Annotated in this window: 52 protein-coding genes (1 of these 52 only partly in view); 14 read left to right on the top strand and 38 right to left on the bottom strand. The window is 46.9% G+C overall.

Translation table 11 applies throughout. The features are described 5' to 3' along the window. Positions 1 to 303: hypothetical protein (locus ACTRXI_RS12515; RefSeq protein WP_474262999.1), on the top strand; the 303-nt coding region annotated here is incomplete at its 5' end. A 35-nt stretch (positions 304 to 338) separates the two neighbouring features. Here ACTRXI_RS12515 and ACTRXI_RS12510 read toward each other — a convergent pair. Beyond that, positions 339 to 497 (bottom strand): hypothetical protein, encoded by a 159-nt coding sequence (locus tag ACTRXI_RS12510; RefSeq protein WP_176967740.1) that lies wholly within the window; start codon positions 495 to 497, stop codon positions 339 to 341. 110 nt (positions 498 to 607) lie between these two features. Then, entirely contained in the window at positions 608 to 2,326 is a 1,719-nt protein-coding gene (gene acsA, locus ACTRXI_RS12505) for an acetate--CoA ligase (protein WP_319631057.1), read from the bottom strand. Between the two features lie 173 nt (positions 2,327 to 2,499). On the opposite strand from acsA, the gene ACTRXI_RS12500 reads away from it, so the two are divergent. Genes ACTRXI_RS12500 through ACTRXI_RS12490 form a run of 3 tightly spaced genes read left to right on the top strand, consistent with a single transcriptional unit; the run spans position 2,500 to position 4,970 of the window. After that, entirely contained in the window at positions 2,500 to 3,132 is a 633-nt protein-coding gene (locus ACTRXI_RS12500; RefSeq protein WP_322526385.1) for a GNAT family N-acetyltransferase, read from the top strand. Between the two features lie 33 nt (positions 3,133 to 3,165). Further along, the gene (locus ACTRXI_RS12495) at positions 3,166 to 3,807 is read left to right on the top strand and encodes an acetoin utilization AcuB family protein (RefSeq protein ID WP_474263003.1); all 642 of its coding nucleotides are present in this window, start codon (positions 3,166 to 3,168) and stop codon (positions 3,805 to 3,807) included. Beyond that, positions 3,804 to 4,970: an acetoin utilization protein AcuC gene (locus ACTRXI_RS12490; protein ID WP_474262997.1), complete on the top strand. Its 1,167-nt coding sequence runs from the start codon at positions 3,804 to 3,806 to the stop codon at positions 4,968 to 4,970. The genes ACTRXI_RS12495 and ACTRXI_RS12490 overlap by 4 nt, the downstream gene beginning before the upstream one ends. 38 nt (positions 4,971 to 5,008) lie before the next feature. Here the strand turns inward: ACTRXI_RS12490 and ccpA are convergent, their stop codons facing one another. The 14 genes from ccpA to ACTRXI_RS12420 all read right to left on the bottom strand — a co-directional run bounded on the left by ccpA (position 5,009) and on the right by ACTRXI_RS12420 (position 19,421). Further along, the gene (gene ccpA, locus ACTRXI_RS12485) at positions 5,009 to 6,019 is read right to left on the bottom strand and encodes a catabolite control protein A (RefSeq protein WP_474262995.1); all 1,011 of its coding nucleotides are present in this window, start codon (positions 6,017 to 6,019) and stop codon (positions 5,009 to 5,011) included. 338 nt (positions 6,020 to 6,357) lie between these two features. Then, positions 6,358 to 7,434 (bottom strand): bifunctional 3-deoxy-7-phosphoheptulonate synthase/chorismate mutase, encoded by a 1,077-nt coding sequence (locus tag ACTRXI_RS12480; RefSeq protein WP_022795222.1) that lies wholly within the window; start codon positions 7,432 to 7,434, stop codon positions 6,358 to 6,360. 205 nt (positions 7,435 to 7,639) lie between these two features. Next, complete coding sequence (locus ACTRXI_RS12475) at positions 7,640 to 8,071, bottom strand: YtxH domain-containing protein (RefSeq protein ID WP_474262993.1); 432 nt, start codon at positions 8,069 to 8,071, stop codon at positions 7,640 to 7,642. A gap of 16 nt (positions 8,072 to 8,087) precedes the next feature. Beyond that, positions 8,088 to 8,501, bottom strand: a complete 414-nt coding sequence (locus ACTRXI_RS12470) for a DUF948 domain-containing protein (RefSeq protein WP_022795220.1) — start codon at positions 8,499 to 8,501, stop codon at positions 8,088 to 8,090. A 210-nt stretch (positions 8,502 to 8,711) separates the two neighbouring features. Further along, positions 8,712 to 10,022, bottom strand: coding sequence for a UDP-N-acetylmuramate--L-alanine ligase (gene murC, locus ACTRXI_RS12465; RefSeq protein WP_474262991.1), 1,311 nt, complete (start codon positions 10,020 to 10,022; stop codon positions 8,712 to 8,714). Positions 10,023 to 10,202: 180 nt separating this feature from the next. Further along, entirely contained in the window at positions 10,203 to 10,844 is a 642-nt protein-coding gene (locus ACTRXI_RS12460) for a hypothetical protein (RefSeq protein ID WP_474262989.1), read from the bottom strand. A 25-nt stretch (positions 10,845 to 10,869) separates the two neighbouring features. Further along, a complete protein-coding gene (locus ACTRXI_RS12455; RefSeq protein ID WP_474262987.1) occupies positions 10,870 to 11,970 on the bottom strand; it encodes a nicotinate phosphoribosyltransferase in 1,101 nt (366 codons plus the stop codon). 106 nt (positions 11,971 to 12,076) lie between these two features. Further along, the gene (locus ACTRXI_RS12450) at positions 12,077 to 14,665 is read right to left on the bottom strand and encodes a DNA translocase FtsK (protein ID WP_474262985.1); all 2,589 of its coding nucleotides are present in this window, start codon (positions 14,663 to 14,665) and stop codon (positions 12,077 to 12,079) included. A gap of 99 nt (positions 14,666 to 14,764) precedes the next feature. Further along, positions 14,765 to 15,403 carry a YtpR family tRNA-binding protein gene (gene ytpR, locus ACTRXI_RS12445; RefSeq protein ID WP_474262982.1) on the bottom strand — a complete coding sequence of 213 codons (639 nt, stop codon included), beginning with the start codon at positions 15,401 to 15,403 and terminating at the stop codon, positions 14,765 to 14,767. Positions 15,404 to 15,466: 63 nt separating this feature from the next. Beyond that, a complete protein-coding gene (locus tag ACTRXI_RS12440; protein WP_474262980.1) occupies positions 15,467 to 16,267 on the bottom strand; it encodes a DUF1444 family protein in 801 nt (266 codons plus the stop codon). Between the two features lie 122 nt (positions 16,268 to 16,389). Beyond that, positions 16,390 to 16,725 (bottom strand): thioredoxin family protein, encoded by a 336-nt coding sequence (locus tag ACTRXI_RS12435; protein ID WP_091616835.1) that lies wholly within the window; start codon positions 16,723 to 16,725, stop codon positions 16,390 to 16,392. A gap of 37 nt (positions 16,726 to 16,762) precedes the next feature. Continuing rightward, a complete protein-coding gene (locus ACTRXI_RS12430) occupies positions 16,763 to 17,773 on the bottom strand; it encodes a PTS sugar transporter subunit IIC (RefSeq protein WP_474262978.1) in 1,011 nt (336 codons plus the stop codon). Between the two features lie 62 nt (positions 17,774 to 17,835). Continuing rightward, on the bottom strand, positions 17,836 to 18,345 hold the full coding sequence (locus ACTRXI_RS12425) for a DUF84 family protein (protein WP_474262976.1): 510 nt from the start codon (positions 18,343 to 18,345) through the stop codon (positions 17,836 to 17,838). A 2-nt stretch (positions 18,346 to 18,347) separates the two neighbouring features. Beyond that, a complete protein-coding gene (locus ACTRXI_RS12420; protein WP_474262974.1) occupies positions 18,348 to 19,421 on the bottom strand; it encodes a M42 family metallopeptidase in 1,074 nt (357 codons plus the stop codon). Between the two features lie 153 nt (positions 19,422 to 19,574). Here ACTRXI_RS12420 and ACTRXI_RS12415 point away from each other — a divergent pair, with 153 nt between their 5' ends. Next, entirely contained in the window at positions 19,575 to 19,880 is a 306-nt protein-coding gene (locus ACTRXI_RS12415) for a PepSY domain-containing protein (protein ID WP_298785361.1), read from the top strand. A 101-nt stretch (positions 19,881 to 19,981) separates the two neighbouring features. On the opposite strand, the gene ACTRXI_RS12410 is transcribed toward ACTRXI_RS12415, so the two are convergent. From ACTRXI_RS12410 to ACTRXI_RS12385, 6 genes are all read right to left on the bottom strand, one after another. Continuing rightward, a complete protein-coding gene (locus ACTRXI_RS12410) occupies positions 19,982 to 21,994 on the bottom strand; it encodes a PTS fructose transporter subunit IIABC (RefSeq protein WP_474262972.1) in 2,013 nt (670 codons plus the stop codon). Positions 21,995 to 22,007: 13 nt separating this feature from the next. Beyond that, entirely contained in the window at positions 22,008 to 22,946 is a 939-nt protein-coding gene (gene pfkB / locus ACTRXI_RS12405) for a 1-phosphofructokinase (protein WP_474262970.1), read from the bottom strand. After that, positions 22,943 to 23,698, bottom strand: coding sequence for a DeoR/GlpR family DNA-binding transcription regulator (locus ACTRXI_RS12400; RefSeq protein ID WP_474262968.1), 756 nt, complete (start codon positions 23,696 to 23,698; stop codon positions 22,943 to 22,945). Before ACTRXI_RS12400 ends, pfkB begins: the two co-directional genes overlap by 4 nt. Before the next feature lie 260 nt (positions 23,699 to 23,958). Next, a complete protein-coding gene (locus ACTRXI_RS12395) occupies positions 23,959 to 24,816 on the bottom strand; it encodes a YtnP family quorum-quenching lactonase (RefSeq protein WP_474262966.1) in 858 nt (285 codons plus the stop codon). 46 nt (positions 24,817 to 24,862) lie between these two features. Next, a complete protein-coding gene (gene trmB, locus ACTRXI_RS12390) occupies positions 24,863 to 25,504 on the bottom strand; it encodes a tRNA (guanosine(46)-N7)-methyltransferase TrmB (protein WP_474262964.1) in 642 nt (213 codons plus the stop codon). Positions 25,505 to 25,589: 85 nt separating this feature from the next. Further along, positions 25,590 to 26,426 carry a phosphotransferase gene (locus ACTRXI_RS12385; RefSeq protein WP_474262962.1) on the bottom strand — a complete coding sequence of 279 codons (837 nt, stop codon included), beginning with the start codon at positions 26,424 to 26,426 and terminating at the stop codon, positions 25,590 to 25,592. Positions 26,427 to 26,771: 345 nt separating this feature from the next. On the opposite strand from ACTRXI_RS12385, the gene purU reads away from it, so the two are divergent. Then, on the top strand, positions 26,772 to 27,641 hold the full coding sequence (gene purU / locus ACTRXI_RS12380; protein ID WP_322526208.1) for a formyltetrahydrofolate deformylase: 870 nt from the start codon (positions 26,772 to 26,774) through the stop codon (positions 27,639 to 27,641). A 7-nt stretch (positions 27,642 to 27,648) separates the two neighbouring features. On the opposite strand, the gene ACTRXI_RS12375 is transcribed toward purU, so the two are convergent. The 4 genes from ACTRXI_RS12375 to thpR form a co-directional block, all read right to left on the bottom strand. After that, positions 27,649 to 28,572, bottom strand: coding sequence for a hypothetical protein (locus ACTRXI_RS12375; protein ID WP_474262960.1), 924 nt, complete (start codon positions 28,570 to 28,572; stop codon positions 27,649 to 27,651). A 105-nt stretch (positions 28,573 to 28,677) separates the two neighbouring features. Then, the gene (locus ACTRXI_RS12370) at positions 28,678 to 29,367 is read right to left on the bottom strand and encodes an LrgB family protein (protein ID WP_474262958.1); all 690 of its coding nucleotides are present in this window, start codon (positions 29,365 to 29,367) and stop codon (positions 28,678 to 28,680) included. After that, positions 29,360 to 29,728 (bottom strand): CidA/LrgA family protein, encoded by a 369-nt coding sequence (locus ACTRXI_RS12365; protein WP_474262956.1) that lies wholly within the window; start codon positions 29,726 to 29,728, stop codon positions 29,360 to 29,362. The genes ACTRXI_RS12370 and ACTRXI_RS12365 overlap by 8 nt, the downstream gene beginning before the upstream one ends. A 16-nt stretch (positions 29,729 to 29,744) precedes the next feature. After that, positions 29,745 to 30,287 (bottom strand): RNA 2',3'-cyclic phosphodiesterase, encoded by a 543-nt coding sequence (gene thpR, locus ACTRXI_RS12360; protein ID WP_474262954.1) that lies wholly within the window; start codon positions 30,285 to 30,287, stop codon positions 29,745 to 29,747. Between the two features lie 103 nt (positions 30,288 to 30,390). Here thpR and cysK point away from each other — a divergent pair, with 103 nt between their 5' ends. Further along, positions 30,391 to 31,326 carry a cysteine synthase A gene (gene cysK, locus ACTRXI_RS12355; RefSeq protein WP_474262952.1) on the top strand — a complete coding sequence of 312 codons (936 nt, stop codon included), beginning with the start codon at positions 30,391 to 30,393 and terminating at the stop codon, positions 31,324 to 31,326. A gap of 428 nt (positions 31,327 to 31,754) precedes the next feature. Continuing rightward, on the top strand, positions 31,755 to 31,973 hold the full coding sequence (locus ACTRXI_RS12350) for a DeoR family transcriptional regulator (protein WP_091616630.1): 219 nt from the start codon (positions 31,755 to 31,757) through the stop codon (positions 31,971 to 31,973). A 48-nt stretch (positions 31,974 to 32,021) separates the two neighbouring features. On the opposite strand, the gene ACTRXI_RS12345 is transcribed toward ACTRXI_RS12350, so the two are convergent. The 6 genes from ACTRXI_RS12345 to ACTRXI_RS12320 form a co-directional block, all read right to left on the bottom strand. Then, positions 32,022 to 33,473 carry a xylulokinase gene (locus ACTRXI_RS12345; protein ID WP_474262950.1) on the bottom strand — a complete coding sequence of 484 codons (1,452 nt, stop codon included), beginning with the start codon at positions 33,471 to 33,473 and terminating at the stop codon, positions 32,022 to 32,024. After that, a complete protein-coding gene (locus tag ACTRXI_RS12340) occupies positions 33,463 to 34,209 on the bottom strand; it encodes a pseudouridine synthase (RefSeq protein ID WP_474262948.1) in 747 nt (248 codons plus the stop codon). Before ACTRXI_RS12340 ends, ACTRXI_RS12345 begins: the two co-directional genes overlap by 11 nt. Then, entirely contained in the window at positions 34,196 to 34,873 is a 678-nt protein-coding gene (locus ACTRXI_RS12335; protein ID WP_474262946.1) for a hypothetical protein, read from the bottom strand. The genes ACTRXI_RS12340 and ACTRXI_RS12335 overlap by 14 nt, the downstream gene beginning before the upstream one ends. Before the next feature lie 106 nt (positions 34,874 to 34,979). Beyond that, complete coding sequence (gene ftsW, locus ACTRXI_RS12330; protein WP_474262944.1) at positions 34,980 to 36,131, bottom strand: putative lipid II flippase FtsW; 1,152 nt, start codon at positions 36,129 to 36,131, stop codon at positions 34,980 to 34,982. A gap of 121 nt (positions 36,132 to 36,252) precedes the next feature. Then, positions 36,253 to 37,857 carry a putative polysaccharide biosynthesis protein gene (locus ACTRXI_RS12325; protein WP_474262942.1) on the bottom strand — a complete coding sequence of 535 codons (1,605 nt, stop codon included), beginning with the start codon at positions 37,855 to 37,857 and terminating at the stop codon, positions 36,253 to 36,255. A gap of 147 nt (positions 37,858 to 38,004) precedes the next feature. Beyond that, the gene (locus ACTRXI_RS12320; protein ID WP_474262940.1) at positions 38,005 to 38,409 is read right to left on the bottom strand and encodes a secondary thiamine-phosphate synthase enzyme YjbQ; all 405 of its coding nucleotides are present in this window, start codon (positions 38,407 to 38,409) and stop codon (positions 38,005 to 38,007) included. Between the two features lie 131 nt (positions 38,410 to 38,540). Between ACTRXI_RS12320 and ACTRXI_RS12315 the strand changes: the two genes are divergently transcribed. After that, the gene (locus tag ACTRXI_RS12315; protein WP_474262938.1) at positions 38,541 to 39,836 is read left to right on the top strand and encodes a BaiN/RdsA family NAD(P)/FAD-dependent oxidoreductase; all 1,296 of its coding nucleotides are present in this window, start codon (positions 38,541 to 38,543) and stop codon (positions 39,834 to 39,836) included. A 22-nt stretch (positions 39,837 to 39,858) separates the two neighbouring features. On the opposite strand, the gene leuS is transcribed toward ACTRXI_RS12315, so the two are convergent. Continuing rightward, the gene (gene leuS, locus ACTRXI_RS12310; RefSeq protein WP_474262936.1) at positions 39,859 to 42,279 is read right to left on the bottom strand and encodes a leucine--tRNA ligase; all 2,421 of its coding nucleotides are present in this window, start codon (positions 42,277 to 42,279) and stop codon (positions 39,859 to 39,861) included. A 366-nt stretch (positions 42,280 to 42,645) separates the two neighbouring features. Between leuS and mnmL the strand changes: the two genes are divergently transcribed. The 3 genes from mnmL to ACTRXI_RS12295 are packed head-to-tail and all read left to right on the top strand — an operon-like array spanning position 42,646 to position 44,816. Next, positions 42,646 to 43,614 carry a tRNA modification radical SAM protein MnmL/YtqA gene (gene mnmL / locus ACTRXI_RS12305; RefSeq protein ID WP_022795021.1) on the top strand — a complete coding sequence of 323 codons (969 nt, stop codon included), beginning with the start codon at positions 42,646 to 42,648 and terminating at the stop codon, positions 43,612 to 43,614. Continuing rightward, on the top strand, positions 43,611 to 44,246 hold the full coding sequence (mnmM, locus tag ACTRXI_RS12300) for a tRNA 5-(aminomethyl)-2-thiouridylate-methyltransferase MnmM (RefSeq protein ID WP_474262934.1): 636 nt from the start codon (positions 43,611 to 43,613) through the stop codon (positions 44,244 to 44,246). Before mnmL ends, mnmM begins: the two co-directional genes overlap by 4 nt. Positions 44,247 to 44,252: 6 nt before the next feature. Beyond that, positions 44,253 to 44,816: a beta-class carbonic anhydrase gene (locus ACTRXI_RS12295; RefSeq protein ID WP_091616611.1), complete on the top strand. Its 564-nt coding sequence runs from the start codon at positions 44,253 to 44,255 to the stop codon at positions 44,814 to 44,816. Between the two features lie 42 nt (positions 44,817 to 44,858). On the opposite strand, the gene ACTRXI_RS12290 is transcribed toward ACTRXI_RS12295, so the two are convergent. Next, entirely contained in the window at positions 44,859 to 45,917 is a 1,059-nt protein-coding gene (locus tag ACTRXI_RS12290) for a tetraprenyl-beta-curcumene synthase family protein (protein WP_474262931.1), read from the bottom strand. Between the two features lie 32 nt (positions 45,918 to 45,949). Then, a complete protein-coding gene (locus ACTRXI_RS12285; protein ID WP_474262929.1) occupies positions 45,950 to 46,726 on the bottom strand; it encodes a lysophospholipase in 777 nt (258 codons plus the stop codon). 123 nt (positions 46,727 to 46,849) lie between these two features. Here ACTRXI_RS12285 and ACTRXI_RS12280 point away from each other — a divergent pair, with 123 nt between their 5' ends. Further along, a complete protein-coding gene (locus tag ACTRXI_RS12280) occupies positions 46,850 to 47,371 on the top strand; it encodes a gamma carbonic anhydrase (protein ID WP_322526227.1) in 522 nt (173 codons plus the stop codon). Between the two features lie 16 nt (positions 47,372 to 47,387). Here ACTRXI_RS12280 and ACTRXI_RS12275 read toward each other — a convergent pair whose 3' ends face one another. Continuing rightward, the gene (locus tag ACTRXI_RS12275) at positions 47,388 to 47,513 is read right to left on the bottom strand and encodes a hypothetical protein (protein ID WP_474262927.1); all 126 of its coding nucleotides are present in this window, start codon (positions 47,511 to 47,513) and stop codon (positions 47,388 to 47,390) included. Between the two features lie 174 nt (positions 47,514 to 47,687). Between ACTRXI_RS12275 and ACTRXI_RS12270 the strand changes: the two genes are divergently transcribed. Further along, on the top strand, positions 47,688 to 48,587 hold the full coding sequence (locus tag ACTRXI_RS12270) for a helix-turn-helix domain-containing protein (RefSeq protein ID WP_474263001.1): 900 nt from the start codon (positions 47,688 to 47,690) through the stop codon (positions 48,585 to 48,587). Positions 48,588 to 48,634: 47 nt separating this feature from the next. Here the strand turns inward: ACTRXI_RS12270 and ACTRXI_RS12265 are convergent, their stop codons facing one another. Then, positions 48,635 to 49,279, bottom strand: coding sequence for a FusB/FusC family EF-G-binding protein (locus ACTRXI_RS12265; protein ID WP_474262924.1), 645 nt, complete (start codon positions 49,277 to 49,279; stop codon positions 48,635 to 48,637). Between the two features lie 167 nt (positions 49,280 to 49,446). Then, positions 49,447 to 49,978, bottom strand: the 3' portion of a protein-coding gene (locus ACTRXI_RS12260; protein WP_474262922.1) for a LysR substrate-binding domain-containing protein. The gene runs 341 nt beyond the window's last position; only the last 532 of its 873 coding nucleotides appear in the window; its start codon lies beyond the right edge, outside the window — the gene reads right to left on this strand; its stop codon occupies positions 49,447 to 49,449.

The raw sequence follows: 49,978 nt of genomic DNA, 5'->3' as shown, positions 1-49,978 counted from the left end.
GACGAAACCGAGGATTCCGGCGCCTCCACTGACGAAGAGGATTCCGCTGAGGACTCCTCTTCTGCTCCTTCCGGGGATGGTGGCTCTGACGAGACTGAAGACTCCGGCGCTTCCACTGACGAAGAGGATTCCGCTGAGGACTCCTCTTCTGCTCCTTCCGGGGACGGGGGTGCTGAGGATACCGGAGAGTCTGAGGCCTCGTCTACAAATGAAGAAGCCCCTGGCGAAAATTCTTCGCCAGAGACTTCAAGTGATACTGAAAATGAAACAGATGAAAGCAGTTCTTCCGAACAAGAAGAGTAGGGAAGTAAAAAGCCATTATGTATTGAAATTAAGAATTAAGCCATCTGGGCCAGTCCAATCCACACCAGTAATATTGCAATAGGCACTGAAACCATTCCTGCTGTCCGCAGAAAACGTCGATTTTCTTTACTTCCTTTAAATATTAAATAGAAACTTTCCAGTAAAATAATAATACCGATAATTAAAGCAACCAAGACCGCCTCGCCCCCTTTCTATTCTTTCTGTATATCATACCTGAAGGGTCATTAGAAATAAAGAAGCCTCCGTACATGATAAGTACGGAGGCTTCTTACATTTTCACACTCTAGTCTTCCATAGTAGAAAGATCACCAGTAGGTAGATCAAGCTCCCATGCTTTCAAGACACGGCGCATAATCTTACCACTTCTTGTTTTCGGAAGTGATTTACGGAATTCAATTTCTTTCGGCGCAACGTGACCAGCAAGTTCTTTTTTCACGAAGTTTTGAATTTCTTCCTTCAACTCGTCTGAAGCTTCATATCCTTCCCGCAGGGCTACAAATGCTTTAATGATTTCCCCGCGTACCGGGTCCGGCTTACCAATAACCCCTGCTTCACCTACAGCCGGGTGTTCAACCAGTTTGCTTTCTACTTCAAATGGTCCGACTCTTTCACCAGCAGTCATGATGACATCATCTACACGACCCTGGAACCAGAAGTAGCCATCTTCGTCCATATAAGCAGAGTCACCGGATACGTACCAGCCGTTCAATTCAAAATAGCTGTCAAATTTTTCTTTTCTATTCCAAATAGCTCTCATCATTGCCGGCCAGGTTGGCTTGATAGCCAGATTACCCATTCGGTTCGGCGGAAGCTCATTTCCCTGATCATCGACAATTGCACCGTAGACTCCTGGGATTGGTTTCCCCATGGACCCGGCTTTAATTGTCATTGCCGGGTAGTTACATATCATCATTGCACCTGTCTCTGTCATCCACCATGTGTCATGAATGCGGAGATTAAATGCTTTTTCACCCCAGCGTACCACTTCTGGATTTAACGGCTCCCCGACACTCAAAATGTGTCGCAGCGAAGAAAGATCATATTCTTTCACAAGCTCGTCCCCGGCGCTCATGAGCATCCGGAAAGCAGTTGGTGCACTATACCATACGGATACATTGTATCTATCCAGAGTATCATACCAGTCCTGTGCGCTGAAGCGGCCACCTCGCACCACGTTTGTTACGCCGGCAAGCCATGGACCGAATATACCGTAGGATGTGCCAGTTACCCAGCCAGGATCGGCTGTACACCAGTATACATCCCCGTCTTTCAAATCCAACACCCATTTCGCTGTCTGATAGTGCTGTATCATGGCATTGTGTACGTGATAAACGCCCTTAGGCTTTCCAGTAGACCCTGAAGTATAATGCAGGATCAGTCCGTCTTCACGGTCTACCCATTCCGGTTCAAAATCGCTGCCCGCCTGCTGAAGTCTTGCATCAAAATCCAAAAATCCGCCTTTTTCATCATCTACGCCTCCATGGATGAACACCGTTTCCAGATTTGGAAGATCATCAAACGGTACCCGTTCTACTAACTGAGGCGTTGTAACGAGTGCTTTTGCTTCGCTGTCTTCAAGACGGTCCCGGACAGCTCCTTCCATGAAGGCTTCAAACAATGGGCCAACGATAGCGCCCACTTTAATTGCACCTAGAAGAGCAAAGTAAAGTTCGGGAGAACGGGACATGAAAATGAAGACGCGGTCTCCTTTCTCAATACCTGCTTCTTTCATTACATTTGCTGCTTTGTTTGTGTATTTTTTCATATCCGCAAATGTATACTCCTCTTTGCGGCTTCCATCTAAATAATGAAGTGCTACCTGGTTTTGCTTATCAGGATTCTCAGCATGGCGATCAATTGCTTCGTATGCCATGTTTACCTTTCCTGTTTCGTGCCAAGAGAATTGTTTTTCGATTTCCGACCAGTCGAAGTTTTGTTTTGCTTCTTCGTAGTCTTGTAGGTTGTAATTTCCGTCAATTGGTGGAAGCGTTTGCACTTTCATTTGAAACATTCCCTTCTATCGATCTTAATTTGCACAAATTCATTATAATATAAGTTCATACATTGTTCAATTCTTTCATTTCTTAATATTCTCATTTCTTCCACCAATCTGAAGTAATTTTCTGATATGATAATAATGTAAGCAGTACCATAGGTGGATGAAGGATGGTGTACATGATTCACAAAAAGACCTATTATTCCAGGGAAATCGCATGGAACAACCACACTTTGCTCATGGAGGGCCCTGTTTCCGGTAAAACACTTCACGATTACGACTTTCATCCAGGCCTTACAGCGTTTCGTTCCCATGAAGAACAAAAAAAGGCATTGATTGGCATTGCTGATCTTCCTGAAGGGCGTATTAATATTGTCGCTGATGGCAAAACGATTGTCGGCTATGTCACATTTGTCTATCCGGATCCTTTAGAGCGCTGGTCGGAAGCCCGGCTGGACAGTCTCCTGGAGCTTGGGGCCATCGAAATAGCCAAAGAGTACAGGGGAGCTAAAATTGGCAAACGTCTGTTAGAGTTTTCTGTGCTCGATGATGCCATGGAAGACTATATTATCATTACCACAGAATACTACTGGCACTGGGATCTCAAATCGAGCGGCTTAACCGTATGGGAATATAGAAAGCTTATGGAAAAAATGATGAATGCCGGCGGGCTCGAATGGATGGCCACAGATGATCCTGAAATTTGCTCTCACCCCGCAAATTGTTTAATGGTAAGAATTGGCTCACGTGTATCAGATACCGATATTCAACAATTTGATAACGTTCGTTTTACTAATAAATTTATGTTTTAACCGCCTGCACAGAGGAGGAATGTTTGCTTGTTCGTGGAAGAAATTATGGTTAAAGACGTCATAACAATTGAACGAACCACGCTTATACGCACAGCTTTGGAGCTTTTGGAAAAACACCGCATCCGGCATATACCTGTGATTGACGAAAACCGTTATGTCGTTGGTATTGTAGCGGACAGGGATATCCGCGATGCCAGCCCTTCCATTTTTCAGCCCGGCGATGATAAAAAAGAATTGGAACAGCCCGTTTCCACAATTATGACTTTTCCCGTCGTTACCATCATGTCCTATGATCTGATGGCTGATGCTGCAGTAGTCTTATACGAGAACGATATCAGCGCTCTACCTGTCGTTTCCTCAGATGATAAACTGGTCGGCATACTGACTGAAACCAACGTTCTGCATACGTTAGTAAAAATGACAGGAGCCAATCAGCCGTCCTCCCAGATAGATGTTGTTGTTCCTAATTTATCCGGACAGCTGGCAGAATTATCATTGATTTTTAAAGAAAAAGGAACAAACGTTATCAGTGTACTGCTCTTTCCACACAATGAAATTGATAAGCAGGTGCTCAGCTTCCGGGTGCAGACAATGGATCCCCGAAGACTGATTGCTGCTATTGAAGAAAAAGGGTACACCGTACAATGGCCGAGAATGCCGGAGCCAGGATCATGACAATGAATCACGCTCTCGTTTATTCTCCGGATATGCCGCAGTACAAATTTAATGACGATCATCCTTTCAGCCCCCTCCGTCAGCAAATTACCTTTGATCTGCTATTGGAAATAGGGGCAATCAATGACAATCAGCTTATTCCGTCACGGATGGCAACGGACGAAGAAATAATGCTTGTACACGACCAACATTATGTGGAGGCGGTTAAAGCCGCCGGAAAAGGCGAGCTTAGTATTGGCGTTGCAAATAACTATGGCCTCGGAACAGAAGATACACCTATTTTTGACCATATGCATGAAGCTTCTGCCACGCTTGTCGGTGGTACTCTTCAGGCTGTTGAAACGGTTCTCTCAGGTAAAGCAACTCATGCTTTCCACCTTGGCGGAGGCCTGCATCATGGCTTTCAGGGAAAGGCTTCGGGCTTTTGTGTATATAATGACAGCTCCATTGCCATTGAATACGCACGTAAACACTTCGGTGCACGCGTTTTATATGTTGATACCGATGCCCACCACGGAGATGGAGTCCAGTTTTCTTTTTACGAGGAACCAGATGTCTGCACACTGTCGATTCATGAAACAGGAAGATACCTGTTCCCAGGTACCGGCAGCGTTGGTGAGAAAGGCGCAGGACAGGGCTACGGCACTTCCATTAATATACCAGTGGACGCCTTTACAGAGGATGACTCTTTTCTTCATTGCTATGAAACAGCATTGCGGGAAGCAGCCGAGTTTTTCAAACCGGACGTCATTTTTACACTTAACGGAGCAGACGCGCACTATTTCGACCCACTCACTCATCTCTCCTTAAGCATTGAATCATACAAGGCCATTCCTGCTATCGCTCATCAAGTAGCCCATGAATACTGCGGTGGCAGATGGATTGCAGTAGGCGGCGGGGGCTACGACATGTGGAGAGTCGTACCAAGAGCCTGGGCGGCCGTGTGGCTTGAAATGAGTGAGCAGACCCAATTATACGAACAAAACTGTCCAGAAGAATGGCGGAGCCGCTGGGGAACAAATGCGCCTATTGAGCTTCCAACCAAATGGCAGGATCCGGAGCAAATGTATGCTCCGATCCCAAGACGACCGGAAATTGAAGAAAAAAATATACGTTCATTAGAAAAAGCTCTTTTTCATATTAGAAATGAAAAAAGGCCGTGATTATAAGAAAAGTAAGGGAAGCAGCCAGGCTGCTTCCCTTATTTTTCGGGGATAGTCGTTGATTGTCTGTACTCCAGACGGTGTGGAAGGACTACAGTGCTTTCATCCACTTCCTCTTTGTTCATAAACTTCGTCAAAAGCCGCATGGAAACTGCCCCGATATCATACATCGGCTGTACTACGGTCGTTAATGTCGGCCTTACCATTGTCGCAAGACGTGTATTGTCAAAGCCGATGACATTTACCTGATCCGGTACGCTGAAGCCATCATCCTGAAGCCCGTGAATAACACCGAGAGCCATTTCGTCTGTAGAAGCAAAAATCGCAGTTGGAGGGTTTTCAAGCTTCATCAGGGACTGGGCAGCCCGTAGTCCGGAATCATATGAATAATCTCCTACTGTTACTAATTCCTCCTCAAAAGTAATATTGTTTTTATTCAGAGCTTCCTTATATCCGCTGAATTTTTTATATCCATTTACCGGATCCTCAAGAGAGCCGGAAACCATACCGATCCTCTGATGGCCGCCTTCGATCAGTTCTTCTACAGCGTCAAAAGCAGCATCTGCATAATCAATATTTACTGAAGGTACTTCCTTATTTTCATCAACTGTCGCAGCCAGAACGATCGGCACCGGGGAGTGCTTGAACTGTTCCACATGCTCCTCAGTAATTTCGCCGCCCATAAATACAATCCCATCCACCTGTTTTTCAAGCAGCGTATTAATCAGATTAATTTCGCGGTCTTTATTCTGGTCGGAGTTGCTCAGGATGATATTGTATTTATACATCATCGCAATGTCTTCAATCCCCCGGGCCAGTTCGGCAAAGAAAATGCTTGATATATCCGGAATAATTACACCGACAGTGGTCGTTTTTTTGCTTGCAAGACCACGTGCTACAGCGTTTGGACGGTAACCGAGCCCTTCAATGGCATCCAGCACCTTTTTTCTTGTAGCTGGCTTCACGTTTGGATTGCCGTTCACTACACGCGAGACGGTCGCCATTGAAACGCCAGCCTCTCTTGCTACATCATAAATTGTTGTATTCACTAGTAATCCTCCTTCAAGTCCCTTTCATCCACTTCTTAACAGATGATGCTATCATATAATAATGGTTATCGCCTCTGCAATTCATTTATGAAAACTTTTCATGACTTCCTGTCAGCAGGATATATTCAAGGTTGTTCTGTTCTTCACAATCACAGATTTTCCAATCATACCATATTAAACACAAAACGTCTTTATTCTTGATTTGGCTTGTTTTCAATTGTTTTCATTTTACTATGTTTTCATGCTTATTTTCAAGAAAACGCTATCAAATAATTTAAATTAATCAGCAGGACTTATCACATAAAAAAGCACAGGACGCCCTGTGCTTTTGTACTGAATTATGATTTGTATAATCCGGAAGCCCGTAAAGAATCCAGGAACGATTCAAATTGAGCAAGATCCATTTGCTGAGCGGAATCAGAAAGAGCAACAGCTGGATCAGGGTGTACTTCAGCCATGACTGCATCTGCACCGATAGCAAATGCTGCACGTGCTGTTGGTTCAAGCAGATCTCTTCTGCCCGTAGAGTGTGTCACATCCACCATTACTGGAAGGTGTGTTTCTTTTTTCAGAATTGGTACTGCAGAAATATCGAGGGTGTTTCTCGTTGCTTTTTCGTACGTACGGATGCCACGTTCGCAAAGAATAATATTTTCATTCCCTTTAGCCAGAATGTATTCAGCACCTTTAATCAATTCATCGATAGTCGAAGACATGCCGCGTTTCATTAAGACAGGTTTGTCTACGCCGCCCACTTCTTTTAACAGTTCAAAGTTTTGGGAGTTTCTCGCACCGACCTGAATAACGTCGAGGTAATCCAGTGACATCTCTACATCCTGCGGGCTCACAATTTCGCTGATCACTACCATATCCAGTTCATCAGCTACACGGCGCAGAATTTCAAGGCCTTCTTTGCCAAGTCCCTGGAAATCGTACGGGGAAGTTCTCGGCTTGAATGCCCCGCCGCGCAGAAGGCGAATGCCCTGGCTTTTCATGAATTTAGCTACTTCATATACCTGTTCGTAGCTTTCTACGGAACAAGGACCTGCAACAAGACGCTGAGAACCGTCTCCGATTTTCTCACCCTTCAGGTCAACAATTGTATCTTCAGGCTTTTTCTTCCGGGATACCAGCAGTTCTTTACGATTATCGTCCTCCTGAAGCTCAAGGCCTGCCTGGAAGATTTGTTTGAAAATATGCTGAACCGTAGAAGTGTAGAAAGGCCCTTCATTATGTTCTGCAATATGATCAAGCATATGGCGCTCACGTACCGGATCGAACCGCTTCTGTCCAGACTTGCTTTTTACGTCCCCGATTTCCCGGACCAAGCGTCCACGTTCATTAATCAGTTCCAATAGCTTTACGTTCACATCATCCAATTGTTCTCTCAGGGCATCTAACTGTTCGTTACTCATACTCTCCACTCCTTCAGTCAATTACTTATCTTTTCGATTACGCCCCATTATAAACGAAGAATTCTGTTCTGTCAGCCCTTTTTTCTTTATTTCTTAAACGCTTTTAAGTGTTAAAGTATTTTTACCTTTAGAATAAGCTTTACGTCTATATTTAATTAAAAAAACATATTAAAAACCGCTGCGTTTGACGCAACGGCCTTAACTTTTACGTATTATTGCTGTTATTTTCTGTTGAATCTTTATGCAGATCGCGTACATCTTTTTTTACATCTTCTGCCGCTGCTTCTTCACTTTCATCAATACGTTCATTAAGTTCTTTGGCCAGCTCTTCAGCAGACTTTTCCTCGTTTTCTCCCGAGCTTCCTTTCACTCTTTCATATAAATGAGAAGACTGGGCAGAAACATTTTTGGCCAGCTCGCTGGACTTATCTTTAGCGCGATTTGCCCAATCACTGCCTTTTTCGTACGCCTCGGAAGTTAATCCGCTTGATTTCTGTTTTACTGACTGGGTGCCTTCAGAAAGATCCTGGCGCCATTCTTCCCCGGACTTTGGAGTAAGAAGCAGCGCTGTTGACGCCCCTACAATACTTCCTATAATCGTGCCAATAATAAAGTCTTTTGTGTTGTATGAAGCCATTCTTTATCGTCCCCTTTTATTTTGTCCGTTTTTTCCAGCGGGCATACAAATCAATAAAGGCATTCCCCCACTGAATCACCTGGGTGACCTGCTCTGATTGTTTTGAAGAATAATTGGAAACGGAATCGGCTACACGGCGGAATGAGTGGTTAACATTGTCCACCGATTCCCCGACATTTTGCAGCGACCCTACAAAACCATTAATACTTTCTGTTTTGGTCTGCACGTCTTCCATAATAGTATTAGAACGGTTAAGCATAGCCTCTGATTCCCTGGTAATGCCCTGTACCTGCTGCTCTACTTGTTCCATTGTATTCCCTACGCGCTCCATCATTGTGGTAGCTGTCTTCAGCGTTTTCACGAGGAAAATAATTAGAACGGCAAAAGCGATCGCTGCAATCAGCGCGCTTATGTATCCTAAAATAGCCATATCACAATACACCTCCTGTCGCCATTTTACCACTATTTGTTTGGTTTGAAACTCCATTCTTCATAGAGGTTCTTTCTATCCCACTGTTCCCTTTCCCGGTAAAAAGTATGCCTCTTGGATGAAAAAACAATCACCTGGATGCCGGTTCATCCTCTTTTTTGATAGTAATACCAAAAAAACGGAAAGCTTTTGCTTCCCGTCCTTTCAATTTTACTGTTTGGAGGATTCAAGGTGAGCTTCATAGGCACTTTGAAACTTTTGAATGTCTCCGGCTCCCATAAATAAAAGCACAGCATCATTATGCGTTTCAAGCACCTGGATACCGTCCTCCTGAATTATTCTTGCTCCAGGAATACGCTGTTTTAAATCATCTATGCTTAAGCTTCCATCCTTTTCCCTGGCTGAGCCGAAAATATCGCAAAGGTAAACGTAGTCTGCCATCTGCAGACTGTCTGCGAAATCATCAAGAAAAGCCTTGGTTCTTGAAAACGTATGCGGCTGAAAAACAGCTGCTACCGAACGGCTAGGGTACTTTTGTTTCGCTGACTCAATGGTGGCACGGATCTCCGTAGGGTGATGGGCATAATCATCAATCAACACCTGAGACCCGGAGATTTTTTCTGTAAACCGGCGTTTTACCCCGCTGAAAGAAGCCAGCTGTTCACGGATAATAGAAGCGGGCACTTCTTCATAGTGGCAGATGGCAATAACGGCGAGCGCGTTTAAAATATGATGATTGCCATAGCCCGGAATAGTAAACCTGCCAAAACGGTCCCCGCGGATTTGTACATCAAAGCTGGTGCCGTTTTCGTCTACTAATATGTTTTCTGCATTAAAGTCATGCTTTCCTTCAATACCGTAATAAACAATTGGTACCGGAGCGTGCAGCTTTTGAAGATGCTCATCGTCACCGCAGGCTACAATACCCTTTTTTACTTTTTGAGCCATTTCATTAAATGCCTGCACGACATCGTCCACATCAGAAAAATAGTCCGGGTGATCAAAATCGATATTTGTCATGATGGCGTAATCAGGTACATAGTTTAAAAAATGACGACGGTATTCACAGGCTTCAAACGTAAAAAAGCGGCTGTTTTCCATACCCTTTCCTGTGCCGTCACCAATCAAGTATGAGGTCGGCTTATACGCCTCGAGCACATGGGCTAAAAGACCGGTGGTGGTCGTTTTGCCGTGAGAGCCTGCCACTGCTATCGATGTAAAATTCTGAAGAAATTCTCCTAAAAACTGAGGGTATGAATGAACTTCCAGTCCTGACTGTTTTGCCTTTTTCACTTCTTCGTGTGTATCACCATAAGCTGCTGAAGCAACTACTGTCTGGCCTTCCTGGATGTTATCAGCCTGAAAAGGAAGAATAGAGATATTTTTCTTTTCAAGAGGCTGCTGGGTAAAAAACGTTTTTTCAACATCTGAGCCCTGTACAGTGTGATTCATATCGTGCAGAATCTGGGCAAGAGCACTCATACCGGATCCTTTAATTCCAATAAAATGATAATTAGACATATTGTCTTCCTCCGTTCTTTCAAAAAACCTTGCCGCCGAAACGCACAGGTGAAAGAGATCGTTTTTCATGGTGTGTATCATATGTAAACATACTTGTCTTATTATAGCAAAAACCTTTAGTTCCTCCAATGGAACGACTTGAATTGGGCAGAAAAGCCTGAATCCCGTCTTCGTTTCAGGTTAAAAACTAACAGACGGGAGCGCAAACTGCAGCCAGGAGGCCCCTTTTTCTTTATGCCATCTAATGTGTTCTTCCCTTTGGTAAGCTTTTTCCGCCTCAAGCATAAGTGCCTGAAAACCTTCGGCATCAACCCGAAGCGGTACTGCCTGTCCCAGACGGGTGTCCTCAAAGCCTACACGTGCTGTCCGAACAAGCCAGATGGAGGATACAGCCGGCTCCAAAGCAGCGTCCTGCTGCACCCGGTTTGAAAATTCCTGCCTCCCTACTGCCCTAACCCAGTAGTTTTTTTCATTCAATTCCACCGGCATCCAGGAAGCTGTTAACAGCAGACCCCCGAGCTGGAGATCCATGCGGGTCCTCTCAGTCAGCGTCTGCTTTAAGAACATATCAAATAAATGCGTTCCGATGATAGTCACATAGTCATATGAAAACCATTCCTCAAACAGCATGTCCCACGGTTTCTTTTCCACCTGGTCCACCGCGATCCCGGTCTGTTCGGCAAAAAGATGCTTGGCACGCACCTTTTCACGCAGGTTCGTATTTTCTTCTTTCCAGGCTTTAAATGCTGCAAGCAGGCTTTCGAGGCACCGGTCCGCTTCCGCCTGCCGGCGCTGTCGATGCCTTTGTATATCCGAACGCACGGCCAAGAACTCCTTTCCGGGAAAATTAATACTCTACGAGCTCCATTCGATTATTAGGGCGGTATTTCCGCCCCGCTTTAGCTTCATGTTTTCCATTTAGCAATACATTGTCTCCCGTAAAACCGATATGGATTTTTAATAAACTGCTGCCAATACCATAAATATCAACAGGAACGTCTTTTGCTTCATATTCCTCAATACGGGCCGCGTTGAAACCACCACTTACCATTATTTTAACATGCTGAAATCCTTCTTCGTCCAACACTCTACGTAAGGCAAAAATCAGTTCGGGATTGGCGCCGGTAGGATTAAAAGAGCCAAGCACCTCCGGATGCCGGCAGAAATATTGATCCACCATACTGCCTGACGTATCGAGACGCACTGTCTGGAGCTCCCTGCCGAATTCCCTGGCAACCTTCAAAGAGTCGGTAATAACATCATTATTGTAATCCACCAGTGCTACGAGTTCATCTTCAGGGAATGTTTCTTTGTACGCGCGTGTCGCCTGAATAATGTCTCCCTCGAAGAGCTGGAGAAGGGCGTGCGGCATCGTGCCCATCCCCTTTTTGCCCCACCATTCACTCATCGCGTGAGTCGCCTGAGCCTTGGAGCCTCCAATAAAAGCACTGTACCCATCTCCTGCCTGCTGCGTGAAATGATCATCCCGGTCTCCCATAAAAATTACGGGCTTTTTTCTTCCGGAAATTTTTGCCGCATTCACGACATTAAAGACATTTGTAGCAACAGATGTACGCCTCGCAAGTATACCGTCGATCAGGCCTTCAAGGAAGCCGAAATCCTGGTACTTTCCTTCCACGGTCATTACCGTTTCATACGGTTCGATTTTGTTGCCGTCTTCAAGGGCATGAATAACAAGTTCTCCCGGATTGGAGGAGAAGGTTTTCACTAAAGCCACCGCTTCATCCACTCCGCATAAAACGGCGTGATCCTTTTGAAAAAACTGCATCAGCACACGTTCTTCCGGCTTGTATTTTTCCGCGATTTTTTTGGTCTTCAAAAAGTATACTGCGGAGAACCAGCCTTCCTTTACCCGTTCGTCGAATTTAAAGGTTTCGTTTGTTAATCGTTTTTGTTTTCCTTGCAGTTTGAGTTCAATCTCTTTCATAACAGCTGCTCCTTAACCTATGTATCAGAATAAGAGCCCGTGATTTTCCACGGGCTGCTTGTTTTTATTCTATTTATCATATAAAACCTTCCACGGGAAAGCAAGCCTATACCGACTGTTCCCACTCCTGCCGGGTTACTAATACATTCCTCGGCTTGCTTCCTCTCGCCTCTGAAACAATACCGCGGTTTTCCATCGTATCGATCAGCTTGGCCGCGCGATTATACCCTAAAGAAAAACGGCGCTGCAGCTGGGAGGCGGAAGCCTGCTTCTGATCAATAACGAATTCACACGCATTATCATAGAGGGGATCCTGATGCTCTTCTTTTTCGAGGTGCTTCTGCAGCTCCTCTTTTTGGAACTGATAAACAGGTTTTTTCTGTTCTTTTACAAAGTCTGTCACGGCATCTATTTCTTCATCTGTTACAAATGTTCCCTGGACACGGGTTGGTTTGGATGCTCCGTTCGGATAGAAAAGCATGTCGCCCTTGCCAATTAACCGCTCAGCGCCTCCCCCGTCCAAAATAGTCCGTGAGTCGACCTGGGAGGAGACAGAAAATGCTATTCTCGTTGGAATGTTTGCTTTAATAAGACCTGTAATGACGTCTACTGATGGACGCTGCGTCGCCACAAGCAGGTGCATGCCGCAGGCTCTTGCTTTCTGCGCAATACGGCAGATCGCATCCTCCACATCCTGGGGCGACACCATCATCAGGTCTGCCAGTTCATCAATTACAATGACAAGGTACGGCATTTTATCGGCATAGCGCCCCTGTTTTTCCATGCGCTCGTTATATTTTTTCATATCGCGCACGCCTTCGCTGGCCAGCCGCTCGTAGCGGTCTTCCATTTCCTGGACCGCCCATTTCAACGCTCCCGTGGCTTCCTTGGCATCGTTTATTACCGGTGTAATAAGGTGAGGAACCTCCCGGTACGAAGCAAGCTCCACCATTTTAGGATCGATCAGCATCCATTTGCACTCTTCCGGAGAAGATTTATACAACAAACTCAACAGAATGGAGTTGATGCAGACACTCTTTCCTGACCCCGTAGCACCTGCAATCAACCCGTGCGGCATGTTTTGCAGATCAGCTATGACAGGGTTGCCGCCGATGTCGAGACCCATGGCTACTGAGAGCGGCGATTGATGATTTTTAAATACGTCCCGGCGGAGAATTTCCCGTAAAAATACCGGTGCAGATGTCGGATTGGGCACTTCAATACCAATAGCATTCTTTCCCGGGATAGGGGCTTCCATTCTTAAATCTTTCGCCGCGAGCGCCATTTTAATATCATCTGTCAGGTTAGTCACTTTTGTCACTTTTACTCCCGGCGCCGGCTGGACTTCAAACCTTGTCACCGACGGTCCTTTTGTAATCTGGGAAACCTTTGCATCCACATGAAAGTTTTTCAACGTAGTTTCAAGCTGTTCTTTCTGCTCTTCAAGCTCACTCTCGTCCTCATCTTCTTTTTTAGGAGGAATATTGAGCAGCTGAAGTGATGGCAGCCGGTATCCATTTTGTTTTGGCTGCTGCTGAACGGAACGCTTATCTTTAGGATACATCATGACATTAAAAGGGGTAGATGTGGACGTCCGTTTGCTGCCATTTTGTTTTTTCGCCGGCGCTTTCGGCTTTTCTTTCACTGATGAAGGCGAAGGAGTTTTCAGCTCTGTTTTCGGTTCCTTTTTATTCACGGGCAGTTCGCTTTTTTCCGGTGCTGGCACAGGCTTGTTTTCTACTGCTGCCGGTTTTATTTCCTGCGCGTCTTCTGTGACAGGCTCCGGAGGACTTTCTTCTTTCCAATGGATGGAAGCCGTCTGAGGAGCCTGCTCTTGTTCCGGCACCTCTTCTTCGACGGGGTCTTTACCTGCTTCTTCCTCCGGTACTATTTCAAACGAAGTGCCTGAGGGAAACAGATCAGAGTCTTTTTTTTCTTCTGACTCAGGTTCGTTCTCCGATATACTGTTCTCTGCTTCCTGGCTTTTTGTTTCCGAGTCCCATTTCCCGCTTCTCTGTGCCCTGCTGATTTCCATAAAGCGGTCGGTATCTTCCTGCAGAATGGAAGGTGCCTTCCGCTTTCGTCCCGCTTCTTTCTCTTCGACCTGCTTCGTTACGGAGGAAGGCCTTCTGTCTCCCGCGCGGATTGAATTCAGGAAAGCGATATCCTCCCGAATCTGTTCCTGCACAGATGTTTCCTTTCTGTTTTCCGCCTCCGGATCTCTTAAATTACCCGGATGCAGGTCGGCCTGCTGATATCCAAATATAGGGGAAGGGATACTGCCTGCTTCAAAGTTTTTTCCCCGAAAATAGCCGGACTCCTCTGTTCCGGCCTTTTTTTCTCCTCTGGACTCAGAACGTTTAGAGTTTTTTCCGCTGCGTTCCTGTTCGGTTTCCCCGCGGTCGTGTCCAGCTGTGCGCGATTCAGCAGAGGCTCCCGAGAGCTTTGCTGCGCTCGGCCGGTCAGGGGCTCGGGCGCTGCTTTTTTGTTGTTGTGCTTCCTCATAGCTTTTAGGATAAACGTTAAACATTTTCACCGGCTCAGATTCCTGATACGTCATTCTCGCTATGTATGGAGGAGGATCCTCTCCGGAGCGCTTTATACGATTTTCACGGTTGCTGTCCTCTGGCTGTTCTTCATCGTTAAAAAGAAAATGCTGCATTCTTTTCATCCATTGTTGAAAGGATGACGGCATTTTCAACCCCTCCTTTTCTTACCGGGCCTTTTTGAGTTTAATTTTCTGTACCTGCACAAGAAAAACCCCTAGCACGACTAGCGGTTTTTCATTCACTTACTACACGGAGGCCGAAACCGGGCGTTCGTGATACTGCTTATAAAAGTCCTGTCCTGTTTCATACGCATCACCGAGAACGAGGATACCTTTTTCTGTCTGCTTTTCCGGCAGGGCAAGCTCAGACACCGAGCAGATCATGCCAGTAGAAGTCACACCGCGCAGCTTCGATTTTTTTATTTTCATTCCTGACGGCATCACTGCCCCCGGTACTGCTACAGCCACCTTTTGACCTTTATCCACATTCGGGGCCCCGCAGACAATCTGAAGCGTGTCCTCTCCTGTATCCACCTGGCAGACGCTCAATTTATCTGCGTCCGGATGCTGTTTTTTCTCGTTTACATAGCCCACCACAAATTCGGACTGGGCCGGCACCTCAAGCGAAATATCTATATTGTTTTCCTTCAGGGCTTTATTAATGAGCTGGATATGACCTGCATCCGCTGCTATTCTGCCTGTTCCTTTAATTTCTCCGTAGGAGGAGGCATTAAAAATATGATAGCCTGCTGTTTCTTTCGTTGTAGCATGGGTGAGCACGGCCACATCTCCGTGTTTTACCGTTTCACGCTGCTTTGAGTTTATTGGTTTTAATGAGATGAGAAGTACATCCCCGATTCCTTTGGGATTATAAAAAATATTCATTCGTTGTGGCTCCTTTTCGCTAACTTAACTTTTATTGTATCACAGCTTGAACGCTCCCGCGAATCAGGTTTTAGGGCGTTTTTTAGCTAAAATAAAGATCGGTTCGAATTCTCCGTTTTCATACATAAACGGAAGAGCCGTAATCGGTACCCTGCCATCATTAAAAAAGCGGAAAGCCATCTGCCCGAGTACATCGTAGCCGTTATCGTTTGTGATATCTGCAATAATAAAGACGTCGTTATGGGGAACTGCTACTGCCATATCCCCCTGCACATCTTCAGCCACACTCTGCAGTAGAGCTTCGTTTAATATGCGGCTTGCGTCATAGCCGTCATTTGTATTAATAAAATAAAACGTGTTTCCTGCAACCGTATCTTTTTTCATCGGAACTTCCAGCTTTTTTAAATTGCTCTGGGCAGCCCGGCGGATACTTTCCGTTTCCATTTGTTCGGCTTCGAGCGTTTCCTTTTCGATCAATGAATACGCTTCTCCCATATCAAGGGCGTAAAAAATTCTTGTTTCCGCTGTATGGTCGTCCCATACGAGCTCCTTCCCGTCCTTCGTCTCGGTTGGAAAAGAAGTCGAACGTATTACTGGATAAATATATTGTTCCTGACCGGAAAGGGAAACATCACGTTCCATGGCACGAAATGAGGTATCGATATAATGCACAACCTCCTCCACGGCCTTTTCTCCTTCACGTTCATATTTTGCTGCCCATTTGCTTAAATCCAGATCAACTCCGGTTTTCAGCTGCTTGTGCTCGACCCGCAGGGAGCTTTGTTCATCATCATATTTAAACGTACGGGAATTGTCGTCTTTCAGTCGTTCCCGCAGTATGCGCTGTAGCTTTCGTACTTCCATTCTTAATCGCTCCTCTTGAACATTCTTAATTCCATCGTAACATGTGCAAAGGTGTACTCCCACATTCGTGCTTACTGTCAAAAAAAAAGACTGTCCCTTTTTAGGGACAGCCCTTTTCAACTTTATGAATCAGCGTTGACTTTTTCCAGTGATTCATTCAGAAAATGCTGTACTTCTTCCGGTGTCTTCCGCTGCTTGCTTACAAAGCGGTGCACTTCTTCCCCGTTATGAAAAGCAAGAAAACTCGGTATGCCCATCACTCCATAATCAATGCACACATCCATAAGCTCGTCACGGTCCGCTTTGTAGAACGTAAACTGATCATACTGCTGTTCGATTTCCGGCATCGCCGGGTCAATATACGTGCAATCCGGACACCAGCCGGCGGAGAACATAATCACTGTATTGCCATTATCAATAGCTTGATTGAAAGATTCCTGGGTAGTTAAATTTTCCATTGTTTTGCCTCCTTTAAATTAATGCATACAGAAAAGGTCATCCTTCCCGTATCTTCATATCCCCCATTCTAATCCAATTTCGTTTGCGCATCCACTCTGACAAACCGAGACTGATTAACGCGGGGGCAGCGATATGAAGCAGCAGGACTGCACCGAGCACTTCAAAAGAAAACCCCATCGTCTGGAAAGTCATAATCTGGCCTACCAGACCACTCGTGCCCATGCCTGCACCTGCTGCATTATTTTCCATCATAAAGACCATTGTGGAAAAAGGGGCAACGGCCATACCGGCAAGGGTCGGCGGAATCAAAATGAGCGGCCGCCTCACAACGTTTGGAACCTGAAGCATCGATGTACCAATGCCCAGCGCGGCAAGGCCGGAAAATTTATTCTCCCGAAAGCTGCTGGCTGCAAAACCAACCATTTGTGCTGCACACCCAACAGTAGCTGCTCCTGCTGCAATACCGTTCAAATCAAGAATAATGGCAATAGCGGCGCTTGAAATCGGCGCTGTCAGGGCAAGACCCATCAATCCGGCAACTAAAATGCCCATAATAAGCGGCTGTCGTTCCGTGGCCCATACGATCACATCTCCAAACCCTGTCATAAACGACTGAATACCGGGGCCGAGAAGCTGAGCTATTCCATAGCCGGCAATAATCGTCACAAGCGGCGTTACTATAATGTCCAGACGTGTTTCTTTAGATATCAGCTTACCCAGCTCCACGGAAACGAGAGCTGCGATAAAAGCTCCTGCCGGTCCCCCGAGCTCCGCTCCGGCTGCACCCGTAGCTACTGCGGAAAAAACAACCAGCGGCGGTGCCTGCAGGCCATATGCCACCGCTACACCGATCGCCGGCCCCATTAATGAAATCGCAAGCGTACCCATGTTTTCAAAAAAAGTAATACCGAGCTGCTGACCGATAGTCTGAATGATTAAACCAATAATTAAAGACGCAAACAAGCCAAGCGCCATGTAGCTCAAAGCTGTAACTCCATATGTCTTTACACTTAAATTTACACCCTTTTTCAAAAAAAATGAACGCATCCACTCTCTCCTTTTCTTTTATTCCATTGTACCCATATTTTAATTTAATGAAAAGGCGCTGTTTAAAACCGGCGCCCCGTTTGATATATCCACTGGCCATAAAGCAGAGAGACTATATGATGAAATAATGCAGTACGGTCCACCTGGCCGGCAGTTAAAATACCTACAGCACCTTCATTTTGATGGACATTTTCCAACTGTGTATAGTGGTCCACTGCCGTTTTTAATTCCACTCCATTGTGAACCATAACAGCAATACGTTCCGGAAGCAGTACACGAGCCCCGCCCGCCGTCCATACAGCGGCTCCATCCGTGAGTGCTCCCCAGCTGCACAAATATATATCCTTTCCTTCGGGCTGAACGCCGCCTTCAAGACCTATACCGATATCAGCAGATTTTTGTGCGTGCCATGCCCGGTTTACAGCGCCTTCTCTTGTTTCCTGATCAGAAAATGGCTGGTCATTTACTCCTGAAACAGCAGACATGCCCGCCACAGAAAAGTCCGGACTCAATACCTGGCGGACAGCCGCCAACTTTACAGCATTTTCTGAACCCACCATTACTTTTCTCAACTTCAGACTCCTTTATGAATCATATCGAGTGCCTGTTGGTCCGTAGTTCGTACAAGCTTCGTCAGCAGTTCCTTTGCTGCAGCATAATCATCCACATGCAGCAGTGAAGCAGAAGTGTGAATATAGCGGGAGCATACACCGATAACGGCAGATGGAATACCTTCATTGGCCATATGCACACGGCCGGCGTCTGTCCCTCCCTGGGAAATAAAGTACTGGTAGGGAATACTGTTACTTTCTGCTGTGTCGAGAACAAAGTCCCTCATGCCGCGGTGAGTAATCATCGTCTGGTCAAATATGCGCAGCAGCGCACCTTTACCCAGCTGTCCGAAGGCATCCTTCCCACCTGTGGAGTCATTCGCCGGACTTGCATCCAGCGCGTAAAAAATATCCGGCTGAATCATTTGGGCAGCCGTCTGCCCTCCACGCAGTCCTACTTCCTCCTGCACTGTAGCACCTGCATACAGCGTGTTCGGAAGGTTTTCATCCTGGATTTCTTTCATCAGTTCGAGTACCAGTCCAACCCCGTACCGATTGTCCCAGGCCTTCGCCATAATTTTTTTCTCATCCGCCATTGGAGTGAATGGACACACCGGAGATATTGGCATTCCCGGGCGCACGCCCAGCTCTTCTGCATGCTCACGGCTGTCGGCCCCAATATCAATAAACATTTTATTTAACGGCATAGGCTTTTCACGCTGCTCCGGTTCAAGCAGGTGTGGAGGTGTGGAGCCGATCACCCCCGGCACGCTGCCTTCCTCTGTATAAATCTGCACACGCTGTGCCAGCAGAACCTGGCTCCACCAGCCGCCAAGCGTCTGAAACCGGATCATTCCGTTTTCGTCAATGGATTTGACCATAAAACCAACTTCATCCATGTGACCGGCTACCATAACCTTCGGTCCTTTCTGGTCGCTGCGCTTTACTCCAAACAAACTGCCGAGCCGGTCCTGCACGATTTCGTCACTTACCGGTTCAAGCTCTTTTTTCATATATGTACGAATCTTATGTTCAAATCCCGGGACCGCCGGTGTCTCTGTTAGATACTTAAACATGTCGAGTGTTTCCTGCTTCATAGAATACCCCTTTCGATTATCAAGCTTTGCCTAATTTTCATTTTATCGGACGAGTCACGTTTTTACCACTATTGAAAACGGGTATGTATTTGGATATACGCAATATTTGCGGTATACTGGTTAAATAAGAAATGGAAAGGCAGGGACATAATAATGAGTACAAAGAATATTCTTATTGGAGTAGGTCTTGGTGTTGCTTTGGGGATTTTGGTTAAGCAGTTCACAAAGAAAGATGAGATTTCTCCGGAAAAAGCGCTGAAGACAGTAAAAGAAAACGTGCAGGATCACCTCCCAGTTAACGGCTCCTGGATTCATATGACGCCGGAAACGTACAAAAAAGACGACCTGGAATACAAGGTTTACCGTGGCGGCCTTTCGAGCACCAATCAGGGTGAGACCCGTCAATTAGACTTTATTGTAGATGCTGAAACTGGCACTATTTTGGAACTAAGCTCTTAACTCAACATAGCCCCCGGCCCTTTTAAAGGGCCGGGGGCTTTTAATTTCCGCCTGAACAAAAAAGAGAGGCCGCATTGCTGGCGGCCTCTCTTTTATATTAGTTACGATGCTTCTTTTTTCTCTTTGGAGTCCTTGTAATCCTGCACTTCGTTTTTCGACTGCTCCAGCGGCTTCTTCAAAATAGCCAGCATAATCATCGTCACGAGCGATCCGATCAGAATAGCCAGGAAGTATAGGAAGACCCCACCACCCTGTACAGCGTTCAGGAAGAACACGAGGAAACCTCCGTGCGGCGCAAGCAGTTCTACGTTGAACAGCATCGCCAGACCGCCTGCTACTGCAGAACCGGTAATAATGGAAGGAATAACACGAAGCGGATCCGCTGCTGCAAATGGAATAGCACCTTCAGTAATGAAGAACGACCCAAGGGCATAGTTTGTATACCCAGCTGAACGCTGCTCTTTTGGAAAACGGTTCTTAAAGAACGTAACCGCAAGTGCGATACCAAGAGGCGGCACCATTCCGCCAGCCATTACAGCTGCGTGCGGGGCGTAAATCCCCTGTCCAATTAAGGCTACACCGACGGTAAAGGCCGCTTTGTTGAACGGTCCACCCATATCGATTGCCATCATGCCGCCAAGCAGAATACCAAGGAGCACCAGGTTGCTTGTACCAAGACCGGTGATCCAGTCCTGGAGAGCAGTGTTAAGAAATGCGATTGGCGTAATAAACACGTAGTACATCAGGAGACCGGTTATCAGGATATTAATAACTGGATAGAACAAAATCGTTTTAATACCATCGAGTACCTGTGGAAGCCCTGCCATTGCTTTTTTCACGCCGAGAGCGACATAGCCGCCGAGGAAACCGGCAATAATACCGCCAAGGAAACCAGCTGTTGCATCTTCAGACCCCGGAATACCCTGTGTGGCCATAAAGCCACCGACCATTGCCGGCATGAAACCAGGACGATCTGCGATGCTCATACCGATAAAGCCGGCAAGTACTGCTACGAACAATCCAAAGGCATACTGTCCGCCTATCGCGTTCAAGGCCTGGGCAAATCCATTAAACTGGTCACTTTCCGGATCTGCTGAGTTAATTCCCCAGAAGAATGAAATAGCGATAAGAATCCCGCCGCCGATAACAAATGGCAGCATGTTCGAAACCCCGTTCATCAAGTGGCGGTAAATAGCATTACCAACTGCTTTTGCTCCGCCACCGCCGCCGGCAGAAGCCGGTTCTTCATCCGACGAAGAGCTTCTTCCGGAGTCCCGGTATTTCGAAAATTCCCCATTTACGGCCTGGTTAATTAACTGTTCCGGTTTACGGATTCCGTCCGTAACTTTCGTGGATAAAAGCGGTTTGCCATCAAAGCGTTCCATTTCAATTTTCGTATCGGAAGCTACGATAATCGCTTCCGCATTTGCGATTTCTTCAGAGGTAAGACGGTTTTTAACCCCACCGGAACCGTTTGTTTCCACTTTAATGGAGACACCGAGCTCTTTTGCCTTGTCCTTAAGTGCGTCTGCTGCCATATACGTGTGAGCGATACCAGTCGGGCAGCCGGTCACTGCAAGAATTCTCGGCGTACTGTTGTCTCCGGCAGCCTGAGCTGAAGAAGCTTCTGATTCTTCTTCCTCATCGCTTCCAAGCTTGTCTCTTTCTTTTGCATCCACAGCCGCCATGATCTCGTCTTCAGATTCTGCATTCAGCAGATCCTGTCGGAATTTTTCATCCATTAACAGCGTAGACAAACGGGACAGTGTAGTTAAATGTGCTTCGTTCGCCCCTTCTGTCGCTGCAATCATGAAAAACAGATGTGCCGGCTGGCCGTCCAGTGATTCGTAATCCGCGCCTGCCTGTGAACGTCCGAATGCGATGGCCGGCGTATCCACAGCACTTGTTTTTGCGTGAGGAATGGCGATGCCTTCACCAATGCCGGTAGAGCTCTCTGATTCTCTTTTTTCAATTGCTTCTTTAAAAGCATGCCGGTCATTTAAACGGCCGGCAGTGTCAAGCTTGTTTACCAGTTCATCAATCACTCCGGCTTTGTCTGTCGAAGAGAGAGACAAAAGCACGGTATCTCTTTTTAATAGATCAGTAATTTTCATTCTGCTCACCCCTTTAAGCTTGATTAGTTTCTTCGCTCTCCAGCGAACGAATCGTTATTTTTTGACTTAGTTCTTCTACTTCTTCTTTCGTACAGAATGTTTCAGAAAACGCTGTAGCACTTCCGGAGGCTACTGCTTTGTTAAGCACCTGATCCGGAATTAGACGTTCCGTGATTCCGGCAGCGAAGCCAGCCACCAGGGAGTCACCTGCCCCAACGGAGTTCACGGCTTTCTGTTTTGGCACGGAAGCATGGAGAGTCTGGGATTTATTAATATATACAGCCCCTTCTCCTGCCATCGATATAACCACATGCTCAATATCGAAATCCTCCAGAAGCTTTCGGCCATACACCGCAGCATCTTCCACGCTGTTTACTTCAACTTCGTACAATTCTGCCAGTTCAAGATGATTCGGCTTAACGAAATAAGGCCGGCCTTTCAACGCCTCGCCGAGCGCTTCTCCGCTCGTGTCCAAGTATACCCGGACTCCTTTGTTTTTCACCCGTTCCATCATATCCAGATAAATGGTGTGAGGAAGAGAAGAAGGAACGCTTCCCGCGAGTATTAATTCGTCTTCCTCCGTAAGCACATCCAGCTTCTGGTATAGCGCTTCCACATCCTCTTGTGTGACACCCGGGGAAGCGCCATTAATTTCTGACTCCTGACCGCCTCGGATTTTCACGTTAATTCTTGTGTCCTCTTCCACCTGTACAAAATCCGTTTGGATCTTTTCTTTTTCCAGGCTTTCTTCAATATACCGACCGGTAAAACCGCCTACAAAACCGAGCGCAGTGGACTGCTGTCCAAGTCTTTGCAGCACTCTTGAGACGTTAATACCTTTGCCGCCTGGATATTTCAAATCATTTTTCGAACGGTGGATGCTCCCTGGAATGAACTCTTCCAGCTCTATTACATAATCGATCGCCGGGTTCAGCGTTACTGTGTATATCATGTACTCACGACCTTCACATCTGTGTATTTCTTCAAGTTTGTCCGTTCATCGTCCCGCAGTCTGTCCGACGTAATAACTTCCGCTAAAGCGAGTTCACCAATGTTTGCAAACGTGATAGAACCAACCTTCGAATGATCCGCCAGCACATAGCTCCTTTCCGCAAGGTCGAGCGCTGTCCGCTTAACCACTGCTTCATCCGGATCCGGGGTTGTATACCCGTGAACGGGATGAACGCCGTTAATGCCGAGAAAGCAGGCATCAAAACAAAATTCCCTCAATGCCTCTATAGCTTTAATTCCTACCAGTGCCCCTGTTCCCTGCTTGCCTTTACCTCCGATGACATACGTTTCAATGCCTCTTTCAAGCAAAAGCGGTACATGGGGGATGCCATTGGTCACTACGACAAGATCCCGGTCCGCCAAATAAGGAATCATCTCCAGGGTCGTCGTTCCGGCGTCTAAAAAAAGGCATTCTCCAGGTTCAAGCAGGGATGCTGCAGCTTCTGCAATCTTTTTCTTTTCCCATTGGTTTACGCTGCTCTTTTCTGCGATAGTTGGTTCATTCCGGCGGCGCCTTGAGAGAGAAGCTCCTCCGTGGATACGTTTAATCTGCTCATCAGATTCCAGTTTGGATAAATCTCTTCGAACCGTTGCTTCTGAAGCACCTGTTAATTCCACCAGTTCATGAATGGAGGCAGTATCTTTAGTTTTTAAAATCTCGATGATTGTTTCCCTGCGCTCCGTGTGAAGCATCCTCTTCTCTCTCCCTTCCGGCTCCGCCGTATAAGCAACAGGCATCTGCGAAAGCTGTGATCGTTTTCTGCGTCTGCTTGTTTGATTAACTTCATTGTACACGCTTACTTAATCATAATCAATCAATTTTATTCAAAAACAATCAATTATTTTTGTTTTTTGATTGAAAATGACATTTTCACCCTTTGAAACCGTCACATATTTTCAAACGAAAAAAGCACGCCTCTTTTTTCAGAGACGTGCTTGAAGGTATACAAATGTTATCCGCTTCCATTCAGCTTTTCCCGGGTCACTGCTTCGATTACCTCTCCCGATGGATTAAACTTTAAAGCGCGGTACAGTTCATCGTGGTAGAACGTAAACCATGCCTGGCGCTGACAGCCCCAGTTCATGTAGTGCTCTTTCATGTACACGGAGTCCATCGGATAGTCATCATAAGCTGTCACCCAGAGAACATTCTGATGGGCATGCGTTGGCATATTGTCAGCCATGTGAATCAGCGTGCTGCTTTCATCCTCAATCAGGATAATGCTCATTCCGGCGCTGTGTCCGCCTGTATGAACCATCCTTATATTTTCGGTAAGCTGCAGCTCTGACTCAAACGTCTCCACCTGGTGGGCCACCGGCTTCCAGTTTTTTTCCCAATACGTGTTCTCTGAACGGATGTTTGGATTTTTCATTTCCTCCCATTCCGTTTCCGAGACATGAATGACCGCATTTCGAAATACCGGAACGCTCTGCCCCTGTTCTTCCCGGGCAAGCCCCGAGGCATGGTCAAAATGCATATGCGTCATCAGTACAGCGTCAATATCCGAGGCGTAAAGATTCATTCTTCTCAGACTCTGCTCGACATTTGATTCTTCCGTTACGCCGTAGTTCCGCTGCTGCTTTTTGCTGAGCCGGCCGTTGCCAAGGCCTGCGTCGACCAGTATGTTTCTGCCCTCTCCCTGAATAAGCAGCGGGTCGGTAGGCATCGGCACCTGATTGTTATCATTCACCGGGTACTTTTTGGACCAGAGGGGTTTTGGCACCACCCCGAACACGGCGCCCCCATCCATGTTGGTTACTCCGCCTTCAAGCCATGTAATTGTATAATTACCTATGGTTAACTGATTCATGACAGCAGTGCCTCCTTTTCATAAAAGAAAGCGCCTATCGAACACATTACGGTCTCACCGCTTCTGTAAAGTAAATAGGCTCTCCCTTCGCGTAAAACTTCTCTTCATATTCTGTCATCACGTTTCCTTCGGCTTCTTCACTTTCATGGAGGTTAAGACGCACTTTCCTCAGGGCAAAACCAAAGGTGGAAAGAGAAGAAAGGGAGTATTCAAACAGCCCCTGATTGTCAGTTTTCATCTGGACTGTGCCCCCAGGCACCAGGATCTGCTTATACAGCTCCAGAAAATCAGGGTGAGTCAGCCGCCGTTTTTCATGGCGTTTTTTCGGCCAGGGGTCGGTAAAGTTAATATAAATAGCTGCCACCGAGGAAGGCTCAAAGTAATCCATTACATGGCGAACATCCCCGTGAATGAACGCAAGATTCGCCGGCTGCTTGAATAAAGCACGCTGCACCCCTGTTGCAAGAACACTTTCATACATTTCCATCCCGATAAAATTAATGTCCGGATGCTTGATACTGTTGTCGCTTAAGTATTTCCCTTTGCCCGTACCTACTTCTAAATGAATAGGCTGCTCGTTTTCAAATCTTTTTTGCCAGTCTTTATTCACCTGTTCCGCTGTTGTGACCACCAGTTCCGGGTGTTCCTGTAAAAACTCGTGAGCCCACGGCTTATGACGGAGTCTCATCGTACTTTTCCCTCTTTCTTCATATAATAACTATATATTTAACATATAAAATCCGCTGAAAACGCAGTGACGTTCCAGCGGATTTTTATATTTGCAATGAGTCCCGGTCCAACACAGCTTCAAGCTGTTCTTTATAAAACTCTGCTTCTTTTATCCGGTTCGTAAGTATTGCCTGCTGGGCGTGGTCAAGCAGGTGGCTGATAATCTGCCAGCGCATCCGTCTTTGTAAATGGGGGGTTAAAGGAAGACCGTATCCCTGAAGCCAGTCGTCCCATTCCTCTTTTGGAATGTATTCATACAGGATAAGGGCCAGGTCGAGCGCCGGGTCGCTGACGGTGGCATTGTCCCAGTCCACTAAATACAAATCTCCGTTGGCATCAAACATCCAATTATTATGGTTCATATCACCGTGACAGACCACGAGACGGGGAGGCTGGACTTCACCCGATGTCCCTGCAAGTTCTTCGAGAGCCGCTGCCATTGAAGTTGTAATATACGGAAGCTGCTCCTGCTGCTCTCTTAATACAGCGATTGTCGCTTCCGGCGTGCGGGCATGGTTTCCTATTCTCTTAAACATATCCAGCAGTTCGCTCGACGAATGAATTTTGGATAGCAGCTGAGCCACACGTGTATTATCCATATCGCCGCCTGTTAATTCGCGGCCGTCAACCCAGCGCTGGGCGGTAATTACGTCACCGTTAGCCTGGCGCTTTGTCCAAAGCAGTTTAGGCACTATTCCTTCTGCCGAAAGCACAGCAAGAAATGGAGAAGAATTTCTTTTCAGAAATAACACTTGTTCCCCGGCACGCGCGAGGTACGCTTCTCCTGAAGAGCCACCGGCTGGTTCAATCGTCCATCCGTCTCCCATCAGCAGTTCCAATACTTTCACCTTCGATCTATCATAGTGGTCTGAATATTTCATAGCCGATCCTTTTTAACAATATTTTATTCCCATGCTTGTCTTATTTTATTTAATTGTATGTATAAAATACCCTCTATGAAATGATCTCCTCTACTTCTCGTGCGGGTAAAAGTGTTTCTGTTTACGTTTTTAATTTTACAGCGAATCGTTCTTAATAATAGCAAACATTGAATTTATAAGTCAATCGACCAAAATACTTGTGACCGACCTCTCAGATGCTCTTCTTCCGAATATCTTCTATTTAATCCCGCTTCGTAACTTCCCCTTTTTTTCCATCATTCAGAGTGGTATAGTAATTCCGTTCATTATTACATGACAACTGCTTATCTGAAGGAGGACGTTACTATGTCAGACCGCTCATTCGGTAATGGCCGGCTGCTGATTACCTGCCCGGACCAGCCGGGGATTGTAGCCGCTATATCTGATTTCCTGCACCAGCATGGTGCTAATATTATTCATTCTGCCCAGCATACAAATGATCCGGAGGGCGGACGTTTTTTTATGAGAATCGTCTTCTCCATTTCTCCGTATCCGGACAAATTTTACCAGGTAAAAGAAGAGTTTCTTCCTATCGCTGAACATTTTGGCATGGAATGGTCTTTAGAGCGCGAAGACCGCAAAAAAAGTGTTGCGATTTTCATCTCAAAAGAAGACCACTGTTTAACAGAATTATTGTGGAGATGGCGTTCCGGAGAACTTCCTATTCATATCAGCTGCGTTATCAGTAACCATACGACGCTGAAAAATGTGGTCGAAAGCTATGAAATTCCTTTTTATCACATACCCATAGAGAAAAACGCTAAGCCGGAAGCAGAAAATAAAATACTGCGTACACTTGAGCAGTATCCGATTGATTTCCTTGTCCTGGCCCGTTACATGCAAATACTGTCGCCGGATTTTGTCGCTCACTACCCGGCAAAAATAATTAATATCCATCACTCATTTCTTCCCGCCTTTATCGGAGCGAATCCTTACAGGCAGGCTTTCGAGCGTGGCGTAAAGCTAATAGGGGCTACTGCCCATTACGTGACCAACGACCTGGATGAAGGGCCGATTATTGAACAGGACGTACTTCGGGTTAATCACCAGTACAATGCCAACGATTTAAAAATTACCGGGCGCAATGCTGAAAAAATTGCGCTGGCAAGGGCCGTTACCTGGCATGCAGAAGACCGCGTTATAGTCGATGACAATAAAACGATTGTTTTTCGATAGTCCCTTCTTATTCGTCATACTCGCCCGGGGAGTAGATTTCGCTCCGGAGTACAGAAACGGTCGCAGTCTGCTCCATCAGCGCATCAGCAGAAAACAGCTGCCGGTTTTTCACCGGAGATGGATTGGTGATGCGCTTTTCCATCCATCGTTTGTACTCACGTTTGTCTGCTGTATGAGCATATAAAATTTCACGATTATCAATGATCGAAGCGGGAGAAACAACCGTCGCCTGAGCGGGGAAGGTGGTCCCCGCTTGTTTTAATACGGCTTCCACTACATTCATTGTTCTTTTCAAGGCAAGCACCGGGCTGACAAAGGTATGCTGGTTCTGGTTCACATACTCCTTCCAGAATCTGCTGTCTGCCGGCTCGAATACACTATACATTGTGCCTTCTAAAATGTGTATAACGTCTATTCCGACAGGACCGATGATTGTAATAGCGCCCTCCATGGTGGTCTGCTTTGTATGGAATACTGGATAATACATAACAAAATACGTATCGGGGAGCTCCCGGAGCAGGGTGCGCAGGCGATAGTCATATTTCAATTTCGGATCCATCATCGAAATTTCGGAAATGGTGGAGGAAGCCCATTCCAATTGGATCAAAAACCAGTTATCGTAAAAAATATCCTTCAGTTCCTCGAGCGTTTTTCCTTTAAAAAACAAATAGGCATCCTTTTCGTTTATTTCCACCTCTTCTTCATTTTCATGCTTCCACCACTTTAAGCGGTTCACTGCTTTTCCCATTCGGTTGTTTTTCTCCAGCGGCTCCTCCTCCGGTGCCTTTGGGGCCGATTTGTTTGCGATCATCCAATCTGTTTTCATTCGCTTCCAGTATGCCTGCTTCGCTGATAAAAATTCCGCATTTTGATGTAGAAAATGATGTTCATAACGCGAAGCGTAATCTTTCATTTTTATTAATTGAGCCATTCAACTCTCCCTTCTCCCCGTCGCAGCATTTTTACGGCATTTGCGCAAAAAACTGCGGAACTCCGCTTTTAATATAATATCGTCATCGTCTGAGTATTATTCACGTTAAAGGAATAAATTACCTGCCAATGGAGCCAAAAAGGCAACAATAACAGCGCTGACTGTCATGGCTACCGAACTGACAGCTCCTTCTGTTTCACTGTTTTCAAGCGACTTGGCTGTTCCTATTGCATGAGCGGCACTGCCCATACCTATTCCTTTAGCGACCGGGTCCGTCACGCCAATCACCTCCATCACCCTCGCGTGAACAACTACCCCGCCAATGCCCGCTACCATAACAAACATTGCCGCTAAAGGCGCATCGCCACCGAGTGTCGTTGTGATATCCATTGCTACCGGTGTCGTGACCGACTTAGGCAGTACCGCTGCCACCCATTCTTTTGACGCGCCAGCTGCCGCTGTAAACACAAGCCCGGAAATAATACCTATAACTGCTCCTGTCCCGATGCCGCTGAGAATTGGGAGCAGATACCTTTTTAACAGGTGCCTTTGTTGATAAAGCGGACAGGCAAGCGCCACTACTGCCGGCCCAAGCAGTGATTCTATCCACTGGCCTCCGTTCATGTAGACACTGTACGGAATTCTAGAAACCAATAAGAACAATATGATAACAATAGTACCGGTAACGATTGGAAGCATCAGTGGAACAGGAAACCACCGGTACGTCCTTTTAGAAGCAGCGTACACTGCTATCGTTCCCGCAATGGCCGCTGCTGCTGTCCACCATTCACTCACGAGACCTCTCTCCTTTTTTCAATAAATACTGTGTCACCCACGAGCCTGTTCCCATCACAAGAAGCGTACTGATAAACACAGCGGCTACCAGTCCGGCTCCAAGCAGCGAAAACAGCTCTCCATGCACCACCAGCCCGGCAGTCACAGGCAAAAAAAGCAGGGGCATATTCCCAAGCAGCAGTCCGGACCCATCCTGAAGCCACTTTGGAGTAGCTGCCGTAAAAACAAAAACCGCAAGCAGCAGCAGCATGCCAATAATACTTCCGGGGATCGGAAGCTGCAGCACATCCTGGACCCAGGTGCCCATCCAGTAAAATACATATAAAACTACTATGTGAATTACAATTCTAACTAAACGCATATGGTCCCCTCTTTTACTAAGTCAATTCCGCCCAATGTACTGTTTCATATTTTACACTCCGTCCTGGATGAATGCGATAAAGGTGAAGGTGAGCAGCCTCGAAAAATATAGTTTCCGGAAGCGGCACCGCCGGCCATGCGAATTCGAGTTCTTTAATCCGCTTTTTGGCCAGGGTCATATGAGGACGATACGGACGCTGCCCGGTCTTCATTCCCATACCATTCAATTGAGTTTTCCATTCTTTATATAAAGAAAACAGGCCCTCTTCTGCCTCTACCCTTGTATATAAAACGTTCTCCCGCCCTTTTGGACCGAAGGAATCCACGCCATTGAGACTGAGTCCGGGCTGGCACGGTAATTTCACTTCATTCATCTTTTTTTCAATGGTGCCCACCTCTTCCGGGGAAAGCTGTCCAAAAAAGTGGAGCGTAATGTGAAAATCCTGGGGATGTACCCACTGCTTAAAAGGCAGATCGTTTTTTACCTGGGAACTCCAATTTCCCCATACGGATCTCGCCTTCTCTGGAACCGGCAGGCCAAGAAAATAATGATTATCCATTGATTTCTCTCCCTTCCTTGCATCAAAGCTGTTATGAACGAATAAGCGCTGTAAATGTGTTAGAATATACGAATGAATGATAGGAAAAGGATGTGTAACAATCATGCGTGTAGCAAATAATATGTCAGAACTAGTCGGCGATACGCCTTTAGTTAAATTAAACCGTCTTCCGGATACCGGGGGAGCAGACGTATACTTGAAGCTTGAATTTCAAAACCCGAGCGGAAGCGTGAAGGACCGGGCCGCAAAAAATATGCTGAAGCAGGCCGAAGAAGAAGGAAAAATCAACGAAAATACTACTATTATAGAACCGACTTCAGGAAATACCGGTATTGGCCTTGCTATGAACGCCGCTGCGCGGGGCTACCGGGCAATACTGGTTATGCCGGACACGATGTCCCAGGAAAGAATTAACCTGTTGAAGGCTTACGGGGCAGAAGTAGAACTCACGCCGGGTGATAAGAAAATGCCCGGGGCCATTGCCCGTGCTCATGAGCTTGTAGAGACAATTGCTGACAGCTTCATGCCTATGCAGTTTGAAAACGAAGCCAACTCGGATGCCCACCGGGAAAGTACAGCACTTGAAATTGAAGAAGCGATGAAAGAAATCGGCAAACCGCTGGCTGGCTTCGTTGCCGCATCCGGTACGGGAGGCACTGTAACAGGAACCGGGGAAAAATTAAAAGAGCTGTACCCCGACGTTCAAATTCACGTAGTGGAACCATTTGGCTCTCCGGTTCTTTCCGGCGGAAAGCCCGGGCCCCATAAGCTTGTCGGCACCAGTCCAGGGTTTATACCGCCAATTTTGAATCAGGATATATATGACCACATTTACAAAATTACCGATGAAGATGCCTATAAAACTACAAGAGCTCTCGCCGGCCAGGAAGGTATTTTGGTCGGCCCCTCTTCAGGTGCTGCCTGCTTTGCTGCCATGGAAACAGCCAAACAGATGTCACCGGATCAGGTTGTCGTTGCCATTGCCTGCGATACCGGCGAACGGTATTTATCCACTGACCTTTTCCGATTCGATGACTAAAATATCTTTACTCAAGGCGCCTTTACACAAAAAGGTGTCTTTTTTTACATAATTTTTACATTTGTCTTTCTGTGAAATAAAGCAGGCGGTTTTCTCGATCGTTCTGCTTTTTGAAGATCAATAGCGTACAATCCTGCATATTATTCGTCATTTCATTTGCTTTTTATTTTCATTCGCAGATGAATGGAGCAGTTTTTTGACAAAAATTTTGCGATATATAAATAAATAGTATAAACTATTAATTACAGGGACGCTTACAAAATATTTTGAATACTCTCATCCTACCCGCTGCTGAGTTTCTTTTCAGAAGGTTTTACAGAGCAGCTGACGCAGAAACAGTCGAAGCCATCAAATATAATTCCTACTTACGTGCGCAGTCCCGGGCATGTCTTCAAGTGCCATAAATTCATTGGCTAAGGAGTGGTTTTTTGAGAACGTCCACCGACCGAATGATAACCCGTATTAAGTCTATCTATCTCTATATTAAAAAGAGAGGAACGGTGACCACCGGGGAATTGGTTGACGAATTCGGAATTACACAGCGCACTATTCAGCGTGACCTGAACGTGCTCGAATACAATGAATTGGTCAGCAGCCCTTCCAGAGGGGCCTGGACGACGACTGCCCGAAAAGTAAAAGCTTCCTGAAATGATTATATCTGTGCCTGGCGCCGGAATTAAATTTCCGGCGCTTTTTCACGTATCAAAAAGCCCCCGCATTCTTCCGGCTGCTTCGGTGAAAAGACGTTCCTTCTGCTCTAATTCTTCTTTTTTCGATACGTCAGGGGCGACAATAATTTCTTCTTCATCTATACTCTGCACAGCTCTCGCTGCCTTCTCCCACGAGCATGTATGAATCGCTCTAACGCCGCATGCAGCCGCTCCAAATGAAGCAAGACGCTCCTGTTCAGAACTCACCTGCACCCTGCACTGAAAAACATCTGCCACTGTCTGGCGAAAAGCTCTGCTTTTAGTGCCGCCGCCAACAAGAAAGAGTGTCGAGGAAGTAAGCCCGGCCTGAACAAAGGTCTGCTTTAAAGAAAAAGCCAGACCTTCAAGCACCGCCCTGGCCATGTGTGTCTGCGTTACCTGACCGTCGATGCCGATAAATGCGCCCCTGGCTTTCTCATCAATTACCGGATTTCTTTCACCATTTAAATACGGGATAAACAAGAGCCGACCGGGCACAGAAACCGGTTCGGCCATCAGCTTTTCAAAGGCTTCGAAGTTGCCTCCGCACCACGTATGCACCGCCCATTGATGAACATTTCCCATGTTAAGCAGAGGCATGATTTTAATAAACCGGCCATGCTGAGGCGCAGCCAGATAAAATACACTGCCTTCTTCTGATACGGCCGGCGTATCGGCAGGTACCGCCGTCCAGCCTGTTGTTCCTGCGTACGCGTAGCCCTGGTCATTACCCGCATGAGCACTAGCAGCAAGAGTCACCGCGCCTCCGTCCCCGAGGCCGCAGTAAACAGGGGTTCCAGCTGGTATGCCCGTCTGACTGGCAGCTTCCTTTAATACATAGCCTGCTGTTTCTTCGGGCTCCAGAAGAAGGGGAAGCTGGCTTCGGGAAATTCCGCTCCCTTCCCACAGCTTTTCTTCCCAAGCTCTTGTATGTATGTTCATCATTCCTGTCACAGTGCCGTTTACCGGATCGCAGACTGATGATCCCGTTAAATGGTAAATTAAATAATCCTTAGAACCAAAGAGTACCTGGTCCCACCGCTCTGGGGCTTCGTCCGCCAGCCACTTCATTAGAGGAGTGGTCGCTTTCCAGTCGTTTCCTGTAAACGCCGTCACAACGTCCGGAGGCAAATGCCTCTTTGTCAGTCCCCTGCTCCCTCTGGTATCAGAATAAAGAACCGCCGTTTCTGCTCTTCCATCTTTAAAAGGGATAAAGTCCTCCATCTGTCCCGTGCACACGACTCCATCAACGTCCAGGTTAATCCCCTTACTCTTCAGAGTACTGCATGCTTTTCTAAAGCTCTGCCACCAATCTGAGGGCTTCTGTTCGTAATTCCCTCCGTCGGTATATGTTTGGACAGGCTCTGATGCACTGCCTTCCACCTGGCCTCCGCAGTCCAGGACCATTACTTTTAAAGACGTCGTTCCCAGATCTGCACTCAGCAGTCTACAGCTCATCACTGCCCGCTCCCTCTGATTTTTCGCCGACGCTGTCCCGAAGCAGCTGAATTTCATCATCATTTAACTCCCGATACTCTCCCGGCAGTAGATCCTCGTCGAGTGACAGCTGTCCGAATGATTCTCTTTTTAAATAAACGACTTCATTGCCTACCGCCTCAAACATCCGTTTCACCTGGTGAAATTTCCCTTCGGTTACTTCCACATACACTTCCCGGTGGGTATCGGGCACTCTTCGCAGAACGGCAGGCTTACAAACATAGCCGTCATCAAGCTTTACACCCTTTTTGAAATGTTCAATATTCTTTTCTTCTATCGGCTGCTCGAGTACCGCCCGGTATATTTTTACCACCCCATGCTTCGGTGACGTAAGAAAATGGTTAAGCTTGCCGTCATTAGTCAGCAGAAGCAATCCTTCGGTGTCAATATCAAGTCTGCCCACTGGAAAAGGTTCTCTTACCGCGTCTTCCTGTTCCAAAATATCCAGAACCGTATCATGAACGCTGTCTTCTGTGGCGCTGATAACCCCTGCAGGCTTATGCATTAGAAAATAAACAAATTCGGTGTAGTGAATGTCCTCACCGAATACGCTGACCCGCTGCTCTTCAGGATCCACCTGAACCGCCCCGTTGTTCACCGGCGCCCCGTCGACAAAAACGCCCCCTTTTTTCAGCATTTTTTTTACTTCCTTGCGGGTGCCATAGCCTAGCTCCGCCAGTAATTTATCCATTCTCATGCCGATCACCTCTTTCCATCTGTTCGAGAATTCCTACAGCAAATCCTCCGTGCGAGCCGTTCATGTGAGCTTCAATAACTCCGGCCGGAATCTGACGGAGAACAGCCTTTTGGACTGTTTGTGATACATTCTGCTCCTGCAGCCGTTTTTCAAGATTCACTATCATCCGCAGCGTCTCTTCCACCGCTGCCTTATTTGCCGTTTCCACCTCCTGCTCGCTTCCCTCTATGACTGTGAATGCATCCCCGAGCCAGCTTTGGAGATATTTTCGGTCACTGCTTCTGGAGCTGTTAACGACAAAGACATTTTCTTCACTGCCGGCTGTGGCTCTTTCAGCGTGCCCTGCGAATTTGGCTGCGGCCTTACGTACATGGGCAGGCACTTCCACCTGCTCTGTGTAAAGCGACGTTGCCGGGATATATATAACAGTTCCCTCAGCCAGATACGGGCCGTGCCAGTAGATAAAATCTTTAATTCCATCCGGGGGCAGTGCTAAAAATATATAGGGATAACGGGGAAGCTCCAGCTCATCCACCCGTGAAATCTGCTTTGTTGTTTCTCTCATCCAGGCCTTTTCCCCGCCCCGGTACATCACAGAGACAGATAAAGGCTCACTTTTCACTGCTACAAGCTTCGCCAGTCTCCCGGCTCCCACTACTAACATTTTTGTTCCTCCAATACATTTCGATGAGTTTCCTTTAACACCTCAAAGCAGGTGCCCGTCCTCCAGTCTGAAAAAGAGACGTTGCTGTTAACAACGTCTCTTTACATTATGCGGAAGTTGGTTTATTGATCCCCTGATTCTGTACCCGGGCAAGCCGGTTGTTATTTCTGGAGATGTTTGCCAAAAGCCCAAGCATCGCCAGCGTTATCAACAAAGAGGAGCCTCCGTAGCTCAGAAGTGGAAATGGAAGGCCGGTAATCGGCATCATGCCCGCTACGGCTCCAGCATTAATAACAGCCTGGCTGAGAAGCTGAAAAACAATACCAAAAGCGAGAAGAGTGCCAAATTGTCCTTTAGCATTAAGCCCGATTTTTATGCCCCGCCAGGCGATAACACCCAACAGACCTACTACAAGCAGAACCCCGAAAATCCCGAGCTCTTCGGCAATGATAGGAATAATAAAGTCTGTGTGCGCCTCGGGAAGATAATTCATTTTTTGCACACTCTCTCCCAGTCCCACACCGAACAGCCCGCCATGGGCAATCGCAATGTAGCCCTGAATCAGCTGATAACTCCCTCCGCCTACAGCATCTGCATTCGCAAATGGGTCCATAAAGGATACCAGCCGGGCCAGGCGGTACGGTTCTGTCAGCGCAATATAAGCAAATAAAGCTGCAGCCACTCCTCCGAGCATAAACATATGCCGAAACTTTGCTCCTGATAAAAAGACAATTACAATTGTTGTCATCATCAGGGCCGCGGCTGTCCCGACGTCAGGCTGCATCACAATAAATCCAAGCAGCACAGCGACAACGACAAGCGGAGGCATGACCCCTTTCATAAACGAGTCAATATACTTTTGTTTTTGGGAATAAACCTGAGCCAGATAAATAATCAAACTCAATTTTACAAATTCCGCGGGCTGAATGTTTATCGGGCCAAAGCCGATCCAGCTTTTCGCCCCATTTACTTCATTACCTATTACAAGTACGAGCATAAGTAAAAAAATGGATAATCCTATCAATAAAGGCGTTGTTTTTTTCCACTTTTCATAAGGCACATGCATCATGAAAGCAAACACACCTACTCCTATAATAAAAAACATTATCTGCCGCTTAAGAAAAAAGGCCGCATCATCATAAGCCCTCATTCCGAGCGGAAAGCTTGCGCTGTACACCATAATGATGCCAAACAGTGTTAAGAGCGCGACCGCACCGATCAAGAGCCAGTCGTAATCTTTATATCTCCACGTTTTCATGTTTCACCTCTAATGCCGCGCTGTTTTTGGGCGGCTTGATGCGTTTGTCTCATTTCCATAAAGTGTATTAATTATATCACCATACCTGCCTGAACAAAAGATTAGAAAGCAGCAGTTTTATCTATGCCGAAAAGCGTTTTCCAAGTACTTTTTCCGCCAGGCCGCTTTTCATGGCAAGGGCCATAAACAGCACACCACCGACAACAACACTGATGATTTCCACCATAAATAAATCCACCCAGCCGCTTCCTGCAAATAAAACTTCCATGCCGTTTCTTGTAATTAAGACGCCAACGCCCATTACTGCAGATAGAAGAACTACTGTACCTGCCCGGCGCGAGACGCCTCCGAAATGAAAACCGGTAAACTTCGCAATCGCCCAGGCGTTAAATATTACTCCACATGTAAATCCAATAATCGTGCTGTAAATTCCACCGACCGGTCCAAGAAGCAAAAGAAGTACATACGCACTGATAATTTTCACCAGTAAACCCAGCAGCAGGGAGGCAATGGCATATTTCTGGCGGTTGATTCCCTGCAGCACTGCTGCACTCACCGAGAAAAGGGAGAAAACGATCGCCGCATACGCATAATGCTGCAGCACGTAGCTGCCTATTTCCAGTGACTCTGTTCCAAACAGCACACCAAATGTTGGCCTTGCAAGCAGCGACAGTCCAACCGCGGCAGGCACCGATAAAAACAAAATCACCTGGTACGTCTGCGTAATCTGGCGCTGAAGCAGATCCTGATCATTGCCTGTAAAGGATTTTGTGATGGTTGGGATAAGGGTGATTGACATTGCGGTGGCTATTGCTACCGGTATGAGAATCAGCTTATGTGAAGACCCTGCGAACGCTCCGTAGGCGGTCTGAATCTGCCCGGACGTCCAATCACCGGTCTGCTCCAACGCCCGGGTAAAGGTGAACATGTCCACCATCTGAAACAGTGGAATGGCCAGTCCGACGAGGGACAACGGCAGAGCGTACCGGATAAGTTCACTGTACATGCTTGTTAACGGAAGATCACTCGACACCGTGCTTCCAGCCTGTTCCCGCTGCAAAAAGCGCTGTCTTTTTTTCCAGTAAAAAATCAGTACGGCCATGCTGGCCAGCCCACCGACAAACGCACCGAAGGTGGCAAAGCCAATAGCTGTTCCAAGATTTCCATCGACAGCATACAGAATAAACAAAGCCATAGCCAAAATGAATACGATACGGACAACCTGCTCTATAACCTGGGAAACCGCTGTAGGCCCCATCGACTGGTGGCCCTGAAAAAACCCCCTCATGATTGCCATCGTCGGAATTATCATTAAAGCAAAGCTGACCATGCGGATCGTAAATACAATATCATCTGACGTAAAAGCTTCACTCGAATCAAATGATATTAAATTTACGATAAGCGGAGCACCGAAAAATAAAATAAGGAACGCGGCAATCCCGGTCAGAGTCATAAAAAAAAGACCCGACTTAAACAACCTTCGGCCTGTTTCAAAATCCCCCATCGCATTATATTTGGATACAAATTTTGACATAGCCATTGGTATCCCAAGCGTAGCTACACTAAGCATTAATGTGTACGGCTGGTAGCCGTATTGATAAAGCGCGATCCCCTGCTGGCCAACCATGGCTGCGAAAGGAAATATGTAAATCATTCCTAAAAATTTTGAAATAAACGTTGCTATGCTTAAAAGAAGCGTTCCCCGCAAAAATTTTGAATCAGACATTCTTATGTTCAGCTCCATCGTGTAATCGTCTTTTGCTTTCTATGCGAATTTTACCATACTATTTTCCATTCTGGCGTCCCTTTGCCTGAAAATTAATACCGGAGGCAAAAGAAAGCGCCCGTTCTGGATAAACGGGCGTGCTTTTTATTATACGTCACTTAATCCTTTAATATAAAACGTTCGCTTTCGAGGACCGTCAAATTCACAAAAATAGATGCCCTGCCATGTCCCCAGCACGAGCTCTCCCTGCTCTACAATGATCGTCTGCTGCGTCCCCACCGTACTTGCTTTTAAGTGTGAAGCAGAGTTTCCCTCGGCATGCCGATATTTTTCATGCTCCCAGGGATACACTTCATCGAGACGCATGAGCATATCACGCTGGACGTTTGGATCAGCGTTTTCATTTACAGTAATTCCGGCCGTCGTATGCGGGGAATAGACGATCACCGCCCCGTGGTCGAGCCCCTCCTCCTTCACATACGTACGGATCTTCTCGGTAACATCTATCATTTCTGCATGTTCATTTGTAGATAGTTCAAGCTTTCGCAGCATTGGAGCCGCCTCCTTTATCCTTGTGTAAAAATAAATTTTCTCTTATGATACAATACAGCTATTATAACCGATTACGAAGCATTTTAATCTTCATGAGCTATGCTTCGCACTCGTAAGGAGAGAATGAATAAATGACGAACGTCATTGTTATCGGCGGCGGCCCTGCAGGATTAATGGCCTCGGTTGCTGCCGCAGAGCACGGCGCCGATGTTACATTAATAGATAAGGGATCCAAGCTTGGAAGAAAGCTCGCCATTTCCGGCGGCGGCCGCTGCAACGTCACGAACCGCATGGAACGAAAAGAGCTGATCGAACACATTCCCGGTAACGGCAAATTTATGCACAGCCCGTTTTCCATCTTTGATAATGAAAATATTATCCGCTTTTTCGAAAATCTTGGTATCGACCTGAAGGAAGAAGACATGGGCCGAATGTTTCCTATTAACGATAAAGCTATTACTGTCGTAAATACGCTGCTTGAGGAAATGGAACGGCTCGGGGTCCAGACACGAACCAATACCAAAGTCGCTTCCATCGATTACGGCGATACCCAGGTCCAGGGGCTTTATTTAGAGGACGGCACCTACCTTCAGGCTGACCGCGTTATTATTGCTTCCGGAGGCAAGTCCGTGCCCAAAACCGGTTCCACTGGGGATGGCTATCCCTGGGCGGAGGCGGCCGGGCATACAATTACGGAGCTGTATCCGACGGAGGTGCCTATTACTTCTCCCGCCGCTTATATCCAGGACCGCACGCTTCAGGGAATTTCGCTTTCCGGCGTTGCCCTTACTGTTTACCGGCCGGGCGGCAAAGCTATTAAAACCCATACCGGTGACATGATTTTCACCCATTTTGGTGTTTCCGGACCAATCGGACTGAGATGCAGCCAGTATGTGGTGAAAGCCTTAAGAAAATACAAAGCTGATCAGATAGAGCTCAGCCTTTCCCTATATCCCGAGGAAAATCATGAATCCATGTTTCAGCGCCTTGTCTCGCTGAAAAAAACTCATGAAGCAAAAACGGTTAAAAATGCCCTGAAGGGTCTTACCACGGAACGACTGCTGATGTTTTTCCTGCAGGAAGCAGGTATTTCCAGCACCATGATCATCGGTGAGGCAGCGAATAAAAAACTGCGTGCCCTTGCTCTCTTTTTTACCGATTTTCGTTTTCCGGCAGATGGAACGCTTTCCATCGAAGAAGCATTTGTAACCGGCGGCGGGGTGTCCATCAAAGAAGTGTTTCCAAAACGGCTTGAATCCAGGCTGAAAAGCGGATTATTTTTCTGCGGGGAAATTTTAGACATTCACGGCTACACTGGCGGCTTTAACATCACCTGTGCCTTCTCCACCGGCTATATCGCTGGAAAATCGGCATCCGAGCAGCTAACTGCGCAATCCGAAACGCCTCCTTCCTATTCAAAAAGCTGACCGCTCATGCGGCCAGCTTTTTTTAATTAGCTACAATGTTTACAAGCTTCCCTGGAATGGCAATGACTTTTCGCACTGTCTTCCCTTCAAGCTCCTGCACAATCTTTTCCTGTTCCATGGCCGTTGATTCAAGGTCCTTCTCGTCAGCATCTCTTGGGACAACTGCTTTTGCCCGGAGCTTCCCGTTAACCTGAATGATTATTTCAACTTCCTCTTCAATAAGCATTTGCTCATCGTGTACTGGCCAGTTGCTTCGTGAAATCGAACGCTCCTCCCCGAGACGGCTCCACAGCTCTTCGGACAGGTGAGGAGCGATAGCGCTCAACAGCTGCAGAAACCCTTTTAATTCCTGTTTCGGCAGTGTCTCCTGCTTGTTCGCTTCGTTGACAAAGACCATCAGCTGACTGATACCGGTATTAAACCGCAGTTCAGTGAATTCTTCGGTGACCTTTTTCACCGTCTGATGATACGTACGTGCAAACGATTCCGATGCTTCCTCCTCCCGAATCTCCGGACGGATAGAGCCTTCGTCGGTTACAATTAAGCGCCAGACCCGGTCCAGGAAACGTCTCGCTCCGTCCAGGCCGCTGTTGGACCAGGCAATTGAAGCGTCAAGCGGGCCCATGAACATTTCATACAACCGCAGCGTATCTGCCCCGTGGGTACGAATAATTTCATCCGGGTTCACGACATTCCCTTTTGATTTACTCATTTTTTCATTGTTTTCCCCGAGAATCATTCCCTGGTTGTACAGCCGCTGGAACGGCTCTTTTGTAGGTACTACTCCGATATCATATAAAAACTTGTGCCAAAACCGTGCGTACAGCAGATGAAGCACTGCGTGTTCCGCGCCGCCGATATATAAATCAACCGGCAGCCATTTCTCAAGCGCTTCTTTGGAAGCAAGCTCTTCATCGTTATCCGGATCAGCAAAACGCAGGAAGTACCAGCAGCTGCCGGCCCACTGCGGCATAGTGTTTGTTTCCCGGCGTCCCTTCATGCCTGTTTCCGGGTCAGTGACCTCCAGCCATTCCGTATTGGTGGCAAGCGGCGATTCGCCGGTGCCTGAAGGACGGAACTCATCCATTTCCGGAAGCTCGAGCGGCAGTTCTTCTTTCGGAAGCGTCGTCATCGAACCGTCCTCCCAGTGAATAACCGGAATCGGCTCTCCCCAGTACCGTTGGCGGCTGAAGAGCCAGTCACGCAGACGGTAGGTTGTTTTTTTCCGGCCAATATCTTTTTCTTCAAGCCATTCGAGCATTTTTCCAATAGCTTCGTCTTTATATAAACCGTTCAGAAACTCGGACCTTACGTGCGGTCCGTCCTCAGTATACGCTTCTTTGGATGTGTCTCCGCCTTCAACTACCTCCACAATCGGAAGATCAAATGTTTTCGCAAATTCGTAGTCCCGCTCATCATGCGCTGGCACAGCCATAATCGCTCCACTGCCGTATGTAGCGAGAACGTAATCAGCAATCCAGATCGGCATTTGTTCACCATTCACCGGGTTGATCGCGTAGGAGCCTGTAAATACGCCGGATTTTTCCTTTTGCAGCTCTGTGCGTTCAAGATCACTTTTCATAGCTGCCTCGTGCTGGTACTTCTCTACAGCTTCCTTCTGCTCCGGCGCAGTAATTTCCTCTACATACTCATGCTCCGGGGCAAACACACAGTAGGTCGCACCGAACAATGTATCCGGACGGGTCGTAAATACATCAAACGAAAGATCCTTCCCTTCAACGTGAAAGGTCAGCTCTGCTCCTTCCGAACGGCCGATCCAGTTGCGCTGCATTTCTTTAATGCTGTCCGGCCAGTCCAGGCCGTCCAGGTCTTCAAGCAGACGATCAGCATAGGCTGTAATCTTGAGCATCCACTGCTTCATCGGCCGGCGTTCCACTGGATGTCCGCCGCGCTCACTTTTCCCATCGATCACTTCTTCATTGGCGAGAACTGTTCCAAGCGCCGGGCACCAGTTGACTGGCACTTCGTCAATGTACGCGAGACCGTGTTCATAAAGCTTTGTAAAAATCCACTGAGTCCATTTGTAGTAATCGGGGTCTGTCGTGTTAATTTCTCTCGCCCAGTCATAGGAGAATCCCAGTTCCTTAATTTGGCGTTTGAAATTGGCAATGTTTGCCTGGGTGAATTCCCGCGGATTTTTCCCGGTATCGAGTGCAAATTGCTCCGCCGGAAGGCCAAAAGCGTCCCAGCCCATCGGATGCAGCACATCGTAGCCCTGCATGCGTTTCATTCTTGAGGTGATGTCTGTTGCTGTGTAGCCTTCGGGGTGGCCTACGTGCAGGCCGGCTCCGGAAGGATAAGGAAACATATCCAGTGCATAATATTTCGGGGCGCCGGTATCTGCGTTGGATACGGCAAAGATTTCATTTTCCTCCCAGTATGACTGCCATTTAGGTTCTATCTGTTGGTGGGGATATGCCATGATTGTCGTTCCTCCTTTAAATAGTTGGAGCATCTGTACTGATTTTATCTGTAAAAAAAGCCTCTCTCCCAGCTGGAAAGCAGGGACGAGAGGCTTAAATTCCACGAAACAAACGGCGGGACGCGCACACGCCACTCAAGTGCGTTTCCGACTCTGACGCTTCGCTCACCCGTTTTCGTCAAGCGTCTGCTGGGTGCATAACGATAAACAAAGTACGCCGATATTCAATACTTGATATTTTATGAATTTATCCCCCTGCTGTCAAGCCTTTCTACGTGGTTCTTTTCCTTTGCACTTTGGGAATACAGGCAAAACATGCTAAAATAAGAAAGAATATTTTATGCACGATGGAAGGAGAGGCTCTTCATGAGCTCGGAATTATCTAACGAACAGCCGCTTGTCTGGGGAGAGAAGCGGTATCATACATGGAATCATCATTTAAAGGAATCATTCGGCCATAAAATCTTTAAAGTACCGCTCGACGGTGGATTTGACTGCCCAAACCGTGACGGAAATGTCGCCCACGGCGGCTGCACGTTCTGTTCTGCGGCAGGATCCGGGGATTTTGCCGGCAACCGTGCCGACGATGTGGTGACCCAGTTTCATGAAATTAAAGACCGTATGCACAAGAAATGGAAAAACGGAAAATACATTGGTTATTTCCAGGCATTCAGCAATACTTACGCCCCTGTTGAAGAACTGCGGGAAATGTACGAAGCAGTACTCGCCCAGGATAACGTCGTTGGTCTTTCCATTGCGACGCGCCCGGACTGCCTCCCGGACGATGTAGTCGAATACTTGGCCGAGTTGAATGAACGCACCTACCTGTGGGTCGAGCTCGGGCTGCAGACAGTGCATGAAACGACTGCTGAAACAATCAACCGGGCTCACGACTTTGAGTGCTATAAAGAAGGCGTCGACAAGCTCCGCAAGCATAACATCCGCGTATGCTCCCATATTATTAACGGCCTTCCACAGGAGGACCATCAAATGATGATGGAAACGGCCCAGGCCGTGGCTGACCTGGACGTTCAGGGTATTAAAATTCATCTGCTCCACCTGCTGAAAAAGACACCGATGGTCAAGCAGTATGAAAAAGGAATGGTGGAGTTTCTCGGCCGGGATGAGTACGTCAGTCTTGTCGTGGATCAGCTCGAAATTCTGCCGCCTGATATGCTCATTCACCGCATCACCGGTGACGGGCCGACCGAGCTTCTTATCGGACCGATGTGGAGCGTGAACAAGTTTGAAGTACTAAATGAAATTCATAAAGAACAGGTTCGCAGACACAGCTGGCAGGGAAAATATTATCAGCCTGCCCCGGCAGCTTTATGACTCTGCCGAAAGCCGTGGCTTTCGCCCATTGGATGATTGCACAAAATATCCGTCCCGGGGACACTGTAATTGATGCCACTTGTGGAAATGGCGGGGATACCGCCTTTCTTGCAGACGCGGTGTCTCCTTCCGGACATGTGCATGCCTTTGACATTCAAAGCGAAGCCATCCAGGCTACATACGCACGATTACAAAAGAAAAGCCTGGAGCCATACGTCACGCTGCATCACTGCAGTCATGAATACGCAGCGTCTCTGCTCACTGATGAGGAAAAAACCAGCATCCGTGCAGCCGTTTTTAACCTCGGTTATCTGCCGGGGAGCGATAAACAGATTGTGACGTCTGCTTCTTCTACAACTGCAGCGGTTCTTTCTTATCTTCATACGTTCCCGTCAGGCGTTCCGGTTATCGTGGTCATTTACCACGGCCACCCGGGAGGAAATGCAGAACGTACAGCCGTTGAGAACCTTGCTGCTGAATTTTCGGAAGACGAAGTACGGGTGCTGCGGTACAGCCTGGAATTTCAGGAAAAGACGCCCCCCTATGTGTTAACCTTTGAAAAAACAGCAGAAGAAACTCCTTATTTATCCAAATTAGTTCAAGCTTATTCACATATATCTACGAAGGGATGATGAATCATGTCAGAAGTGGTGAAATCTATTTTAGAGCACAATCAGCAGTTTGTTCAAAACAAAGAATATGAAGCTTTTCAAACGGATAAATTCCCAAATAAGCGTATCGTCGTTTTAACGTGTATGGATACCCGGCTCATTGAACTGCTCCCTAAAGCTATGGGCATCCAGAATGGGGATGCAAAGCTGATCCGTAACGCCGGGGCAATGATTACGGATCCATATGATAGTATTACCCGCAGTATTCTGGTTGCCTTATACGAATTAAAAGCAGAAGAGGTTCTGATCGTCGGACATTACGGATGCGGCATGACTGGTCTTCAGGCCGGCCAGGTGCTTGAAAAAGCGTACGACCGCGGAGTTTCATCCGATGCAGAGGCAGTGATGCATGCTGAGGGAGTCTCCGTGCACGAATGGCTGCGCGGCTTTTCGGATGTGGAGGACAATGTGCATCAATCGGTCCAGGTTATGAGAAATCATCCGCTTCTCCCACCGGGAACCCCAGTGCACGGCCTTGTTATTTCCCCGGAGACCGGAGAACTGACGTCGCTTGATACGGCTGATATGTAAAGAAGAACCGCCTTTTCTTTTTCGGAAGAGGCGGTTCTTTGTTTATATTTTTTTCCGGTACATCCACGAGTTCCAATAGTAAATAAGCGAGGTGATGCCGCCAAAGCGGAGCAGGTGCTTTGCCTGCTGCTTCATTGTTTCATTTGCCTGTACTTTTTCGTCGGACAAATAAATGGAGAGAAGACCTTTGTTTAGTTGTTTATGAAACCCGGCCTCCGGCAGCTTGGCTACTTTTTTGTCGGCCTCGGACTTGAAAAATTCCAGTCGGGACATCATATGGCCGGCTGAGGCGTATTTTTCGGTGAAATTCAGAGAGCCCTGCTCCACGTCTTCCTCCTGATCAATAAAGTAATCAAGCAGAATGTGCATTCCCTGTACATAAGGAAAATGGGCTTCTTTAATCGATTTCGCCTGAAGCTCTGCAAGCGGCGAACGGGCAGCGTACCCGGCCAGTGCATAGATACCGAGCGTCGATCCGGACGCAGCGCAAAATTCATACCAGGCCATCGGCGGAATCCGGTCTTTAAAGTGCTCATAAAGCTCTATCAGCTTTGCTTCACGCTCATTGACATCAATATGCTTGTATATCTGCATCTCCCTGTAATACATGGACAGCTCCTCCATATACGGCTGAGCACCAGAAAGGCCCGGAAAGCTCTGCAGAGCAGACTGGCACGTTTCAACCAAGTCTTTTAAAAAGCCGCCGTCCCCGTCCCCTTTTTTCTTTTTAAGGTAATCCTGCTGACTGGCTCCGGGATCCAGGGCATGCTTCAAGGCTTCATGAATATCACGATAAAAGGTTACGCCCTCCTCCTGGCTCATATCACAGATACTATCCAAATAATCGCTGATATTTTGATAGGCTACAATAAAACGAAGTAACTCGCTCCGGATATGCTCCGGGGCAATCAATGCATAGAGCGATCCACCTTCGTAATGAAAGGTTTTTTCATCAATTGCTTCAAGCGCTGCCTGGCGGTATAAATTATCCGGGATCTGCTCTGCTTTCTGCTTCCATTCGCTTAAATACTGGCGGGCAGCCGGCAGGGTCTGCTTCACTCCGTAATACATAATAGTTGGTATAGACGTTGGTGCTGACATTTCAAAAGGCCTCCTTGATTGGCTGGTTCATATTAGGAATGCTGGTTCATAAAGTGAATGATATATCTTACTACTCGTTCCTGCTCCGGCTCATTTAATATTTCATGATAAAGATTATTCCATATTTTGATCGTCCGTTCAGATGTATGCAGCCGGTTGAACCAACGGACAGTCGCTTCTTTATCAACAATATAATCCTCTCCGGCCTGCATAACCAGAAGTGGAGTATCCGGAAAGCTTTCCGGCTGCGCCAGACTGATCCGCATTGACCGGATCATTTCCTGGTACCAGCGGACGGTGACCGTATCATTCACCAATTCATCCCTTTGGTATTCTGCTCTTGTTTCCGGATTTCTTGTTAGATACTCGGCCTGGATGCCGGTCCGGAGAGGTTTACCCGGCATAAGCCGGTGCGCCAGCCTCCCGGAGAGCTCCCGGATCCTGTTTGGATATTCGTATAATCCGAGTGCCGGAGAGGATAAAATAATTCCTTTCACTGGCATGTACCGCTCGGATACCGCCCGAATGACAATTAATCCTCCCATACTGTGCCCAAGCATAAAAATAGGCAGCTTAAAGGAAGCTGCTTCTCTGTACCATTCATATACTGTATCTGTGTATTCACGGAAGCTGTCTATATGTCCTCTTCGTCCTTCAGTTTCCCCATGTCCCGGCAGATCTCCGGTTATCACATGCAGATGCTGGCGCTTCAATACATGGATCAGCCATTCATACCGCCGGTAGTGTTCTCCTGATCCATGAACCAGCACAACAACTCCACGCGGGCGGTCCACTAATCTTTTTTCCACTATTATCGCCCCCTTTTTCCTCAATCCAGTACCCCGGGAAATATATCTTTCTTTATTTTACTATTATTTTTGCTACACTTGCATTAGAAATGCAGAATAAATTTCGGAAAGTGTGGGTTTTTTATGATTTATCCGTACAACAACCAGTACCCTTCCATTGCTCCCACTGTTTTTTTAGCAGATTTCACGGTCATCACTGGTGACGTTACCATCGGCGAAGAATCGAGCATTTGGTTTCACACCGTTATTCGCGGGGACGTAGCACCTACGCTGATTGGCAGCAGAGTCAATGTGCAGGATCAATGCCTGCTGCACCAAAGCCCGAAGCATCCTTTGATTATTGAAGACGACGTTACTGTCGGTCATCAGGTGATGCTTCATTCCGCCATTGTAAGAAAGAAGGCACTCATCGGCATGGGGTCTACAGTGCTTGACGGTGCAGAGATCGGTGAAGGAGCGTTCATCGGTGCCGGCAGCCTGGTCCCGCCCGGAAAAACAATTCCTGCCGGCGTACTTGCCTTTGGACGTCCGGCCAAAGTCGTTCGTGACCTCACTGAAGAGGACAAAGAAGACATGGAGCGCATCCGCCTCGAATATGTTGAGAAAGCCAAGCAGTATAAAGAAACAAGCCGCAGGCATCAATGATGTCCGCGGCTTGTTTTTAATATTGATGTGGAATGTCTCTCGTTATAATTTCACCTGCCACCGGCGCTGTCTGCTGAACCGGTGCAGCTGTTGCTATCATTATTACAATGAACGCAGCATACCATAAACCTGCCTTTTTCATTTCTTCACCTCTTTATTATATGTTCGTTTTAGTATATTCGAACTATAAAAAGAGTGTTTTCCGCTTCTGACTTCAAAATCGATCAATTTCCTAAGACTTTCCTCTTTTTTCTACAGATTTCTTCCCGTAAAATAATTATAGGAATATTTGAGAGATAGGGAGAGAACTATATTGATGGATTTTTCACGGGTGGGAAATAAAATACAGGAGCTGCGAAAATACCGGGGCTACACACAAAAGGAGCTTGCCAAAGATATTTGTACCCAGGCGCAGATCAGTAAAATTGAGAAGGGTACCATCGTTCCATATTCAAGCACCATGTTTTATATTGCTGAACGGCTCGGAGCCAGCATGTATTACTTTTTTGAAGAAGCGTTAACAGACCGCAGCGACTACGTCCGCTCTGTATTCAGTATGCTTGAAACGTGCCGGTTCGAGCATGATTACGTTTCGATGCGGGAGCTTCTTTCCAGGGAGGAAGACAACCCCATTTTTAAAATCGGCTATTATGAGCAGTACATGCTTTGGCATAAAGCTATTTGCGCCTACGAACTGGACAAAGATCCGGAGCGGGCTCTCGAACTGGCTTCTTCTGCCCTCGATGCGTACCACAAAGGAATTTATACGGAGCGTAAGGGTGAAATCATAAACGCCATGGCGATTATTTACAACCTTGAACACGAATACAAAAAAGCTGCGGACGTATGCCGGAAAGCGCTGCAGGACCATCAGAGCCTGGTGCACCCGGAGAATAAATACATTGAATTAAAGCTGACATATACTTTAACTAAAGCGCTGACCTATCAGGGTGCTTACCAGCAATCCATCGACTGGTGTTCAAAGGGAATCAACCGCTGCATTGACCTTCAGAACAGCTACGTTTTAGGGGAACTGCTTTATCAGCGGGGACAAAACCTTCTGGTGCTGGGATTTGATGAATCCGCTCTTCAGGACTGGGATCAGGCGTGTTCCATCTTTGATACGATGAAGCAAATCGGCCTCGCAGACCACATCCGTCAGGAAATCGACGATTATACAAGAGACGGGACCATTCATCTGCATACACTGCAATAATATATAAAAGCCGGGGGAAACGTTCCTTACCCCGGCTTTTATAGTATTCACTTTTTCAAATGGTACATGAACGTTTCAAGCTGCCGGAGATCCGTAATATTTTCATTGCACCTGCGACTGTCCTGGCAGATATAGTTGCCCCGGCTCGTATATGTTTCTTTTCCGGCCTTCACTACTGCCATAAAAAGCCCTGTCTCTTCCTGTTTGCTGCAGATCGTACAGATGCCTTTTCCAGGAGTATTCCGAAATGTCCCAAACACACCCGTCAATCTCCTCTGGTCCGTAGTAATAATATATTTTCGTTCTGCGCGGATGTCATTCCAGCCCAGATAAGATATATTTTTCAGTTCCTCATCTTCCAATGATGGCATTGTCAGCTTTTTCGCCTTTGGAAACAGCTTTTTAATCCGTTCTACAGTTACAGCCGGGAATGGAACAACATACATTTTCAACTCACCGAGCATCTGCTCTGCCTGAGTGCTGTCCTCTACATAAAGAATCTTTTCTAACAGGCGTTCCTGCTCATCGTTCATCGAATGAAAGCTGTTAATAATTTGATCAAAGGCACTGTGCTTTAATGCACTGATTACATCAGCATCTTTTACTGTAGCGTGCGCATGGGCGAATTTCCATACATGCTCTTTAATAAAATTAAACTGATCATTGCGCAAAAATGGTTCAATTTGAATCATTTACCCATTCCTCATTTCAGTATAGTAAGCTTCCGTTTTTATGTTGAACAGAATGCTTTATACAGCGGTGAATATAAAACCATCATCAGTAATTCCCCTAAGATTGCGGTATTAGTATACAACAAATTAGTTTTTGTAGAAAACTATAAAAAAGAAGGCAACAAACGTCAGTAATTCTCTGTCAGGCATCGGATCATAAACTGAATATTTTTTGTCCGCTCTGTTCTTTTTGGAAGTACATAGGAAAAAAACCTTTTTGCATCGATGCCTTCAATGGATAAAAGCTCCAGCGAGTTGTGTTTTTGTTCTTCCTCAATCGCTGCTTCTGATAACAAAGATAAGCCAAGACCGCTTTTAACAGCTTCTTTAACCCCCTGCGTGCTGCTGATCATCAGAAGTGAACGTATACGTATCCCGTTTGCATTCATCACATAATCAAACGATTCCCTGGTCCCGGATCCCTTTTCGCGCACCACCCATTTCTGGTCCTGCAGCTCCTCCCGGGTTCGAGGCGAAAAGGAATTGGATGTATTCTTAACTACCGCCAGGCGATCCGTCTGAAACGGTGTCAGCGTAATATCGGCAGCCCTGCTGTGCCCTTCCACCAGGCCGATATCGACTTTCAGCGTCCGGACCAGCTGAATGATTTCCTCTGTATTAGCAATAGTCACTTCAAACTGAATCCCTTCATACTCACCC

Source organism: Marinococcus sp. LNHM4E3-1, assembly GCF_056034405.1.
The sequence above is the reverse complement of the archived record's forward strand: the minus strand, read 5'-3'. Positions and strand labels throughout refer to the sequence as shown.

Excerpts from the sequence above, each read along its gene's own strand:
- acsA (WP_319631057.1), bottom strand. The coding sequence starts at position 2,326 with ATGAAAGTGCAAACGCTTCCACCAATTGACGGAAATTACAACCTACAA.
- ACTRXI_RS12500 (WP_322526385.1), top strand. The coding sequence starts at position 2,500 with ATGATTCACAAAAAGACCTATTATTCCAGGGAAATCGCATGGAACAAC.
- ACTRXI_RS12490 (WP_474262997.1), top strand. The coding sequence starts at position 3,804 with ATGACAATGAATCACGCTCTCGTTTATTCTCCGGATATGCCGCAGTAC.
- ACTRXI_RS12480 (WP_022795222.1), bottom strand. The coding sequence starts at position 7,434 with ATGAGTAACGAACAGTTAGATGCCCTGAGAGAACAATTGGATGATGTG.
- ACTRXI_RS12475 (WP_474262993.1), bottom strand. The coding sequence starts at position 8,071 with ATGGCTTCATACAACACAAAAGACTTTATTATTGGCACGATTATAGGA.
- ACTRXI_RS12470 (WP_022795220.1), bottom strand. The coding sequence starts at position 8,501 with ATGGCTATTTTAGGATACATAAGCGCGCTGATTGCAGCGATCGCTTTT.
- murC (WP_474262991.1), bottom strand. The coding sequence starts at position 10,022 with ATGTCTAATTATCATTTTATTGGAATTAAAGGATCCGGTATGAGTGCT.
- ACTRXI_RS12455 (WP_474262987.1), bottom strand. The coding sequence starts at position 11,970 with ATGAAAGAGATTGAACTCAAACTGCAAGGAAAACAAAAACGATTAACA.
- ACTRXI_RS12450 (WP_474262985.1), bottom strand. The coding sequence starts at position 14,665 with ATGCCGTCATCCTTTCAACAATGGATGAAAAGAATGCAGCATTTTCTT.
- ytpR (WP_474262982.1), bottom strand. The coding sequence starts at position 15,403 with ATGAATATTTTTTATAATCCCAAAGGAATCGGGGATGTACTTCTCATC.
- ACTRXI_RS12440 (WP_474262980.1), bottom strand. The coding sequence starts at position 16,267 with ATGGAAGTACGAAAGCTACAGCGCATACTGCGGGAACGACTGAAAGAC.
- ACTRXI_RS12435 (WP_091616835.1), bottom strand. The coding sequence starts at position 16,725 with ATGGAAAATTTAACTACCCAGGAATCTTTCAATCAAGCTATTGATAAT.
- ACTRXI_RS12430 (WP_474262978.1), bottom strand. The coding sequence starts at position 17,773 with ATGCGTTCATTTTTTTTGAAAAAGGGTGTAAATTTAAGTGTAAAGACA.
- ACTRXI_RS12420 (WP_474262974.1), bottom strand. The coding sequence starts at position 19,421 with ATGAAGCAGGAAACACTCGACATGTTTAAGTATCTAACAGAGACACCG.
- ACTRXI_RS12415 (WP_298785361.1), top strand. The coding sequence starts at position 19,575 with ATGAGTACAAAGAATATTCTTATTGGAGTAGGTCTTGGTGTTGCTTTG.
- ACTRXI_RS12410 (WP_474262972.1), bottom strand. The coding sequence starts at position 21,994 with ATGAAAATTACTGATCTATTAAAAAGAGATACCGTGCTTTTGTCTCTC.
- pfkB (WP_474262970.1), bottom strand. The coding sequence starts at position 22,946 with ATGATATACACAGTAACGCTGAACCCGGCGATCGATTATGTAATAGAG.
- ACTRXI_RS12400 (WP_474262968.1), bottom strand. The coding sequence starts at position 23,698 with ATGCTTCACACGGAGCGCAGGGAAACAATCATCGAGATTTTAAAAACT.
- ACTRXI_RS12395 (WP_474262966.1), bottom strand. The coding sequence starts at position 24,816 with ATGAATCAGTTAACCATAGGTAATTATACAATTACATGGCTTGAAGGC.
- trmB (WP_474262964.1), bottom strand. The coding sequence starts at position 25,504 with ATGAGACTCCGTCATAAGCCGTGGGCTCACGAGTTTTTACAGGAACAC.
- ACTRXI_RS12385 (WP_474262962.1), bottom strand. The coding sequence starts at position 26,426 with ATGAAATATTCAGACCACTATGATAGATCGAAGGTGAAAGTATTGGAA.
- purU (WP_322526208.1), top strand. The coding sequence starts at position 26,772 with ATGTCAGACCGCTCATTCGGTAATGGCCGGCTGCTGATTACCTGCCCG.
- ACTRXI_RS12375 (WP_474262960.1), bottom strand. The coding sequence starts at position 28,572 with ATGGCTCAATTAATAAAAATGAAAGATTACGCTTCGCGTTATGAACAT.
- ACTRXI_RS12365 (WP_474262956.1), bottom strand. The coding sequence starts at position 29,728 with ATGCGTTTAGTTAGAATTGTAATTCACATAGTAGTTTTATATGTATTT.
- thpR (WP_474262954.1), bottom strand. The coding sequence starts at position 30,287 with ATGGATAATCATTATTTTCTTGGCCTGCCGGTTCCAGAGAAGGCGAGA.
- cysK (WP_474262952.1), top strand. The coding sequence starts at position 30,391 with ATGCGTGTAGCAAATAATATGTCAGAACTAGTCGGCGATACGCCTTTA.
- ACTRXI_RS12345 (WP_474262950.1), bottom strand. The coding sequence starts at position 33,473 with ATGAGCTGTAGACTGCTGAGTGCAGATCTGGGAACGACGTCTTTAAAA.
- ACTRXI_RS12340 (WP_474262948.1), bottom strand. The coding sequence starts at position 34,209 with ATGAGAATGGATAAATTACTGGCGGAGCTAGGCTATGGCACCCGCAAG.
- ACTRXI_RS12335 (WP_474262946.1), bottom strand. The coding sequence starts at position 34,873 with ATGTTAGTAGTGGGAGCCGGGAGACTGGCGAAGCTTGTAGCAGTGAAA.
- ftsW (WP_474262944.1), bottom strand. The coding sequence starts at position 36,131 with ATGAAAACGTGGAGATATAAAGATTACGACTGGCTCTTGATCGGTGCG.
- ACTRXI_RS12325 (WP_474262942.1), bottom strand. The coding sequence starts at position 37,857 with ATGTCTGATTCAAAATTTTTGCGGGGAACGCTTCTTTTAAGCATAGCA.
- ACTRXI_RS12320 (WP_474262940.1), bottom strand. The coding sequence starts at position 38,409 with ATGCTGCGAAAGCTTGAACTATCTACAAATGAACATGCAGAAATGATA.
- ACTRXI_RS12315 (WP_474262938.1), top strand. The coding sequence starts at position 38,541 with ATGACGAACGTCATTGTTATCGGCGGCGGCCCTGCAGGATTAATGGCC.
- leuS (WP_474262936.1), bottom strand. The coding sequence starts at position 42,279 with ATGGCATATCCCCACCAACAGATAGAACCTAAATGGCAGTCATACTGG.
- mnmL (WP_022795021.1), top strand. The coding sequence starts at position 42,646 with ATGAGCTCGGAATTATCTAACGAACAGCCGCTTGTCTGGGGAGAGAAG.
- mnmM (WP_474262934.1), top strand. The coding sequence starts at position 43,611 with ATGACTCTGCCGAAAGCCGTGGCTTTCGCCCATTGGATGATTGCACAA.
- ACTRXI_RS12295 (WP_091616611.1), top strand. The coding sequence starts at position 44,253 with ATGTCAGAAGTGGTGAAATCTATTTTAGAGCACAATCAGCAGTTTGTT.
- ACTRXI_RS12290 (WP_474262931.1), bottom strand. The coding sequence starts at position 45,917 with ATGTCAGCACCAACGTCTATACCAACTATTATGTATTACGGAGTGAAG.
- ACTRXI_RS12280 (WP_322526227.1), top strand. The coding sequence starts at position 46,850 with ATGATTTATCCGTACAACAACCAGTACCCTTCCATTGCTCCCACTGTT.
- ACTRXI_RS12275 (WP_474262927.1), bottom strand. The coding sequence starts at position 47,513 with ATGAAAAAGGCAGGTTTATGGTATGCTGCGTTCATTGTAATAATGATA.
- ACTRXI_RS12270 (WP_474263001.1), top strand. The coding sequence starts at position 47,688 with ATGGATTTTTCACGGGTGGGAAATAAAATACAGGAGCTGCGAAAATAC.
- ACTRXI_RS12265 (WP_474262924.1), bottom strand. The coding sequence starts at position 49,279 with ATGATTCAAATTGAACCATTTTTGCGCAATGATCAGTTTAATTTTATT.